General features: G+C 71.3%; 51 protein-coding genes (1 of these 51 running past the window's edge). 26 read left to right on the top strand and 25 right to left on the bottom strand.

Features of this window, described 5'->3' with window-relative positions; all coding sequences use genetic code 11:
* The 3 genes from C7C46_RS05735 to C7C46_RS37215 form a co-directional block, all read left to right on the top strand.
* A protein-coding gene (locus tag C7C46_RS05735) for a relaxase/mobilization nuclease domain-containing protein (RefSeq protein WP_110666368.1) crosses the window boundary here: on the top strand, window positions 1-55 show its 3' end. Its footprint begins 1,721 nt before the window's first position; the window shows 55 of its 1,776 coding nt (coding positions 1,722-1,776); the start codon falls outside the window, past its left edge; it ends in the stop codon at window positions 53-55.
* A gap of 55 nt (window positions 56-110) precedes the next feature.
* Window positions 111-476, top strand: coding sequence for a hypothetical protein (locus C7C46_RS05730; RefSeq protein WP_110666366.1), 366 nt, complete (start codon window positions 111-113; stop codon window positions 474-476).
* 133 nt (window positions 477-609) lie between these two features.
* Complete coding sequence (locus tag C7C46_RS37215; protein WP_110666364.1) at window positions 610-942, top strand: hypothetical protein; 333 nt, start codon at window positions 610-612, stop codon at window positions 940-942.
* A gap of 73 nt (window positions 943-1,015) precedes the next feature.
* On the opposite strand, the gene C7C46_RS37210 is transcribed toward C7C46_RS37215, so the two are convergent.
* Complete coding sequence (locus C7C46_RS37210) at window positions 1,016-1,150, bottom strand: hypothetical protein (protein WP_281278523.1); 135 nt, start codon at window positions 1,148-1,150, stop codon at window positions 1,016-1,018.
* A 129-nt stretch (window positions 1,151-1,279) separates the two neighbouring features.
* On the bottom strand, window positions 1,280-2,755 hold the full coding sequence (gene tnpC / locus C7C46_RS05720) for an IS66 family transposase (protein WP_146259000.1): 1,476 nt from the start codon (window positions 2,753-2,755) through the stop codon (window positions 1,280-1,282).
* Between the two features lie 744 nt (window positions 2,756-3,499).
* Here tnpC and C7C46_RS05715 point away from each other — a divergent pair.
* Complete coding sequence (locus C7C46_RS05715) at window positions 3,500-3,877, top strand: hypothetical protein (RefSeq protein ID WP_110666361.1); 378 nt, start codon at window positions 3,500-3,502, stop codon at window positions 3,875-3,877.
* A gap of 119 nt (window positions 3,878-3,996) precedes the next feature.
* Window positions 3,997-5,016, top strand: a complete 1,020-nt coding sequence (locus C7C46_RS05710) for a tryptophan--tRNA ligase (RefSeq protein ID WP_110666359.1) — start codon at window positions 3,997-3,999, stop codon at window positions 5,014-5,016.
* Window positions 5,017-5,028: 12 nt separating this feature from the next.
* Here the strand turns inward: C7C46_RS05710 and C7C46_RS05705 are convergent, their stop codons facing one another.
* From C7C46_RS05705 to C7C46_RS05690, 4 genes are read right to left on the bottom strand one after another with little or no spacing between them, the layout of a single operon-like run.
* The gene (locus tag C7C46_RS05705; protein ID WP_181442212.1) at window positions 5,029-6,072 is read right to left on the bottom strand and encodes an FAD-dependent oxidoreductase; all 1,044 of its coding nucleotides are present in this window, start codon (window positions 6,070-6,072) and stop codon (window positions 5,029-5,031) included.
* Window positions 6,056-6,979 carry an NAD-dependent epimerase/dehydratase family protein gene (locus C7C46_RS05700; RefSeq protein WP_181442211.1) on the bottom strand — a complete coding sequence of 308 codons (924 nt, stop codon included), beginning with the start codon at window positions 6,977-6,979 and terminating at the stop codon, window positions 6,056-6,058. The genes C7C46_RS05705 and C7C46_RS05700 overlap by 17 nt, the downstream gene beginning before the upstream one ends.
* The gene (locus tag C7C46_RS05695) at window positions 6,976-7,977 is read right to left on the bottom strand and encodes a nucleotidyl transferase family protein (protein WP_110666354.1); all 1,002 of its coding nucleotides are present in this window, start codon (window positions 7,975-7,977) and stop codon (window positions 6,976-6,978) included. The genes C7C46_RS05700 and C7C46_RS05695 overlap by 4 nt, the downstream gene beginning before the upstream one ends.
* Window positions 7,974-8,975, bottom strand: a complete 1,002-nt coding sequence (locus C7C46_RS05690) for a hypothetical protein (protein ID WP_181442210.1) — start codon at window positions 8,973-8,975, stop codon at window positions 7,974-7,976. Before C7C46_RS05690 ends, C7C46_RS05695 begins: the two co-directional genes overlap by 4 nt.
* Before the next feature lie 285 nt (window positions 8,976-9,260).
* Here C7C46_RS05690 and C7C46_RS05685 point away from each other — a divergent pair, with 285 nt between their 5' ends.
* On the top strand, window positions 9,261-10,301 hold the full coding sequence (locus tag C7C46_RS05685; RefSeq protein ID WP_425470023.1) for an AAA family ATPase: 1,041 nt from the start codon (window positions 9,261-9,263) through the stop codon (window positions 10,299-10,301).
* Entirely contained in the window at window positions 10,298-10,849 is a 552-nt protein-coding gene (locus C7C46_RS05680) for a guanylate kinase (protein ID WP_110666348.1), read from the top strand. The genes C7C46_RS05685 and C7C46_RS05680 overlap by 4 nt, the downstream gene beginning before the upstream one ends.
* On the opposite strand, the gene C7C46_RS05675 is transcribed toward C7C46_RS05680, so the two are convergent.
* Together C7C46_RS05675 and C7C46_RS05670 are read right to left on the bottom strand one after the other, a co-directional pair.
* Window positions 10,846-11,646: a DUF1932 domain-containing protein gene (locus C7C46_RS05675; RefSeq protein WP_245984208.1), complete on the bottom strand. Its 801-nt coding sequence runs from the start codon at window positions 11,644-11,646 to the stop codon at window positions 10,846-10,848. The two genes, C7C46_RS05680 and C7C46_RS05675, sit on opposite strands and share 4 nt — an antisense overlap.
* Before the next feature lie 41 nt (window positions 11,647-11,687).
* Window positions 11,688-12,335, bottom strand: a complete 648-nt coding sequence (locus C7C46_RS05670; protein WP_110666345.1) for an HAD family hydrolase — start codon at window positions 12,333-12,335, stop codon at window positions 11,688-11,690.
* A gap of 294 nt (window positions 12,336-12,629) precedes the next feature.
* Between C7C46_RS05670 and C7C46_RS05665 the strand changes: the two genes are divergently transcribed.
* Window positions 12,630-13,541 (top strand): hypothetical protein, encoded by a 912-nt coding sequence (locus tag C7C46_RS05665; RefSeq protein WP_245984206.1) that lies wholly within the window; start codon window positions 12,630-12,632, stop codon window positions 13,539-13,541.
* A gap of 96 nt (window positions 13,542-13,637) precedes the next feature.
* Here C7C46_RS05665 and C7C46_RS05660 read toward each other — a convergent pair whose 3' ends face one another.
* Window positions 13,638-14,549, bottom strand: a complete 912-nt coding sequence (locus tag C7C46_RS05660; RefSeq protein WP_110666341.1) for a Fic family protein — start codon at window positions 14,547-14,549, stop codon at window positions 13,638-13,640.
* Between the two features lie 197 nt (window positions 14,550-14,746).
* Here C7C46_RS05660 and C7C46_RS05655 point away from each other — a divergent pair, with 197 nt between their 5' ends.
* Window positions 14,747-15,754, top strand: a complete 1,008-nt coding sequence (locus C7C46_RS05655; RefSeq protein WP_110666339.1) for an ATP-binding protein — start codon at window positions 14,747-14,749, stop codon at window positions 15,752-15,754.
* 426 nt (window positions 15,755-16,180) lie between these two features.
* Window positions 16,181-18,502 carry a solute carrier family 23 protein gene (locus tag C7C46_RS05650; protein ID WP_110666337.1) on the top strand — a complete coding sequence of 774 codons (2,322 nt, stop codon included), beginning with the start codon at window positions 16,181-16,183 and terminating at the stop codon, window positions 18,500-18,502.
* 168 nt (window positions 18,503-18,670) lie between these two features.
* Here the strand turns inward: C7C46_RS05650 and C7C46_RS05645 are convergent, their stop codons facing one another.
* Entirely contained in the window at window positions 18,671-19,213 is a 543-nt protein-coding gene (locus tag C7C46_RS05645) for a C40 family peptidase (RefSeq protein WP_245984204.1), read from the bottom strand.
* Window positions 19,214-19,823: 610 nt separating this feature from the next.
* On the opposite strand from C7C46_RS05645, the gene acs reads away from it, so the two are divergent.
* A complete protein-coding gene (gene acs, locus C7C46_RS05640) occupies window positions 19,824-21,788 on the top strand; it encodes an acetate--CoA ligase (protein WP_110666335.1) in 1,965 nt (654 codons plus the stop codon).
* 94 nt (window positions 21,789-21,882) lie between these two features.
* Here acs and C7C46_RS05635 read toward each other — a convergent pair whose 3' ends face one another.
* Entirely contained in the window at window positions 21,883-23,244 is a 1,362-nt protein-coding gene (locus C7C46_RS05635; protein ID WP_181442209.1) for a serine hydrolase domain-containing protein, read from the bottom strand.
* 1,234 nt (window positions 23,245-24,478) lie between these two features.
* Here C7C46_RS05635 and nhaA point away from each other — a divergent pair.
* The 4 genes from nhaA to C7C46_RS05615 all read left to right on the top strand — a co-directional run bounded on the left by nhaA (window position 24,479) and on the right by C7C46_RS05615 (window position 28,071).
* Window positions 24,479-25,750, top strand: a complete 1,272-nt coding sequence (gene nhaA / locus C7C46_RS05630; protein ID WP_245984215.1) for a Na+/H+ antiporter NhaA — start codon at window positions 24,479-24,481, stop codon at window positions 25,748-25,750.
* Window positions 25,751-25,917: 167 nt separating this feature from the next.
* The gene (locus tag C7C46_RS05625; protein WP_110666329.1) at window positions 25,918-26,388 is read left to right on the top strand and encodes a phage holin family protein; all 471 of its coding nucleotides are present in this window, start codon (window positions 25,918-25,920) and stop codon (window positions 26,386-26,388) included.
* Between the two features lie 179 nt (window positions 26,389-26,567).
* Complete coding sequence (locus tag C7C46_RS05620; protein WP_245984203.1) at window positions 26,568-27,689, top strand: alpha/beta fold hydrolase; 1,122 nt, start codon at window positions 26,568-26,570, stop codon at window positions 27,687-27,689.
* A 130-nt stretch (window positions 27,690-27,819) separates the two neighbouring features.
* Window positions 27,820-28,071, top strand: a complete 252-nt coding sequence (locus C7C46_RS05615; RefSeq protein ID WP_146258998.1) for a hypothetical protein — start codon at window positions 27,820-27,822, stop codon at window positions 28,069-28,071.
* Between the two features lie 121 nt (window positions 28,072-28,192).
* Here C7C46_RS05615 and C7C46_RS05610 read toward each other — a convergent pair whose 3' ends face one another.
* The 7 genes from C7C46_RS05610 to C7C46_RS05580 form a co-directional block, all read right to left on the bottom strand.
* Window positions 28,193-28,894, bottom strand: a complete 702-nt coding sequence (locus C7C46_RS05610) for a metal-dependent hydrolase (RefSeq protein ID WP_181442208.1) — start codon at window positions 28,892-28,894, stop codon at window positions 28,193-28,195.
* A 156-nt stretch (window positions 28,895-29,050) separates the two neighbouring features.
* A complete protein-coding gene (locus C7C46_RS05605; RefSeq protein WP_110666325.1) occupies window positions 29,051-30,235 on the bottom strand; it encodes a MarP family serine protease in 1,185 nt (394 codons plus the stop codon).
* 105 nt (window positions 30,236-30,340) lie between these two features.
* Window positions 30,341-31,021 (bottom strand): NUDIX hydrolase, encoded by a 681-nt coding sequence (locus tag C7C46_RS05600; RefSeq protein ID WP_110666323.1) that lies wholly within the window; start codon window positions 31,019-31,021, stop codon window positions 30,341-30,343.
* Window positions 31,018-31,950, bottom strand: a complete 933-nt coding sequence (nth, locus tag C7C46_RS05595; protein ID WP_110666322.1) for an endonuclease III — start codon at window positions 31,948-31,950, stop codon at window positions 31,018-31,020. Before nth ends, C7C46_RS05600 begins: the two co-directional genes overlap by 4 nt.
* A 283-nt stretch (window positions 31,951-32,233) precedes the next feature.
* Window positions 32,234-32,527: a hypothetical protein gene (locus tag C7C46_RS05590; RefSeq protein ID WP_146258997.1), complete on the bottom strand. Its 294-nt coding sequence runs from the start codon at window positions 32,525-32,527 to the stop codon at window positions 32,234-32,236.
* A 70-nt stretch (window positions 32,528-32,597) separates the two neighbouring features.
* Entirely contained in the window at window positions 32,598-33,323 is a 726-nt protein-coding gene (locus C7C46_RS05585; protein ID WP_110666318.1) for a hypothetical protein, read from the bottom strand.
* A 324-nt stretch (window positions 33,324-33,647) separates the two neighbouring features.
* The gene (locus C7C46_RS05580; RefSeq protein WP_110666316.1) at window positions 33,648-34,304 is read right to left on the bottom strand and encodes a DUF1963 domain-containing protein; all 657 of its coding nucleotides are present in this window, start codon (window positions 34,302-34,304) and stop codon (window positions 33,648-33,650) included.
* 192 nt (window positions 34,305-34,496) lie between these two features.
* Here C7C46_RS05580 and C7C46_RS05575 point away from each other — a divergent pair, with 192 nt between their 5' ends.
* The 5 genes from C7C46_RS05575 (at window position 34,497) to C7C46_RS05555 (ending at window position 41,252) form a co-directional block, all read left to right on the top strand.
* On the top strand, window positions 34,497-34,958 hold the full coding sequence (locus C7C46_RS05575; RefSeq protein ID WP_110666314.1) for a DIP1984 family protein: 462 nt from the start codon (window positions 34,497-34,499) through the stop codon (window positions 34,956-34,958).
* A 226-nt stretch (window positions 34,959-35,184) separates the two neighbouring features.
* Window positions 35,185-35,682 carry a hypothetical protein gene (locus tag C7C46_RS05570; protein ID WP_110666312.1) on the top strand — a complete coding sequence of 166 codons (498 nt, stop codon included), beginning with the start codon at window positions 35,185-35,187 and terminating at the stop codon, window positions 35,680-35,682.
* A gap of 390 nt (window positions 35,683-36,072) precedes the next feature.
* Complete coding sequence (locus C7C46_RS37205) at window positions 36,073-38,817, top strand: PKD domain-containing protein (RefSeq protein ID WP_110666310.1); 2,745 nt, start codon at window positions 36,073-36,075, stop codon at window positions 38,815-38,817.
* A gap of 108 nt (window positions 38,818-38,925) precedes the next feature.
* Complete coding sequence (locus C7C46_RS05560) at window positions 38,926-39,888, top strand: ABC transporter ATP-binding protein (RefSeq protein ID WP_110666308.1); 963 nt, start codon at window positions 38,926-38,928, stop codon at window positions 39,886-39,888.
* On the top strand, window positions 39,885-41,252 hold the full coding sequence (locus tag C7C46_RS05555) for an ABC transporter permease (RefSeq protein WP_110666307.1): 1,368 nt from the start codon (window positions 39,885-39,887) through the stop codon (window positions 41,250-41,252). Before C7C46_RS05560 ends, C7C46_RS05555 begins: the two co-directional genes overlap by 4 nt.
* Window positions 41,253-41,358: 106 nt before the next feature.
* On the opposite strand, the gene C7C46_RS05550 is transcribed toward C7C46_RS05555, so the two are convergent.
* Entirely contained in the window at window positions 41,359-42,042 is a 684-nt protein-coding gene (locus tag C7C46_RS05550) for an IMP cyclohydrolase (RefSeq protein ID WP_110666305.1), read from the bottom strand.
* A gap of 555 nt (window positions 42,043-42,597) precedes the next feature.
* On the opposite strand from C7C46_RS05550, the gene C7C46_RS05545 reads away from it, so the two are divergent.
* The 3 genes from C7C46_RS05545 to C7C46_RS05535 all read left to right on the top strand — a co-directional run bounded on the left by C7C46_RS05545 (window position 42,598) and on the right by C7C46_RS05535 (window position 49,474).
* A complete protein-coding gene (locus C7C46_RS05545) occupies window positions 42,598-47,190 on the top strand; it encodes a choice-of-anchor D domain-containing protein (RefSeq protein WP_146258995.1) in 4,593 nt (1,530 codons plus the stop codon).
* Window positions 47,191-47,353: 163 nt separating this feature from the next.
* Window positions 47,354-48,601, top strand: a complete 1,248-nt coding sequence (locus tag C7C46_RS05540) for an alpha/beta hydrolase family protein (RefSeq protein ID WP_110666301.1) — start codon at window positions 47,354-47,356, stop codon at window positions 48,599-48,601.
* Between the two features lie 198 nt (window positions 48,602-48,799).
* The gene (locus tag C7C46_RS05535) at window positions 48,800-49,474 is read left to right on the top strand and encodes a Crp/Fnr family transcriptional regulator (RefSeq protein WP_110666299.1); all 675 of its coding nucleotides are present in this window, start codon (window positions 48,800-48,802) and stop codon (window positions 49,472-49,474) included.
* A gap of 80 nt (window positions 49,475-49,554) precedes the next feature.
* Here the strand turns inward: C7C46_RS05535 and C7C46_RS05530 are convergent, their stop codons facing one another.
* The 5 genes from C7C46_RS05530 to sp36 form a co-directional block, all read right to left on the bottom strand.
* Window positions 49,555-50,376, bottom strand: a complete 822-nt coding sequence (locus tag C7C46_RS05530) for an MBL fold metallo-hydrolase (RefSeq protein WP_110666297.1) — start codon at window positions 50,374-50,376, stop codon at window positions 49,555-49,557.
* Window positions 50,373-50,552: a hypothetical protein gene (locus C7C46_RS05525; protein ID WP_110666296.1), complete on the bottom strand. Its 180-nt coding sequence runs from the start codon at window positions 50,550-50,552 to the stop codon at window positions 50,373-50,375. The genes C7C46_RS05530 and C7C46_RS05525 overlap by 4 nt, the downstream gene beginning before the upstream one ends.
* Window positions 50,553-50,567: 15 nt before the next feature.
* On the bottom strand, window positions 50,568-51,416 hold the full coding sequence (locus C7C46_RS05520) for an NUDIX hydrolase (protein ID WP_110666377.1): 849 nt from the start codon (window positions 51,414-51,416) through the stop codon (window positions 50,568-50,570).
* 105 nt (window positions 51,417-51,521) lie between these two features.
* Complete coding sequence (locus tag C7C46_RS05515; protein WP_110666294.1) at window positions 51,522-51,989, bottom strand: RidA family protein; 468 nt, start codon at window positions 51,987-51,989, stop codon at window positions 51,522-51,524.
* Entirely contained in the window at window positions 51,989-52,147 is a 159-nt protein-coding gene (gene sp36 / locus C7C46_RS05510; RefSeq protein WP_095874066.1) for a Sp36 family protein, read from the bottom strand. The genes C7C46_RS05515 and sp36 overlap by 1 nt, the downstream gene beginning before the upstream one ends.
* A gap of 157 nt (window positions 52,148-52,304) precedes the next feature.
* Between sp36 and bagA the strand changes: the two genes are divergently transcribed.
* Both bagA and bagB read left to right on the top strand, forming a co-directional pair.
* On the top strand, window positions 52,305-53,336 hold the full coding sequence (gene bagA, locus C7C46_RS05505; RefSeq protein WP_245984201.1) for an ATPase BagA: 1,032 nt from the start codon (window positions 52,305-52,307) through the stop codon (window positions 53,334-53,336).
* Window positions 53,333-54,508 carry an ATPase BagB gene (gene bagB / locus C7C46_RS05500; protein WP_110666290.1) on the top strand — a complete coding sequence of 392 codons (1,176 nt, stop codon included), beginning with the start codon at window positions 53,333-53,335 and terminating at the stop codon, window positions 54,506-54,508. The genes bagA and bagB overlap by 4 nt, the downstream gene beginning before the upstream one ends.
* Before the next feature lie 102 nt (window positions 54,509-54,610).
* On the opposite strand, the gene C7C46_RS05495 is transcribed toward bagB, so the two are convergent.
* Complete coding sequence (locus C7C46_RS05495; RefSeq protein ID WP_110666288.1) at window positions 54,611-54,985, bottom strand: WhiB family transcriptional regulator; 375 nt, start codon at window positions 54,983-54,985, stop codon at window positions 54,611-54,613.
* Between the two features lie 371 nt (window positions 54,986-55,356).
* On the opposite strand from C7C46_RS05495, the gene C7C46_RS05490 reads away from it, so the two are divergent.
* Window positions 55,357-57,636 (top strand): transglycosylase domain-containing protein, encoded by a 2,280-nt coding sequence (locus C7C46_RS05490; RefSeq protein WP_110666287.1) that lies wholly within the window; start codon window positions 55,357-55,359, stop codon window positions 57,634-57,636.
* Window positions 57,637-57,671 lie beyond the last annotated feature (35 nt).

Genomic DNA, 57,671 nt, shown 5'->3' with positions numbered 1-57,671 from the left:
GCCCACACCTTCATCAGCGCAGCCGCACACTCCGGCCACCCGGGCCAGGCGCTGACCCCACCGCCGAAGCCTCGGCGGCCCCCCACCAACCCCTTCCCAGGAGCCTTTACATGCCCCAGTCCGCCATCCGCCACAACGTCATCGCGCTGCTGCTCGACGCGGATTACACGGTCCGCCCCGACACCAACACCTGGTCCCTCCTCAACGGTGGACGCCCCTTCACCAAGGCCGAGCAGGCCGCAGCCGAGAGCGTCACCCCGCAGGAGATCGAGGTCCTCGTCGCCCTGTCCAACCGCAAGGTCGCTGCTGAGCTTGAGCGGGGCGACTTCGTCGAGGCCCTCGGCGCCTTCCTCATGCGCTACTGGGCCCAGCTCCCCGCAGGCGCCATCCTCGGTGACGCCGTCGCCATCATGACCAAGGACGGCTACGACGAGTTCGAGCACCTGCTCGGACTCGTCTGCATTGACGAGGGCTGACGATCAGCACACCGTGCCGGGGTAACCTCTCGGCCCAGGTGTAGATGTGATGTCTTCTGCGGCGGTCGGGAACTTCCCGACCGCCGCACGTCTTGGGGTCCCTTGCATCGCGTCACTGACCCGAAAGGACCACATGACCGACTACGACCCCGACTTCCATAACCCCCGCCCCGAGCCCTACCAGCCCGTCATCCGTGCCCTCCCCCACCCGGGCGAACTCGACGCCCGCGGCGTTCCCATCACCTGCCCCAAGTGCCGCGCCCGCCGGGACTGGCTCCTCCTCAACGTCGGCCCCCAGGTCTTCGTCCGCTGCCGCTGCGCGAACGAATGGCCCGAGCCCGACCTCACCCGCACCTACTTCGACCAGCACTACACCGAGCCCGACCGCGAGTGGGACAACTTCGCTGACGCCATGAGGGCTTTGGCCTTCGATGGGCTACTCGCCGGCGCGGTATGGGATGAATAGGTCGAATTGACCAGCGCTCGGCCCCAGCCGCCGGTTGGGCGGCTGGGGCCGAGTTGGGGGCTGGCGCTGCCGATCAGGCCTCCTGGACTGCCTTCGCGGCAGCGCGGATGGCGGTCAGCACCACGTCGGGGCGGGGGAGCATGACGACGTGGCTGCCGTCGGCCACCTCGGTGGTGGTGCCCATGCGCTTGGCCACGAAGCGCTTCAACTCGGGATTAACGGCCGACGACGGCTGACACAAGCTCTGTGCGTACGTACTGTCGGATGAGGTCGCTCTTTCCGGGTATGCATTCACGAGGAATGCGCCTGATATATGACGCTGTGTGATGTTCGCTGGTCAGGCGGGCAGGGCGATGGGTGGCATCCAGAGGTTGCCGGTGAAGGCGCGGTGGATGGCGTCGAAGGCGCTCAGGCCGTGCTTGCGGGCGGAGTCGAGGTAGGAGCGCACGGCGAGCCAGGCCGCGGCACCTGTTTCGGACTGGTGGCAGCCGGAGATCTTGACCTGGGTCTTCACCGGGCGGAGTGCTCTCTCGCCGGTGTTGTTGGTGAAGGGGACCTGTTTCGGGTGGTCGGCGAAGCGGAGCACGTCGTGCGCGCGGTCGCGGAGGCGTTCGAGGAGGTTGCGGGCCCGGGTCTGTTTGCGGCCCTCGGCTCTGGGGTGGAGGGAGAGGCCGACGTTGACGCCCTGGTGGTAGTGCCGCTGGTAGAACTCCAGGCTCCGGGGCGGGATTTCGGGGATCTCGCCGCCTCGCACGCGCCTGGCCTGCCGGTTCAGCCCCGCCAAGGCCCAGCGGATCTGCTGGTGCCACTTCTGCTTCGGCCAGTCCTCCTCGGCGGCGGTCAGCTCACGCACGAGGTGCGCGCCGCACAGCTGGTGGGCGGTGTCCGCGTAACCGCCGTAGAAGGACAGGGAGTCGTGGACCAGGGTGCCGCGGAAGCCGGGCAGTACCCCGAGGGTGTCGGCGCCGGCCTTCGAGCGCGGGGCGAGGCCGAGCAGCGTGAGCCTGTCGTTGCAGGCGACGTGCAGCCAGCGGCGCGCGCTGCCGATCCGGGTGGTGGTCTCGTCGGCGTGCAGGACATGGCCGAGCGTGAGGAGGGCGCGGATCAGGTCGACGGAGCCGACGGTCAGGTCGGCGGCCTCGGCCAGGACCGAGGAGACCCAGCCGGTGGACACCGCGGCGCCGGTCAGGTCCGCGATCAGCTCCGCGGTCCGCTCGACCGGCACGTGCTGGTGGACCAGCAGGTAGGCGGCCAGCGCGCGTAGGTTCGGCCCGTAGGAGGACGGCGAGCCGGCGACCAGGTCCGGCGCGGTCGCGACGGTGACGTGCCCGCAGTCGCAAGCGATCTTGTGCAGCCGGTGCTCGGTTACCGCCACGCTCACCAGCGGGACGTCGAAGACCTGGCGGCGCGCGAAGCCCGCCGACGCCCGCCCGCCGAGCCCCTCCCCGCAATCGGCGCAGTTGGCGGGGCGGTGGTCCTCGACCCGGTCCGGGGCCTCGACCATCACCAGCCCCGAGCCCGGGGCGCCCTTCTGCTTGCCGCGTGCCCGCGGGCTCCTCGGCTCAGGGTCGGGCTTCGGGCGGCCGAACAGGTCCGTCGAGGGCGGCAGGTTCGAGTTCCCGGAGTTGCGGTCCAGCCGCCGTTCCAGCTCCGCGACCCGCCCCCGCAACCGCTCGATCTCCGCGTCCTGCTGCACGACCCGCGCCGACAGCACCGCGTTCTGCTCGGCCAACGCCGCGTTCTGCTCACGCAGCACCGCGACCAGCGCGAGGAGATCCTCGCGCGACACAGCGGACTCGGCAGCAGCAGGCACGACCCCGAAGCCTGGCAGAGACCCAACCGACCTGTCACATCGTCAACCCGCCACAGACCGCCCAAGCTCCTGAATGCTTACCTTTCCGGTGAACCAGCTCGTGGCGCATCGGAGCGCCGGGCCCGTGCGGGCAGTCTGCTCTGATGCAGATCACGACTGTTCGGTGGTTCCTCGCGCCGATCCTGCAGTACCGCGCTTCCCGGTTCTGGGCGGTTCACGGAGAACAACTCGTGGACTACAGCACGGCCTGGATCTTGGTGAACTTGAGTTCGGGGGCGTGGGTTCCCCCGCCGCCGTGGCCAGGACTGCCGTTGGAGGGGCTTGCAAGCGGAGGGGTCACCGTCGACTCGTGGGATTCGTTGAGTTACCACGAGCAGTACTGGCGTCACCGGTGGGCAATCAAGCGAAAGAGCACGCCGCTGAGGGCGCTTGGACTGTCCGCACAGACGATCGCACGATACGGGTTACAAGTCGTCGAATGGGACCTTCCCGAGGAACTTCGCCACCTTGCGCTGGCGCCGAGTTCAGCCGCCAGTGCCTAGCTTCGCCTGCATCCGCCGACCCGCGCAGGCGCGGGGGCTCGCGCGGTGATCTCCCATAACTCACTTAAGATGCCGATGAATTGAGCGTATCTTCATCCGATCGTGTGAAGTGTGGCGTTCTGGATGAGGCGTGGCTCCCCAGCCCCGGCAAACTCCTTCCCGACATCGCGTAGGCGACAACAACTGATTCACTGGAGGAGCTGTGGCGTTCGAGCGCAAGGTGCCCGAGGGTCTCTGGGACAACCTGTCCGATTCCGTCATCAGCGGAGAGCGCTCCGTCAAGGACATCGCCGACGAGTACGGAATTACCGTCTCTGCCGTCCAGAAGCGGATCCGCCAGCGGCGAGAGGCACTCGGAATGCCGCTCGCGGGCCCGGGGCACAACCTCAACAGCCCGGCGGCTACGAGCAAGGCTCTGGCCAAACTCAAGAGCGAGAACACCGAGCAGAAGTCCACGATCGAGGATCTCCAGCGGCAACTGACCACGGAGCGTCGACGCAGCGAATCCGCGGAAGCCTCGATCGCTGACCTGCAGACGACGCTCGAGCACTTCCGCGGCACGCTACGAGCCGTGATGTGACCGTCGCAAGCGTCAGACATCGCCGGCGCCGACGGGCGAGCTGTACTGGGGCCAGTGTCCTGGATCGCAACCCTGCCAAATCACCGGCCTCTTCAGGTCGGCGCCGGTAGGCTTTGTGCATGGTGAATGCTGATCTCAAGGTGTCGCTCACCGGCATCAAGCCCACTGGAGAGCCGCATCTCGGCAACTTCATCGGAGCCATCAAGCCGGCGCTGGAGCTGGCTGACGGAGCCGAGTCCATCTACTTCATCGCGGACTACCACGCTCTGACGTCGGTGCGCGATCCGGAGTTGCTCGCGCGATGGACCCGGTCGGTCGCGGCCACCTGGCTGGCCGCCGGGCTCGACCCGGAGCGGACGATCTTCTACCGTCAGTCGGACGTGCCGGAGATCTTCGAACTACACTGGGTTCTCTCGTGCTTCAGCGCCAAGGGGCTGATGAACCGGGCCCACGCCTACAAGGCCGCGCGGGACCGGAACCGTGAGGCGGGCGTGGAGGACCTCGACGCCGGGGTCAACATGGGGCTGTTCAACTACCCGGTGCTGATGGCAGTTGACATCCTGATCATGGAGGCCGACCTCGTTCCAGTCGGCAAGGACCAACTGCAGCACGTCGAGTACGCGGCCGATATCGCTGGAGCCTTCAATGCCGTCTATGGCGACAGCTTCCGGCTCAAGATCCCCAAGGCTGTCGTTCCCACCGAGGACAGCGGCCGAACCCTGCCCGGGACCGACGGGCGGAAGATGAGCAAGTCGTACGGCAACACGATCCCGCTCTTCGCTCCCGAGGCGGAGATCCGGAAGATCGTGCGCCGGATTCCCACCGACAGCACGCCAGTGGAGGCGCCGAAGAATCCCGACGCCTCCTCGGTGTTCCAGTTGCTCACCCACTTCGCCAGCCCGGACAGGACGGCCGACGTCCGCGCCCGGCTGGAGGCCGGCGGGATGGGTTGGGGTGATCTCAAGAACGAGCTCTACGCGGTCCTCAGCGAGGAGTTGGGGCCGATGCGCGCGCGTTACGACGAGCTGATGCAGCCCGGCAGCGAGCTTGAGGAGCTGCTGGCCATCGGGGCGGCAAAGGCCCGGAAGCGCGCCCACCCGGTGTTGGAGCAGGTCCGCAAGGCCGTCGGAATCGGCTGACCTGACTGCTGGTCAGATTCTCGTGGCTACCGCCTGAGCCACCTGGTCGGCTGCATGCCAGGCAGTGGTCCACTTGCCGGGCAGGCAGACGATCAGGTTGGCTACCTGGCCCCACCCCGGGGGAGGGGAGCTGAGGTCGACCACGAGGGCCGACGGGTCAGGCTGGACGCCCGCCGGCTCGGCAACCTGTCCCCACCTGAGGCGGAGCTTCTCGGCCGGGAGTGCGGGCCAGCGTTCGGCGAGCGAGGCTGCGAGACGGTAGTGCTCCTTGCTCTCGTCTATGGGATCCGTGGGTCGGCCGGGCAGAGCTACGTGGAGCCCGTTCGGCTGGGGGCTGAGTGCGAGCATGTCGCCGTCGAGCCAGTAGGTGAGCGGGTGCTGCTGGTTCGAGCCTTCCAGCACCCCGTACGGCAGGCGGCTGATGGCGAGCGGGTGTTGGATGCCGAGCAGGTCAAGCAGATGGACCGTGCGGTGCCCTGCGGCGAGGACCAGAGTGCCGGGTCGGTAGTACCCGAGGGACGGTCCCCACAGGATGACCTCGTTGCCGGACAACACGGGAGCGCACGACTCGGGCGGAGCAAAGGGGACGCCCAGGTTCGCCGCGTGCGCCTGGGTCCTGGCGCGCAGGGCCGTCACGTCCACCGAGATGTCGGGAAGGGCGAAGGCGGCGTCCGGGGCGGGCCACGGGAGAACTCCTGCGCTGTCCAGCTCCCGAGTGGACAACGGACGTACGGGGATATCGAGGTTCGACCACGCCCGTGTGTACCGCTCGACCTCGGCGTGGCTGGAGAACAGCGCCAGACCGTGCGAGCGCGAGACCTCCGAGCCGAGCAGGCTGAACCACCGGGTCCGGTGCTGCCAGCAGGCGGCGGCCACCTCGGGGAGCACGGGGGCGTAGACGGCGCCGGAGTGGAGCTGCCCGAAGTTCTGCTGCGAGGCTCCGATAGCGCTGTCGCCGTGGCAGCGCAGGCGGTGGCCGTCCTCGGCCAGCCGCACCGCCGCAGTGAGGCCGGCGAAGCCTGTGCCGAGGACCACGGTCTCAGGGGCGGTGTGCACGGTCTTCCTCCGGTTGGTCGGGTGCGGGCTGACTGCCCGCGATGACGGTTCGGGCGCGTGGCATGTGCAGGCGTCTCTCGAACGGGCGGAGTAGCTGCTCAGGGGCGCCGTGGTGGTCGACGCGGGCCCGGATGTGAGTCGGCAGGAGGGCCAGGCGTTCGCGGCTGGCCTGGCGATGCGCGGTGGGGCTGTCCCGGCCAGTGGTTCGCGAGGCGATCAGGGCGCCGACCGCGCTGGGAAGGCCGGCGAGACCGCGCGGAGTCGGTTGGTACGGGACGTCGCTGCGGACGACCCAGAGAGATCGCCCGGCCGGTTGGAAACTGACAGCGTGCAGTGCTCCGGCTGCCGCCTCATAGGAACAGCTCCCGCCGCTGGTCACGCTGTCGCCGTCCGTCGGACCTGCCGCCTGGTCGACAGCAACCAGCTGCGGCAGGAGAACCAGGTCGATGCAGTCCAACCGCGAGTAGATGAGGGCTTGTTCGCGTTTGGCCACTCCGTAGGGGGTTTGCAGGCCGCGCGGTGCCAGCGCGGCCGTGGTGCTGGCGGCGCGGACTCTCACCGCGAGTCCCTCGGCAACGAGCATCTGGCGCGTCCGGACGACGAAGCGGGTGGCTGCAGCGATCGACTGGCGCATGGAGGTGACGCTGCCCCGGTCAAGCAGGAGGTCCGCGATCACTACCTCGTTCTGGCCATCGAGCAGGGTGCGAAGCGCTTCCTGCACCTGCGGCCAGCGGGCGGTCTCGGTGAGGTCGGCGCGTACCCAGTCCGCATACCGCTCCGCGGGCTCGCTGGGCCGGGCGCGGGAGATGCCGATGACGCGGCCGCCCTGCGCACGGACCTTCGGGAGGAGGTGCCGGCCGAGTCGGCCGGCACCTCCGAGCACGATGTACGCCGGTTCGGCTGTCACCGGCCGCACTCACGCCAGATCTTGGCGTAGGTGGCGAACGTCTCGGCGAACCGCTGCTTGCTCAGCGTCCAGCCGGCGGGTTCCTGGCGCCTGCGCTGGTACGTCGCGCGGGCGTGGTCGATCTCCACCATGGTCCACCCGCTGCTCAGCTCGATCGCCGAGAGCAGCGGCCGTTGGCTGGCCTCGTCGTCGGCGAGGATGCGTCCGGCGATCTCGTCGTCGGGCATCCCGAGGTGGATGCCCGAAGCGGGGATGCTCTTCGACATCTTGGGGTAGCCGCCGAGCCCCTCCAGGACCCGGAAGTACAGCGCGCCGAGGTCTAACTGCCAGCCAAGGCTGAGGTCGCCGGCCTCACGCTGCCGCTGGAGGACGAGGCGGGAGAGCTCGGTGAAGTAGCTCTCTTCCAGGCCGGAGAGCATCAGCACCCGCGCGGCGCCTTCCTCTGCCGGGCCGAGGATGTCGGCCACGGTGTAGAGCGCGTCGATGGTAAGGCCGACCTCGCTGCCGAGCAGGCCGTGGTCCTGGTAGAGGTCCACCAAGTCCTCGTGGTGGTCGAGGAAGTCCTGGCGGCTGAGGAAGCGGGCGATTCGCCCGCAGCGCACGAGGTTGGCCTGGTCGATGTGCGAACGCAGTTGCACCGGGGCGATCCCGGCCTGGGAGTCGAGGCCGATCACCCGCATGAAGGCGAACATCTGGTCGCGGACGTCGGTGAGCTGGCTCCACGACACGTTCCGGGAGTTCCAGGCGCCCAGCTCGGAGACGATGACGGTCATCGGCACTCGGAGGTAGCGCTGCAGCTCGATGACCCCGAGCATCACGGACAGCGTGCCGGCCGTGGGAGCGTTGGTGGGGCCGAAGCCGGTGACGACCGCCAGCGGCCGGTCGGCCTCGAGCGGGAGGACGGCCTGGAGCTGGTCGTGGTGAGTGAACCGGCGAGTCAGCGGGCCGAGCGACTTGGCGACCCAGTCCTCGGTGACCGGCAGGGGCTGAGGAGTCATCGGATTCCCTTCGAGGTGGCGGTGCGAAGGCGGGAGAGGAGGCGCTGGGCCCGGCCGTCGAGACGGGCCTCGCGAACCAACTGCAGGGCGTCCTCCTCCCCGACCCCCAGGTGTGCGGTGGCGAGGATGGCTGCGGCGTTGCGCTCGACGAGGTCGGTGGCGGCCGGGTCACCGTCGGGGCGGAGCGACTCGACCAGGGCCGCAGCGTTCGAGGCGTGATCGGAGCGGTGGCGCACCGCTCGCTGCCACGGACCGGCCGCGCCGTCCTGGTGGTGCTTGAGGAGTTGCACGCCACCGTGCCGCAGCACAGCGCTGGTGCTGGTCCCGAAGGACGCGAGCTCGTCGATCCGCTGGCCCGGTCCGACCCAGGTCGTGACGACTCGGCCACGGGCGATATCGGGGCGTGCGGCGTGGATCCCGAGCGCGGCAGTTTCCACGTCGTCGTGGGCCAGCCCGTGCAGGAAGGCATCGGCCGAGACGACCAGGGTCGCCGCCGGCATGAAGAAGCTCATCGGGCTGAGGAAATCGAACCGGCCGTCGTAGCGGGCCGCGTAACGCGGACAGAAGGAGGCGTAGTTGACGAAGGCGATGCCGTACGTGGCGACGAACTCCGGGATTCGGCTGGGCTCGGTCAGTGTGGGAATGCCGAGCGCCGCCAGGACGTCGGACGAGCCGGAGACGGCCGAGACCGACGACGAGGTGCCCTTCACGACATTCACGCCGCTGGCGGTGGCCAGCAGTGCAGCGGCCGTCGACACGTTGAACGTCTTGAAGGTCTCCTTGCCACTGCCCGAGACGACCACCGTTCGGCCTGGGACCGGCACCGGGCTGGCCAGGAACGCCGCGAGCGTCTCGTCGAACGCGACGACCTCCGCCCAGACGCTCGCGAGAAGCCCCGGGCTGAGGCTGTTGCTGTCGAGCAGCCGACGCGCCCAGGCGCGCCAACAGTCGTCGGCGTCGTCTCCGCCGCCGTGAAGAGCCTCGGAGAACTGCTGCATGTCGACGGAGTACGAGCCATCAGCAGCACCCGGAGACGGAGAGACCCTACGGATCTGCCTGGGCACCAGAGCACCTGACTGAATCTCAGAGCGTGATGTGGGACGGAACATGGTGCTCCTCCAGTTCGTTCGTACCGGTGGGCGCTGTTGCCAGGAACATCACAGCGGGCATAGCGTGATCGCCGTATCACTCCGAGTTGCCGAGGTTGCTCGCCGTCCCGTTCAGCGGGTTTTCAACATCCGCTTACACACGCGATCGACGGCCTCGCCCCTACGCTCGGGATCGTGCTGACGAACAGTGAGCTGGTGGCGGACTTGAGCAAGGACCGATCGGGCTGGCGCCCCGAGAAGTTGCGAGAGATGCGAGAAGCCCACGGCCTCACGCTGGAGGCAGCCGGCGAGCGGCTCCGCGACACAGCCCGCCGCGCGGGGCTCTCGGCCCCGGCCGCCAACTTCCAGACCCTGTGGCAACACGAGCAGGGCGAGGTCTATCCGGGCCCTCACTACCGCCGCGCCTACTGCCTGCTGTACCAGGCGACCGAGCCCGAGCTGGGCTTCCGAAAGGCTCTGCCCGGCGAGGAAGTTGAACACCAGCTCACCGAGTTTCGCGATCACGTGGACACCACCCGCGTGCGAGCCGTGGTGAAGGCGCTGCAGCAGCTTCTGCCTGAGCCGACCGCCGAGCGCCCCCAGGGCGTCCACCAGCGGATACTGGACGCCTGGCGCCGACGGCACACCGGCGGTGACCCGAACAGACCCTCCCTCGTCCTGGTCGGCGGCTACGCCGGAAGCGGGAAGTCGGAGTTCGCCAAGTTCATCTCCCAGCTGACCGGCTGGCCACTGCTGGACAAGGACCCGCTCACCCGACCGTTGGTGGAGCGACTGCTCACCGAACTCGGCTGCGACCCCAACGACCGCCACTCCGAGACCTACCGCACCCAGGTACGGCCGCTGGAGTACCAGTGCCTCATGGAGTCGATCCTCGTCAACGTCGAGTGCGGCATCTCCACGGTGGCCACCGCGCCGTTCATCAGCGAGATGACCGACCCCGCATGGATGCGGCGGCTCACCAACCGGTGCGCCGCCTACCAAGTCGACGTCACCCCGATCTGGCTCACCTGCGACGAGGACTCGATGCGCGAGTACATCGGCTTCCGGTCCGCCGCCCGCGACGCCTGGAAACTCAGCAACTGGGGCCAGTACCTCGACGGGCTCGACCTCGGCCTGCGCCCGTCCGTCCCGCACCTCGTCGTGGACAACCGCTACGGCTCCGCCATCGCACTCACCGACCAAGCCCGATTCGCCCTGGGGGTGGCACACGCATGAAGAACGGGATCATCTTGTACGGACCTCCCGCCAGCGGTAAGGACACCATCACGGCCGCCCTCGTCGAGCAGGATCCGCAGCTCGTCCAGTTCGCCAGGCTCAAGATCGGCGAAGGCCGTAGCCAGGGCTACCGGATGGGCACCATCGAGCAGCTCCACCAGCTCGAAGCCGCCGGCAACGTCATCTACCGCAACGACCGCTACAACAGCATCTACCTGGTGGACCGCCCCGGGCTCGACGCAGTCTTCGCCGCCGGCCAGATTCCGATCGTGCACCTGGGCCAGATCGCCGGCATCAACGCTCTTGCGACGGGCTACCCGACAGCCTGGCTCACCGTCCAACTGAACTGCCCGCGCGCGGTGACCGAGCAGCGCTCCGCCCTGCGCGGCGACACGGACACCCAAGCTCGGCTGGCGGCCTGGGACGCCACCGCAGCCGATCTCCAGGCGAACCCGGAGGTCGAGTGGGCCCTGCACCTGCGAACCGACCAGCAGCCAGCGCTGGAGTCGGCCCAGGCCATCATCAAGGCGCTGGGCCGAGTCGGCTAACGCGAGCTGTGGAGCCGAGCCAGGGCCTCCGCCAGGCCCAGCTCGGCATCTCGCTCGCCCTCCCAACGGACGAGCGCGTCGGCGGCTCCGCGCATCGGATCACCCGGCAGCCCGCACTCCTCCAGCAACTCGGCTGCCTCGATCAGCTCGGGTCCCCAACGCCAGGCGCGGGCAGCGGTCTTGGCGATGTAGCCGGTCTCCAGCAGATAGCTTCCCGAGCGGCCGGCAGCCACCTCCAGCAGCTCATCCTCGACGCCGTGATCGGCAGCCAGCGCGTACGACAGCGCGGCGAGCACCCGCGACGCCTTCTGGTAGCTCGTGTAGGCGAGTTTGAGGGCGCTGGCTTGGCCAAGCTCGGTGCCGAGCACGCGGGCCTGAACGTCCGTGGCGGCGAAGAGTTTCACCACCTGGTCGGCCGCGTCTCCCGGCCCCGACAGGAACAGCCGTGGCCGCTTGCCGTCACGCGGTGGCGAGCCGATCACCGAGCCATCCACCACCGTGGCATCGGGAAGCACCGCCGCGATCCGGCCGACCCGCCCGGGAGTAATGGCGTTGGCCTCGACGTACACACCGTCCTTGAAACCGTGTGCCGCAACCTCGTTGGCCACGGCCTCGGCAGCAGCCGGCGGGCAGATCGACAGCAGGATCTGGCTTCGCCCCACCAACTCCCCGAGGCCGGAGACCTCCGTCAGTCCGACCTCGGCCGCCCGTTGCCGAGTAGATGCACCACGGCCCGCCGAGCACCACAAAACCGTCGCCCCGGTGGCACGGACCTGGGCTGCAACCGCCGCGCCCATGCTGCCAGGGTGAAGAACCCCCACCACGGCCTGACCGCCAGTCATGCGTGCGCCCCATCCAGGCCAAGCAGCAGATCAATCGCCTCCGCAGCGTTGGAAACGACGTGATCGGCTTCGACGCCGTCACTGCCGTCCGAGAGCCAGATCGTCCGCAGGCCGGCGGCCCGGCCGCCAGCGACATCGTTCTGCGCGCTGTCGCCGACCATCCAGCCACCCGGCAGGCCTTCCGCCCCCACCATGCGAGCTGCCTCGCGGAAGATTCCCACGTCGGGCTTTCGGATCCCGATCTCCTCCGAGATGCAGACGGCATCGACGCGCTTGTCGATGCCTGTCCGCGCGAGCTTCGCGCGTTGGATGTCGCCGGCACCGTTGGTCACCACGACGACCAACCACCCCGTCGAACGAAGTCGTTCAAGCCCCGACAGCACAGCTGGGGTAGAGATCACGGCGTCGGCCATCCCACGGGAGTACCGCTGCCACAGCTCGCCGACTGGGACCGTCAGGGAGAACCGCTCGCGTAGCTTCTCGAAGTCACTGCGGTAGGCGCGTTCGTACATCGCTCCCAGGAGCCACTGCTCGACGTCCTCGTCAAAGCCGAGATCGGAGCAGAACGTCCGGACGCACTCGCCGAACGCCTGCCCACGGTCAACGAGGGTGTCATCCAGGTCGAAGAACGCGAGTCGCTTCACACCCGGACTCTACTGTTCGGCCCGGCAACACAGGGGGCGTGCACAGCGACTTGTCCGATCAGCGAGGCTTCTGACAGCTCACCCGCTGCCGCCACCAGGCGTTCGACAGCCAAGGCGAATGTGATCGAGGTCGCTCGGGAAAACCCTCGGTCGTGAGACAGTGTGTGTACTACGTTGCGTAGTCCCAACCGAACATAGGTGACCCCGGCGGTGCTCTAACACCCCGGGGTCCGGCAACAGGAGTGCGACCTCCCGATGCGTGTACATCGTAGCGCCCACGCGCGCAATTTCACTGTGCTGCCCAACACCCTGCTGCAGCAGCGGCGGCTGACCTACACCGCCCGCGGCCTGCTGATCGACCTCCTCTCGCGCCCCGACTACTGGCGCGAGGACGGCCGGGCGATGGCCGACTCCAGCCCGCAGGGACGCGGGGCGATCCGCAAGGCCCTCAAGGAGCTGACCGAGGCCGGCTACTACCGGGTCGTGAAGATCCGGATGCCCGACGGGACGATCCGCAGCGAGGCCCACGTCTTCGACACCCCGCAACTGGAGCTGCCGGGTGTCCCCCGTCCGGACTCCGGTGGTGCGAAGACCGGCGCAGCTGACGCCCCTCTTGTAAAGGACCTGGTCAAAGAACCCTCCCTCCCCGCCGAGTCTGCCGACGAGCCGTCGGCCGACGCCAGGTCCGGCGACGAGCAGGGAGGGCGGGAGGGGGGCCACGACATCGACCAGGAACCTCCGGCGGTGCCGGACGAGCAGGCCCGCGCGGCAGCGCTGGCGCTGTTCCGGGTGATCAAGCCCGAGCCACGCCTGCGCCTAGGCGAGGCCGAGGCGATGGAACTGGCGCCCCTGGTGGCGCAGTGGCTGGAGCGGGGCAGTACCCAGGGCGAGCTGGCCCAGGCGCTGCTGCCGGGCTTGCCCGCGACCGTGCACTCGCCGGTCGGCGTGCTCCGCAACCGCCTGACGCGCAAGATGCCGCCCGTACACGCCCCTGAGCAGCCCGCTGTCGCGCTGTCGTACGCCGAGTGCACCAAGTGCCACGACCCGGTGCCGCAGCCGGGCATTTGCCGGGCCTGCGCGGGTCTCGGGGCGCGGGTGATCGCGGTGGGCGGCGGTTCTGCCGCGACGCCGGGTGGTGCGGCCCGAGCCCGAGCCGCTCTGCTCGCGGCGCTGAGCGCCGGGCAGCCGAGTAGCGCGACAGCCTGAGGACGGTCTCTGCCTCCACGAGGTCGCTTTCGCTGAGCCGCCTCACCCGAGTACGACGGCGTTGACGGGCCAAGCCGCCCGCAAGGTAGTGTGCGTTTAACGGATCATCCCGCGCTGCATCGCCTCGCAGACCGCGGTGCTTTCCCGGACGCCCAGCCGCAGCGCCAGCCCGCAGTGCCGGATCCACCGCGCCAGCCCGTCCGGCGTACCGGACAGGTAACCGGCCAGCGCGTCGCGGTAGGCCGCCGTGCCGAGTTCGGCCAGGCCCACCTCGGCCGGGCAGATCGCCTTCGGGTCCAGGCCCTCGGCGATCAGCACGATCCGCTGCGCTGCTCGCGCCACCAACCCGTTGTGACTCTCGAACGGCCGCAGCGCGAGCAGTTCGCCGTGCACCACGGCCGCGACCACCAGCGCCGGCACGCCGCTGCCCACCGTGCCGGCCCGGGCCACCAAGAGCTGGGCGAGCTGGTCCAGCCGCGCCGTCACCTCGGCGCCCGACGGGGCCGCCGGCAGTTCGACCGGCCCGGCCGTCGGCGCAGGCCCGGCCATGTCGATCGGCGCTGCGACGCCCTCGACCGGCGCCAGTTCGAGCGGGAAGAGCTCCTCGGCAGTCTCCTCGCCCCGGCGCGGCCGGCCGGCGGCCGACGCGGCGTCACCGGCCGCCAGCAGGTGCAGCCGGGCGAGCACCTGCAGCGGCGAGGTCCGCCAGACGCTCAGCAGCTGTCCGGACTCGGCCGAGACGCGCAGCGCGCCGCCGACGGCACGCTCCTCGGGGCCGGCGCTGAAGTCGCTGCGCCGGCGCACCTCCTCCAGCGGCCAGTCGGCTCCGGCCAGCGCGGCGGAGGCCCGGGCGCCCCGGATGGCCGACTCGGCGGTGACCTCGGCGGCGCGGCGGCGCATCACCCGGTGCCCGTAGAGCCGGTCCACCGCCTTGCGGACCTCGGCGACGGACTCGGACACCCCGGGCAGGTCGGCCAGCGGGGCCAGCGGATCGGTTCCAGTGCTCACCTACCCGAGAGTAACGACCCTCGAGCCCCGCACCTCACAGCAGCCCCGGCATCACCCGTTCGAGGCAATCCTTGCTTCCCTCGGGCGAAGGGCGGTAAACCCCGACTACGATGGCCTTTATCGGAGACGATAACGATTATCAACTAGCCCGTCGAAGCCCGCGCGGTTGGTCGACGGAGCAGAGCCGGGAGTCCAAGATGAAGATCGCCTTCGTCGGCAAGGGCGGCAGCGGCAAGACCACGCTGTCGGCGCTGTTCATCCGCCATCTGGCCGCCACCGGCCGGCCGGTCATCGCGGTGGACGCCGACATCAACCAGCACCTGGGCCCCGCCCTCGGGCTGACCGACCATCAGGCGGCCGGGCTGCCCTCGCTGGGCGCGCACCTGCCGGAGATCAAGGAGTACCTGCGCGGCGGCAACCCGTTGATCTCGTCCGCCGACGCCATGATCAAGACCACGCCGCCCGGGCCCGGTTCGCGCCTGCTGCGGATCGTGGAGGAGAACCCGGTGTACGCCGCCTGCGCCCGGCCGGTGGCGTTGGACGAGGGCTCGGTGCGCCTGATGGTGACCGGCGCCTTCACCGAGGAGGACCTCGGGGTGGCCTGCTACCACTCCAAGGTGGGCGCGGTGGAGCTGCTGCTCAACCACCTGCAGGACGGTCAGGACGAGTACGTGGTGACCGACATGACGGCTGGTTCGGACTCCTTCGCCTCGGGCCTGTTCACCCGCTTCGACCTCACCTTCCTGGTCGCCGAGCCGACCCGGAAGGGCGTCTCGGTCTACCGCCAGTACAAGGAGTACGCGCGGGACTTCGGCGTCACGCTGCGGGTGGTCGGCAACAAGGTGCAGAACGCGGACGACCTCGCCTACCTGCGCCGCGAGGTGGGCGAGGACCTGCTGACCTCCTTCGGGCACTCGGACTGGGTGCGCCGCCTCGAGCAGGGCAGCGAGCCGCCGCTGAGCAGCCTGGAGCCGGAGAACCGGGCGGTGCTGGAGCTGCTGCACCAGGAGGCGGACGCCGCCCACCAGCTGCGCGACCCGCGCCGGTACACCGAGCAGGCGATCCAGTTCCACCTGCGAAACGCGGAGAGCTGGGGCAACGCCAAGACCGGGCTGGACCTGGCGACCCAGGTCGACCCGTCGTTCGTCCTGCACCAGCAGCGGGCCGAGCAGGAGACGCGCGACCAGGCGGGTGCGCACGCCTGAGCACTCCCGCATGAGTACCGGGCCGAGCCAGTAGGGCCGAGTCCGCGCGGCGCCCGTCGAGGGGCCGGACGCGCATCCCCGCCGGGGGGTGTACGTCCGGCCCCTCGGGCGTTCCGCCAGGTCGCAGCGGCGTGCACCGTGCGCGCACGCCACCCGCAGGGGTGAATCTCGGCTCCAGCACTCCCGCACACGCATACGCTATGCAAAGCTTCCATTACTCACCGTTTACCAAGTCTTGATGTATCGACTCCCGACCGAGTTAGAAGCACCGAGATCCGGCGGCAGCGACGGCTGCTGCGGTCCAGGCGCCACCGGGCGCCGCGGCCCGGCCACCCCGCCCGCCGTCGAGACGAACGCCCTGCCGATCCCCCGCGCAGCGCTACTACCCGAAGCCCGCTGCGCTCGGCCGCCCGAGAACGGAAGCCCATGTCCCTGCACCCCTCCCCCGCCGCCCAGCTCACCGACGTCACCGCGGACAGCCATGCCCCGCCGGCTTCCGGGCCCGCCCCCACCCGCGGAGGGCCGCGCCGTCCGGCCACGGCGGATCTGACGGCCTCGCTGGTGGTGTTCCTGATCGCGGTGCCGTTCTCGCTCGGGATCGCGCTGGCCACCGGGGCACCGCTGTCGGCGGGACTGGTCGCCGCTGCCGCGGGCGGGATCGTCGCGGGCCTGTTCGGCGGTACCCCGCTCCAGGTCAGCGGCCCCTCGGCGGCCCTCACGGTGATCACGGCCGGGCTCATCGCGCACTACGGGTGGCAGGCCACCTGCGCCATCACCATCGGCGCCGGACTGCTCCAACTCCTGCTTGGTGCGCTGCGGGTGGCCCGCTCCGCGCTGGCGGTCTCCCCCGCCGTGGTGCACGGCATGCTGGCCGGGGTCGGCCTGACCATCGCCATCGCCCAGCTGCACGTGGTCCTCGGCGGCGCCCCGCAGAGTTCCGCACCGGCCAACCTCGCCGCGCTGCCGGCCCAGCTGGCCGGTCCGCATCCACCTGCGCTCGCCGTCGGGCTGCTCGCCATCGCGGTGCTCTTCGGCTGGCCGAGGGTCAGCCGACTGCCCGGCCGCGCGGGGCGGATCGGCGCCGTCCTGGCCCGGGTGCCGGCCGCCCTGGTCGCGGTCGCCGCGGGGACGCTGCTGGCGGTCGTCGGCCACTTCCAGCTGGCCCGGGTGGAGCTGCCCAGCTGGCGCGAGCACGGCCTGGCCGCGCTGCCGCAGGGCTCGGTGCTCGGCCTGCTGGGAGCGGTCGCCACGGTGACGGTGGTCGCCAGCGTGGAGTCACTGCTGTGCGCCGTGGCCGTCGACCGGCTCAGCGGCCGCAGCGGCGATCTCAATCGCGAGCTGCGCGGCCAGGGTCTGGCGAACCTGGTCTCCGGGCTGTTCGGCGGGCTCCCGGTGGCCGGTGGCGCGGTCCGCAGCACGGCGAACGTGCAGGCCGGTGCGCGCAGCCGCTGGGCGGCCGTGCTGCACGGCGCCTGGGTGCTGCTGGCCGCGCTCGCCTTCGCGGGGGGCCTGCGCCACATCCCGCTTTCCGCCCTCGCCGCACTGGTGCTGGTGGTGGGGATCCAGATGGTGAGCTTCGCGCACATCCGCCGGGTCCACCGGCACCGCGAGTTCACCGTCTACCTGGCCACCGTGGTGGGCGTGGTGGCGCTCGGGGTCCCGCTCGGCGTGGTCGCCGGCGCATTCACCGCTGCCCTGCTCGCCCTCTACCGGCTCACCCGGGCCCATGTGGACGTGGCGCGTCGCAGCGACGGCACCGTGGAGGTGCGCACCCACGGTCCGCTGACCTTCGTCGCGGTCCCCCGGCTGGCCAGGGCGCTCACCTCGATCCCGGTCGGCGCCGCCGTCACCGTCTGCCACGACGGCGCCTTTCTCGACCATGCCGCCTACGAGGCACTGCACTCCTGGCGGGCCGACCACATCGCGCGGGGCGGCCGGGTCGCTCTGCTGACCAACCATCAGGACGGCGCGGTGCTGGATCCCGACGGGACGATCCGCAGCGGTACCGCCGCCCCGCACCGCCACCGGGCCTGGACTCCCTGGGTCGGCCACCACAGCCTCGAGCAGCCGGACGATCCGCACGGACGCCTGTTGGACGGGGTGCGCGGGTTCCAGCAGCACACCGCTCCGCTGATCCGCCCCGAGTTGGCGCGGCTGGCCCGGGAGGGGCAGACCCCGTCCCAGCTCTTCCTCACGTGTGCCGATTCGCGGCTGGTCACCAGCATGATCACCAGCAGCGGGCCGGGCGACCTCTTCACCGTCCGCAACGTCGGCAACCTCGTCCCGGCCCCCCACGAGCCCGGGGCGGCGGACGACTCGGTGGCGGCCGCGGTGCAGTACGCCGTCGAGGTGCTCGAAGTGCGCAGCATCACCGTCTGCGGCCATTCCGGCTGCGGCGCGATGAAAGCCCTGCTGGACGGGGTGCACGAACAGCCCGGCCGGCCCACGCCGTTGGCCCGGTGGCTGCGCAACGGCCGCGGCTCGCTGGCCCGGTTGGCCCGGGTGCCCGCCGAGTTCGCGGATCGCCCGGTGGCCGACCGGATCGAGGAGCTCTGCATCACCAACGTGGTCCAGCAGCTCGATCAGCTGATGGCCAATCCGGCCGTCGGGCGGCGGGTTCAGGCGGGCGAACTGCGCCTGGTCGGGATGTACTTCGACTTCGCCACGGCCCAGGCCTACGTGCTGGACCAGGCCAGCGGGCGGTTCGCCGCCGTACCGGCCTGGCAGGAGTTGGCCAGCGCCGCCTGAGCGCAGGCGGCGACACGCCCTGGTGCAGGGAGATGAGTCGAGGGGTGAGCGGTCGCCCGAACAGCAGCGGCCGCCCACCCGATGAAGACCGCCGGCGGTCGACGACGGTCAGTGAAGAACACCGAAGGCCGGCGCCGCCGACGACCGCAGCGGCCGAGCGACGACCAGTCAGCACAGCAGCCGGCCGAGGTCGGCGGGGGTCACGTAGCCGGTCCAGCGCCCGTCGTCGAAGAGCTTGATCCCCGCGTCCTGGTAGCACTGGTCCACCAGTTGCGAACAGATCTGATGCCGGGTGTCGGCAACGTACCCGCGGAGGAGGGTGCTGCCCGGCAGCCGGAATCGGTGGGCGGCCAGGGCCGCGTAGTCGAGGAAGCTGTAAGGGACCTTCAGGTAGCCGCGAGCGGCGGCGATGACGGCAGCGCGTTGATCGTTCGTCAGCTCGAAGCGCCCGGTCGACCAGCGGATCAGCCGGCCCGTGTACTCGGTGAGCGAGGCCTGCCGGGCGCCTCCCGGTTCGGCCTCTATCACCTCCCCGTCGCCGACGAGGAGGAAGGCGTGTTCGTAGTCGGCGAAGCCGTCCCCGTTGAGCCACTGGCCGATCCGGATCAGACGGCCGGTGTCACCGTCCATGTGGACGACCGCGAAGTCGCCGGGTCTCGGCAGCGGAGCGGCGGCGGAGGGGGTTTCCGAAGTGATGGAGGTTTCCGACATGGTTCAACTCCACGACAGTGCCGTGCCAGCACGGGACAGCCCGTACAGCGCGCAGGTCGCGGTTCGCCCCGGGGTCGGCGGGCCCGCCGACCCCGCTCCCCGCTCGTCGCGAGGCCCACCCGGTCGTAGACGAAGTGCGACCGGACAAGAGGGCGCATGCACACCTTGCGCGCGACGATCTGACGACCGGAGCACCGCGGCGACCCCGCGATGCCCCCTGTCGAACTGGTACTTCCAGTGGAGTACCGAGGGTGCTCCCCGTCAACGTTCCGAGCACGGCACGCGGGTGATCTGCCCAGGTCCGCGCCGTCCGCCGGGCTGCCCGGCCGTCCCGGAAGCCGGCAAAACGCCGGCAAACCCTCGCGCCCGCCGGGCCGTTCGCCGACCGGCTGCCCGAGGCAGGCGGCTTCCAGTGGTCGTCAATCGATCAAAGGTCTACACCAATTTCCCTGGGCCCCTTGTCAACCGACCTGTTCGCCTGGTGAGCTGTGCGCTGGGATACACGGGACAATCCCTGGGCGGGAGAGGTCCCGCAACAACGGAGTTTCTCTCCGCAGACCGTGTGTGACTGCGGGGGAGCGCCTTGAACAGACTCGATGAGGAGTGCGCGTTGAGCAACGAGAGCCTGGCCAACCTGCTCAAGGAGGAGCGGCGTTTCGCTCCGCCCGCAGAGCTCGCCGCGGCCGCCAACGTCACCGCGGACGCCTACGCCCAGGCGTCCCAGGACCGGCTGGGCTTCTGGGCCGAGCAGGCCCGCCGGCTCTCCTGGGCCGTCGAGCCGACCGAGACCCTGGACTGGTCGAACCCGCCGTTCGCCAAGTGGTTCGCCGACGGCACCCTGAACGTGGCCTACAACTGCGTGGACCGCCACGTCGAGGCCGGCCAGGGCGACCGCGTCGCCATCCACTTCGAGGGCGAGCCCGGCGACAGCCGCGCCCTCACCTACGCCCAGCTCAAGGACGAGGTCAGCCAGGCCGCCAACGCCCTGCTCGAACTCGGCGTCGCCAAGGGCGACCGCGTCGCGATCTACCTGCCGATGATCCCCGAGGCCGTCGTCGCGATGCTCGCCTGCGCCCGCATCGGCGCGGCGCACTCCGTGGTCTTCGGCGGCTTCTCCGCCGATGCCGTCGCCTCCCGGATCCAGGACGCCGACGCGAAGCTGGTCATCACCGCAGACGGCGGCTACCGGCGCGGCAAGCCCTCCGCCCTCAAGCCCGCCATCGACGAGGCCCTGACCAAGGTCGACGGTGTCGAGCACGTCCTGGTGGTGCGTCGCACCGGCCAGGACACCGCGTTCACCGAGGGCCGGGACCTGTGGTGGCACGAGACGGTGGGCCGCCAGTCGGTGGAGCACACGCCCGAGGCGCACGAGGCCGAGCAGCCGCTGTTCATCCTCTACACCTCCGGCACCACCGGGAAGCCCAAAGGCATCCTGCACACCTCCGGCGGCTACCTGACCCAGGCCGCCTACACCCACCACGCCGTCTTCGACCTCAAGCCCGAGTCGGACGTGTACTGGTGCACCGCCGACATCGGCTGGGTCACCGGCCACTCCTACATCGTCTACGGCCCGCTGGCCAACGGCGCGACCCAGGTGATCTACGAGGGCACCCCCGACACCCCCCACCAGGGCCGCTTCTGGGAGATCGTCCAGAAGTACGGGGTCACGATCCTCTACACCGCCCCCACCGCGATCCGCACCTTCATGAAGTGGGGCGACGACATCCCCGCGAAGTTCGACCTGTCCTCGCTGCGGGTGCTGGGCAGCGTCGGCGAGCCGATCAACCCCGAGGCGTGGGTCTGGTACCGCGAGCACATCGGCGGCGGCCGCACCCCCATCGTCGACACCTGGTGGCAGACCGAGACCGGCGCCATGATGATCAGCCCCCTGCCCGGGGTGACCGAGACCAAGCCCGGCTCCGCCCAGACCCCTCTGCCCGGCATCGGCGCCACCGTCGTCGACGACAACGGCACCGAGGTCCCCAACGGCTCCGGCGGCTACCTCGTCCTCACCGAGCCCTGGCCCTCGATGCTGCGCACCATCTGGGGGGACGACCAGCGCTACCTCGACACCTACTGGTCCCGCTTCGAGGGCCGGTACTTCGCCGGCGACGGCGCCAAGAAGGACGAGGACGGCGACATCTGGCTGCTCGGCCGCGTCGACGACGTCATGCTCGTCTCCGGCCACAACATCTCCACCACCGAGGTCGAGTCCGCCCTCGTCGGCCACCCCGCCGTCGCCGAGTCCGCTGTCGTCGGCGCCACCGACGCCACCACCGGCCAGGCCATCGTCGCGTTCGTCATCCTGCGCGGCACCGCCACCGACAGCGCCGAGCTCATCGCCGACCTGCGCAACCACGTCGGCAAGACCCTCGGCCCGATCGCCAAGCCGAAGCAGATCAAGGTCGTCACCGAACTGCCCAAGACCCGCTCCGGCAAGATCATGCGCCGCTTGCTGCGCGACATCGCCGAGGGTCGCGAGGTCGGCGACACCACCACCCTCGCCGACGCCACCGTCATGAACCTCATCCAGTCCCAGCTGCCCGGCAACAGCGCCGCGGCAGAAGAGAGCTGATCGAGGCTCACCTCGCCTGCCCCCAGTGGGGCCTTCCGCGCGCGGTGCGCGGAAGGCCCCACTGGTCCGTCCTCGGGCTTGCCGGATTGCCGGATCAGCAGCTCGACTGCGGCTCGGTGCAGAGCCCGCGCACCGTGTCGTAGGCGGACTGCAGGAACTGTCGCCGGTGCTGCGGCGGACCGCTGACCAGCGCGACCATCCCAGTGCCGCGCCCGGGGTCGAAGCCGGCGAAGGCGAGGAAGTCGCGGGTACCACCCTCGTGGAAGAGCAGTCCCGGGGTCGGCGCGGACTGCGCGGCTGCCGCGGGCACCGCGAGGTCCGGCGCAGGCGTGGCTTCGCCGGCCTCCCCTGACACCGCCTCCGCCTCCGCCTCCGCCTCCGCCTCCGCCTCAGCCTCCCGTGACGCTGCCTCCGCTTCCGCTTCCGCATGCGCCTGCGCGATCGATGCGGCCCGCGCGCGCTGCTTCCAGCCGAGGCAGACCCTGGTCCCGCCGAGTCGGCGGGCCGCCCGTGGCCGGCTGACCTCACTCAGCGCGATCCGCAGCGCAGAGCCCGGGTCCAGCGGGTGGCCCTGGGCAGTGCCGAGCACGTCCAGTCGGCTGACCCAGGACCGGTCGGCGGCGATCAGCGCCTGCAGGTAGCGCAGCATGTCGTCCGCGCTGGAGCGCAGCCCGGCCGCGCCGGGCAAGGTCGGGAAGCGGAACGACGGCACCCGGCGCCCCCGCCGGTAGCTGCCACCGCCCTCGTCGCCGGCCCCGCAGGAGGTGTCGATCAGCCCGAGCGGTTCGCAGATCCGCTCGGCCAGCAGGTCCTGGTACCGGGTACCGGACGCGTTCTCCAGCGCCAGGCCCAGCAGACCGCTACCCAGACTCGAGTAGCGCACCTGGGTGCCAGGGGTTCCCCGCACGGGCGTGCGGGAAAGGCTGCGGAGCAGGTGGGTGGTGCCGAAGGTCGCACAGGGCCGGGTGAACCACTGGGACGCCGCACTCGCTTCCAGCCCGAACGGCAACCGGGGCAGCCCGGAGGTGTGGGTGGCCAGGTGGAGCAGGGTGATCGGGCGTTCCTTCGGGTAACCGGGGACTGCGCCGACCGGCAGGTAGGCGTCGATCGGGTCGTCGTACCGCACCTCGCCGCGGGCCACCAGCTCGGCGAGCAGCAGTGCGGTGAAGGTCTTGGTGATCGAGCCGAGCTCGAAGCGACTGTCCGCGCGAACCGGACGCCGGGCGGCGGGGTCGGTGAAACCCCGGCAGGCGACGGTGCGTTCCTCGCCGCGGACCACGGCGACCGCGATCCCGCTGGTCGGGGGCAGGCTATGGAACAGCGGCCGCAGCAGCCGGTCCAGTCGGCGACTGTCGGGGGTGGCGAGCGTCCCGCGCCCGGGCCGGCAGATCGGCGCTCGCCCGGCCGACTGGGCGGGCTGCACCAAGCGGCTCGGCTGGGCCGGCGGCACGGACACCGGTGCTGCCTTTGGCGCTGATATCGGTGCCGGTGCAAATGCTGACGCAGGTGCGGACATCGGCGCGGACACGAAGCGGCCCGGAACACCTGGACGGCCCAGCACACTGGTCCGCCAGGGTCCACCGGGGCGCTCAGGAAGCGCGGAGCGATCGGGAAGCACGGGACGACCAGGCGCCCATGGACCCGCCGTAGCTGCCGCAGCTGCCGGACTCGTCGAACCCGCCGGACCCACCTGACTCGTCGAGACCGCCGAGCCCGCCGAACCTCCGGGGACCGCCGGGAACGCCGGGACCGCAGACTGACCAACACCTCCCGACCGGCCCGGACTCACCGCACGCCCGGACACCAGCGGCTGGGCCGGTCCACCGAAGCGGTGCGACCCGCCGACCGCCCGGCTGGCCACGGCCCCCGGGCAGACCCGCTGGCGCCGGCCCCAGCCTCGCCTCTTGCCCCGGCACTTCCCCTGGCCTCCGTCGGAGCCCCGCTCGCGGCCTGGGCAGCAGCCCGAGCGGACCTGGCCGCTGTCCCCGGCACGGACGGGACCGCCGGTCGGCCTGAGCCACTCACCGGGATCGGCCGGCCGCCCCCGCTCACCGGGACGGGACGCCCGCCCCCGCTCACCGGGACGGGACGCCCGATTCCGCTCACCGGGACCGGTCGCCCGGCCCCACTCACTGGGACCGGTCGCCCGATGCCGCTCGGCGGTAACAGGGGTGGCGCGCCCGGCGCGCCGTCACTCCCCGGCGCCTGCTGCGGTTCAGCGGACCGGCCGGAAGGTACCGGCGCGGACGGCCCGGCCTGATCGGCCGGTTCCTGAAGGGACATGGGATCTGCCTCCGAGTGGAGTTGGTGCGGCGACCCTCAACGGGGTGCGTTGATATGACGATAAGTTCGGTTTGTCGGTCGCGCACGCGCTCATCCATCCCCCCGCAGCGGAAGTCGACCACCCGTCAGTCGACGCCGCTCAGCCACCGCCGACGACGACCTGCTCGCCACCCCGGCACCTGATCCCCCCTCACACGCCCCCCACGGCAATTCACCATAAAATTGGATGAACCATGCCGTCTGCCGTGCCAGGAGGTCCCGAGGTGGCCAACCCGCCGCCCAACACTCCGCCGCCCAACACCCCGCCACCCAACACTCCGCCACCCAACAACGACCCACCCAACACTCCTCCGGCCGACAACCCGCCACCCTCCACTCCGCCGACCCAGCGCCGCCAGTTCCTCGGCCTGCTGCCGCTGCCGGAGCGCCGCTTCCTCGCCGACGCGCTGCGCACCGAGACCGTCGGCGGCATCCTGCTGCTGATCGCGGCCGTGGTCGCCCTCGTCTGGGCCAACGTCTGGCCGGCCGCCTACCAGAGCGTGCTGCACTACACGATCGGCCCCTCGGTCCCGCTGCACCTGGACCTCCCACTGGAGGCGTGGGCCAAGGACGGACTGCTGACGGTCTTCTTCTTCGTCGCCGGCATCGAGCTCAAGCGCGAGTTCGTGGCCGGCGAGCTCCGCTCGCCGAGCGCGGCGCTGCTCCCGGTGGCCGCGGCGCTGTGCGGGGTGGCGCTGCCCGCCGTCGTCTTCGCCGTGGCCAACAGCGGCTCCGGCGGCCACCCGAGCGGCTGGGCCATCCCCACCGCCACCGACATCGCCTTCGCACTCGGCGTGCTGGCCGTGGTCAGCAGTCACCTCCCCTCCGCGCTGCGGGCCTTCCTGCTCACCCTGGCCGTGGTCGACGACCTGATCGCCATCCTGATCATCGCGGTCTTCTACAGCTCCGGGATCAAGTTCTGGGCGCTCGGAGCGGCGTTGGGCGGCCTGATCGTCTTCTGGTTCCTGCACCGGCACGGGGTGCACGGCTGGTACCTGTTCGTGCCGCTCGCGCTGGTGAACTGGGCGCTGATGCACGAGAGCGGTGTGCATGCGACCGTGGCGGGCGTGGCGATGGGCCTGATGCTGCGCTGCCACCGCGAGGGCGACGAGAAGCAGTCACCCGGCGAGCACATCGAGCACCTGGTCCGCCCACTATCCGCGGGCATCGCGGTCCCGGTGTTCGCGCTCTTCGCGGCGGGGGTGACCGTCTCGACCACCGCGCTGCGCGAGGTCTTCACCCAGGCGATGCCGCTGGGCGTGGTGCTGGGCCTGCTGGTCGGCAAGACGCTGGGCATCTTCGGCGGCACCTGGCTGGCCGCCCGCTACACCCGCGCCGAGCTCAACCCGCAACTCAGCTGGGCCGACCTGTTCGCCCTCTCCACCCTGGCCGGAATCGGCTTCACCGTCTCACTGCTGATCAGCGAGCTGGCCTTCCCGGGCGACCCGGCGCTGGCCGACCGGGCGAAGGCCGCGGTGCTGGTCGGCTCGCTGCTCTGCGCCGTGGTCGCCACCGTGCTGCTCAAGCTGCGCAACCGGCACTACCGCCGGCTCTGCGAGGCAGAGGACCTGGACAGCGACGGGGACGGCATCCCCGACGTCTACCAGCGCGACCCGAACGGGGCAACGGCTCACCCCTGAACTCATCCAGAGGGGTGACCTGGCGTCGGGGTGACGGACAGACAGGTCAGTTCGATGGCACGAGCGGGTGACACCAGGTCCGCCAGGGGTGACCCGAAGTGGTGTTTGACTGGCCGCTAGGGGCATGATTCTGAGCTGTCCGGAATCTCAGCAGAGGAGAAGACCAGATGTCCGCAGGATCCGCAGGTCCGTCCGGCAGCTCCCGCGCGCCCTACGAGGGCGAGCGCTCGGTCGGACAGCTGTTCGCCGCGGCCACCGCCGACCTGTCGGCCCTGGTCCACGACGAGATCGCCCTCGCCAAGGCTGAGATCCGACAGGACGTCAAGCGCGGGGTGGCGGGCAGCACCTCCGCGATCATCGCCGGTGTCTTCCTGGTCGCCTCGCTCCCGATGGCCAGCTTCGCCATCGCCTACCTGCTGAACCTGCGTGCGGGGATCCCGCTGGACGGCTCGTTCGCCATCGTCATGGGGCTGTTCTGGCTGCTGGCGGCCGTGCTGGGCCTGCTGGCCTGGCGCTCGTTCAAGAAGATCGAGCCGCCGCGCCGCACCATCGAGGGCGCCCAGGCCACCGCCGAGGTGCTGAAGAACGCCCGTCCGCGTCCGGCCACCCCCGAGGAACTCGCCCAGCTGGAGCGCTGACCCCGCGCGCCGGGTGCCCCGCGCGCCGTGCCACTCGTGCCGGGCCACCCGCGTCGCACCACCGGCGGCACGTCCCGCACGGCCCCGTACCCACGGCTCCAGCCCGGCTCCACCGCCGCTCCTGCCTCTGTAGAACTGCCGGGACAGTGTTCCCGGCCGGGATGTGAAACGCTCTCGGTATGCCGCTCGACCAGACGCCCACCCCACCCGTGACCGCCGGGCCGCCCGCCACGCCCACCGATCCGCTGCCGGTCGACGGCCCGCTCCAGGTCAACGGCTCGGTCGACGGCTCGGTCGACCCCTCGGCCGCCGGCCCGGTCGCCGTCCCGAGGGCGGCGGCCGAGGGGCCCGGCCAGGGTCGCCCGCCCGCAGGGGCCTCCGCCGTCACAGGTCGGGCGAACAGCTGGAACGTGCGCACCGCCGGCCCGTGGACCCACCGCGATCTGGCGGCCAACGGGGCCCGGTTCCACATCGCCGAACAGGGCACGGGGCCACTGGTCCTGCTGGTGCACGGGTGGCCGCAGTACTGGTGGGCCTGGCGCCACCAGATGTCCGCGCTCGCCGACGCGGGCTACCGGGCCGTGGCGCTGGACCTGCGCGGCACCGGTGGCAGCGACCGCACCCCGCGCGGCTACGACCCGGCCAACCTCGCCCTCGACATCACCGGTGTGATCCGCTCGCTCGGCGAGCACAGCGCCCACCTGGTCGGCCACGACCTGGGCGGCTCCCTCGCCTGGGTGGCCGCCGTGATGCGGCCCTCGGTGATCCAGAGCCTCACCGTGGTCTCCGCCGCGCACCCGCGCCACCTGCGCCGGGCACTGCTCAAGGACCGCCACCAGATGGCCGCCTTCGACCACGTGCTGGGCTTCCAGCGCCCGTGGATACCGGAACGCCGCCTGGTGGCCGACGACGCGGCGCAGGTCGCCGAGTACCTCACCGCCTGGTCCGGCCCGCAGCAGCCGGACGAGGAGGCCCTGCGCAACTACCGCAACGCGATCCGGATCCCGAGCACCGCGCACTGCTCGATCGAGCCGTACCGCTGGCTGGTCCGCTCGATCGCGCGGCCGGACGGCATCCAGTTCGCCCGCCGGATGAAGAAGCCGGTCACCGCGCCGACCCTGCACATCCAGGGGGCGGCGGACCCGGTGCTGCTGGCCCGCACCGCGCTCGGCGCGGGTGAGTACGTGGCAGCGCCGTACCGCTGGCGGCTGCTGCCGGGGGTGGGCCACTTCCCGCAGGAGGAGGCCCCGGCGGAGCTCAACGCCGAGTTGCTCGCCTGGGTCGACCAGCACAAGCGCTGAGCCGCGCGGGCTCGCCCCTGCCCTGCCGTACATATGACGAGATGTTCACATGACTGCGGCATAGGCCATTTCGCCCGAACGAAGGTGGTTACCCCCAGGAGCACAGGGGCATCCATCCAGCATGACCTGGATGCCCGATCGCGCCGCCGCCTCCCGCGGCCGTCGCCCCAGCCACAGCGCGCAGACCGCCCAAGGCCAGGACGGTACCCGTCAGAGCGTCACCCCGTACGCCGGCAGCCCCTATCCGAGCCCCCACCAGAGCAGCGTGCGCACGGGCGAGTGGCCCGCGGAGCGCAGCAGTTCGCCGCACCCGCTGGGCATCCCGCGCATCCTGGGCCGCCGCGCCCGCTGGGTCAGCGCCCGCCTGCGCCGCGACGCCTGACCTACCGTCCGCCGACAGGTTGACCCGCTGCCGGCTTCGAGGCTGACCCGTCGTCCGTTCCGGGACTGACATACCGTCCAGTCCGGTGCCCGTCACACCCTCCGCTCCGGCCGCCGGGCAGCTACCCCATCGCCGTCGGCTCGAAGGTGGTCAGCGCCAGCAGCGCGATGGTGGCCACCGTCATGATCGGGACCAGCACCTTGGTCTCCACGTCGTTGCCGCTGCGCTTGATCAGCACGATCTCGTAGCGCTCCCGGTGCGGCCACAGCAGCGGGGCCCCCTGCTTGGTCAGGCAGTCGCCGAGCAGGTGGGCCAGCGAGCCCAGCGCCACCGCGTACGGCAGCCAGCCCGGGGCGGAGGGCATCCACCGGTCCATCACTGCCACGCCCACCACCGACAGGCCCATGACGGTCAGCCAGGTGTGCACACCGTCGCCCGGCGGGTGCAGCCGCAGCGCCTTGATCGCCAGCGCGAGCAGGAAGAAGGACATTCCCATCGTGAAGTAGCGGCCCAGGTAGCTCACACCGGCCCAGGTACCGGCGCCCATCAGTGCCACGAAGAGCAGCGAGTGGGTCGCGTGCCGGTGGCCGCCGGAGATCCAGGCCACCAAGCGGCACAGAATCTTCGAGATCGGGCCGAGGAAGTTGGCGATCGTCCCGTCGTGGTGGTCCAGGTCGGGCAGCAGAGCGGCGCCGGCGCAGAGCACGGTGCCGAGCAGCACGTCGGCCGGCCTGAGGTGGGTGTGCAGCAGCAGCGGCGGCAGGAAGGGCGCTGAGCCCGCGAACAACATCGCACCGCTGACCGCGTGCGAATGACCCATCATGCCCGGTTACTCCTTCGTGTCGCCGTTCCTCGCACCCCCGGGCGGCCGGATTGAGCCGAACGAGTGAGCGCGGCCGACGCTACCAGGAGGAACTGACGGACCGCCGGATCGCCTGCCGGCCAACCGGCCGGACGGTGCGTCAGCAACGGGGCGGCGCTAGAGCGCGCAGCCCTGGGTGTCCACCTGGGTGGTGGCGCCGCTGCCCTCGGTGGCGTCCGGCTTCACCTCGGCGGCGGTCAGCACGTAGCCGGTGTCGGGGCTGTCCAAGGACTTGGCGAAGACCACCCCGTACACCTCGCCGTTCGGGGTGAGCAGCGGACCGCCGCTGTTGCCCTGGCGGACCAGCGAGCGGACCGAGTAGACGTCCCGGACCACCTGGCCGCGGTGGTAGATGTCCGGACCGTTGGCCTGGATCCGCCCGCGGATGCGCGCGGGCTGCACGTTGAACGCGCCGTTCTCCGGGAAACCGGCCACGATCGCGCTGTCGTTGGTGTGCGCCTCGCCCGCGAAGGCCAGCGGCGGCGCGGTCAGCTTGGGGACCTCCAGCACCGCGATGTCGCGCTGCCAGTCGTAGCGGACCACGGTCGCGTCGTAGAGCTGTCCGGTGCCGCCGATCTGCACGGTGGGCTCCGACACCCCGCCGACCACGTGCGCGTTGGTCATCACCCGGTGCGGCGCGAAGACGAACCCGCTGCCCTCCAGGGTCTTGCCGCAGGAGGTCGCGGTGCCCACCACCTTGACCAGGCTCTGCCGGGCCTTGGCCAGCGCGGGGGTGTCGGCCAGCGCCGGGTCGGGCGGCTGCACCTCGGTGATCGGCTCGTGCTCGAAGGGGTTGAAGACCTGCGGGAACCCGTTCTGCGAGAGCACCTTGCTGAAGTCGGAGAACCAGTTCGGCGCGTCGGCCGGCAGCGCCTGCTGCACCCCGCCGAGCACCTTGGACGTGCGGACCTCCTTGGACACCGTGGGCATCGAGGTGCCCGCCAGCGCGGACCCGATCAGCCAGGCCACCAGCAGCATCGAGAGCACGTTGACCACCGAGCCGCCGAAGGAGTCGAGCAGCTTGGCCGGGCTGCCGCCGATCCGCCCGCGCAGCTTCCAGCCGAGCTGGGTGGTGGCCGCCTGGCCGATCGCGGCGAAGACGATCACCACCACCACGGCCACCACCGAGGCGGTGGTGCCGGGGCTGAGGTGGCTGAGCAGCAGCGGCAGCAGCTCCACCGCGATCAACCCGCCACCGAGGAAGCCGAGCACGGACAGGATGCCGACGACGAAGCCCTGCCGGTACCCGGACACGGCGAAACCGATCGCGGCGGCGAGCAGCAGCAGATCCAGCACGTTCACCCCGACACCCTCCCATGGACCGGATGCCCCCCGGCAACGGACCAGGTAACCGTTTCGTCCCGGTTGTCGCCGGTACTCCCGCCTTACCCCGGTCTAGGAGGCGTCCTACCCCGCGCTGCCCAGGGCGATCACCCGGCTGCCGTCCCAGGGCCGTTCCAGTCCGCTGAAGTGCAGCACCCGGTCGATCACGCCGGCGGTGAACCCCCAGACCACGTGCCCCTCCACCTCGAAGGCCGGGCCGCTGAAGCCCGAGGGGTGGCGGAACCGGCCGCGCCGGGCCGGGTCGGTGAGCACCGCGAGCGGCGCCCGGAAGACCGCACCGGTCTCCCCCAGGTCCACCGGCGCCACCGGGCTCTCCCGCCGCCACCAACCCAGCACCGGAGTCACCACGAAGTCGCTGACGGGAATGTAGAGCGCGGGCAGCGTGGCGAACACCTGGACCCCGGTCGGGTCCAGCCCGGTCTCCTCCTCCGCTTCGCGCAGCGCCGCCGCCACCGGACCGGCGCCCGCCGGGTCGCCGTCCACGGGGTCCAGCGTGCCGCCGGGGAAGGAGACCTGGCCGGCGTGCGAGCGCAGCGAGGCCGAGCGCTGGGTCAGCAGCAGATCCGGTCCCTCCGGGCCGGTACCGAAGAGCAGCAGCACCGCGGAGTGCCGCCCGCCCTGGGGCGGCGGGAGGAACCGGCTCAGCTGCTCCGGCCGGACCGTCTCGGCGGCCTGACGCACGGGCAGCAGCCAGTCCGGCAGCCCGTCCCGCTCGATGCCCACCTGGACCTCCTCGCTCCTCACTCGCGCTCCCCCTCCTGCCCCTGCCCCTGCTCCGGTGCCTGCGGCTGCTCCTGTCCCTGCCCCTGCTCCGGTGCCTGCGGCTGCTCCTGTCCCTGCGGCTGCGCCGGGGGCGCCGCCCGCCCGGGGAACCCGGCGGGCGGGCGCAGCCGCTGGCCGGGCTGGCCGCCCAGTTCGTACTTGAGCAGTGCGCGGGCCTTCTCGGGGTCGGTCTCGCCCGCGCCGTACGACGGGCAGAGCGAGGCGATGCCGCAGGCGCCGCAGGCCGGCTTGCGCGCGTGGCAGACCCGGCGGCCGTGGAAGATCACCCGGTGCGAGAGCATCGTCCACTCGGACTTCGGGAAGATCTCTGCCACTGCGGTCTCCACCGCCACCGGATCCTCCTCCTGGGTCCACCCGAACCGCCGCACCAGCCGCCCGAAGTGGGTGTCCACCGTGATCCCGGGCACCCCGAAGGCGTTGCCGAGGACCACGTTGGCCGTCTTGCGGCCCACGCCGGGCAGCCGGACCAGTTGCTCCAGGGTGCCGGGCACCTCTCCGCCGAACTCGTCGCGGATCATCGTCGACAGGCCCAGCAGCGACTTCGCCTTGTTCCGGAAGAACCCGGTCGGGCGGATCAGCTCCTCCAGCTCCTCCGGGTTCGCCCCCGCCATCGCCACCGGCGTCGGGTACTTGGCGAACAGCGCCGGCGTCGTCTGGTTCACCCGCAGGTCCGTCGTCTGCGCCGACAGGACGGTGGCCACCAGCAACTCGAACGGCGACTCGAAGTCCAACTCCGGATGCGCGTACGGATACAGCAGCGCCAACTCGCGGTTGATCTTCCGCGCCCGCCGTACCATCGCCAACTGCGACTCCGGCTTCTTGGCCTTCACCGCCACCGTCTTCGCGGCCGGCGTGGGCTCTGTCGCCTTCCGGACCTTGCTCTCTGCCATGCCCCGAAGGCTACGCCGTACGGCCATGGGCATGGGTGCGTTCAGACGTCCAGGTGCCGCGCCGATGTTGAACCCGCTGCCAGTCGGATCGACAGATCCACGGGTCACTGCGAGACGTACAGCGTCAGGCTCGGAAAGCAGACGAGCCGAAGCCGAATTCTCGGGCAGCCCGCTGCGCCCGCACCCGCTGGCCCTTCATCTGCCACCCGCATCTGGGCGAACCAAATGCCGTCACATCCGGCTTCAGGCCACGGTTCACTCGGCAGTACCGCCGACTGCGTTCTCAACCGGCGGTAGCCAGCAGCTCCCCGACGGCGGCGCGGATCGCCTCATCCTGGGTGAAGGCTCGCCAGTTGCCAGAGCTGTGCACGCGCCGGTCCAGGCTCGGAAGGTCGCGTAGGGCACGGGCTGCTGGGCGCGCGGCCGAGCCCATCCGGGTCAGGTAGCGGACTGCGGTCAGCATGACCGGGTAGAACACCCCGTCAGCCAGCCGCTGAACGGCCGTCAGCAGGGTGGGGACTGCCGCCTCCGTATCGCCCGTCGCAGCCCACAGTGCGTGCGCCGCCTCCACGCTCACCCAGGAGTCCTCCGTCGCAGCAGCCATCGTCCGCAGCCGGTCGGCGTATCCGGCAGCGTGCGGGCCGAGGTCAGCGAGCCTGCGCAAGTCTGGATGCGGGAAGCGACCCTCGGTGGTAGCGGACTTCGGTATCAGGGTCCGCCAAGCGCTCCACCAGGGCGGGCAGCAGCGCAGTGGTGGGTGAGTGCCAGTCCGAGAGCACACGGGCTGCCTGCGCGAGGGCGCCGACCCGTTGCTCGGGGTCCGGGTGATCGGCCAGCAGCCCGAGCGCATAGTCCGGAGCGGCGCCTGGGAACAGCATCCCTGTCCACAGGTGCACTCCCCGTACTCCGGTGCCGATCCATGCGGAACCCCGCCAGAGCTCGACGCTCGGGTCCCGTACGGCTGCCAGGACGAGTTCCAGCCACGGCGCGCGGGGCCCGGCGTCACTCACGGTCAGCGCGTGGACCGCCGCGAGCCGCAGCTGGGGCTGCACGGCATCCAGCAGCGCCTCCAATCGGTCTGCGACGTCAGCATTCGGTGCGGCGCCGGACACCCTGCCGATCGAGAGCACCAGGTCCAACCGCGTCACCTCGTCCTGCTCCCCATCGAGGGCCCCGAGCAGAGCGGCCAACCGCTGCTCCGTTACGCCGCCAGCGACACCGACCAGGTAGGCCACCTGTCGCCTGATCACGGGATCAGGATCAGCCAGCAGAGCCAGCACCTCGGGCAGCACCGCGTTCCAGGCCGGGCGCCACCCCGGATCCACATGCTCCGGCGCAGCCTTGGCGGACGCCGACGCCAGGTGAGCCAACACTTCCAGCAGCTCAGGCCGGCACAGGACCCCTGTCCTACCCGCCAACCGCACCAGGAACGGCAGCGCCGCGGTAGCGGCGTTGCAGACCCAGCCCCCCCTGATGGAACAACTGACCGTCGAGTTCGCCGGCCGCTTCCTGAACGTCCTCGACGTCCGACCCCTCGAACCGGCGCAACAAGACCGGCGTGTCCTCAGCCGACCCTAGTTGTGCTTCAGCCCAGGCCAGTCGACGATATCGAGTCCTTCCCACATGCGCCGGACGTTAGCCCCTGTCACCCCGCCGAGGCGACTGCCTTTCAGCAGCTCGAACGCGGTCAACGACGGTCAGCACTGCCACAGGAAGGCGGCCTGTCCGCAGGGCTCGCAGGCGAAGGCGTAGGCGCTGCCGCCGCCGAAGTTCATCGCGGTGGTGTGGTCGGGACCCTCCTCCAGCTGGGCGACCAGCGGCATCGGGTGGGCACAGGACGGGCAGGCGGGGGTCTCCTCGTCCTGGAGCCAGCAGGGCGCGCCGCCCAGTTGGCCGAGGACGTCCAGGCGCGGCCGACCGCTCCTTTCGGTCCACTCCTCGTCGGCGTCGGCGCAGTCTGCGGCGACGGTATCGAAGGCGGCGGCGTGGACCGCGCCGAGCAGGATCGCCTCCTCGTCGTCGTCCTCGCCGAGTTCGGGCAGCGGCATCGGCTGCGACCCGTCGGCCGGCACCAGCATCGCGCGGTTCCCGCCCTCGCTCGGGTTCCACTCGTCGCACATGCCGGGGTCGTTCTGGCACATGAACACCTGGAGCATGCCCCGGCCCCGCTCCTCTCCCTGGCCTTGGTGGCGGCCCAGGTCGTCCAGGACGATCTGCGCCAGGAACTGCATGGGACCGGCGCAAGTCGCGCAACGCGGCCAGACAGTCCCGGCCGGAGCCAGCGGCACGCCTCCGGTGCGGGTCACCAGGGCGTCTGCCACCACGGGTCCTGCGTCGATCATCAGCACGGTCATGGCGAGGACTCTAGGACGCGGCTGCGACACCACGCCGTGCAGGACCCGTATGCCGCGCTGCGTAGGTCCGGGTCACCGTGACCGCCGAGGCCCGGGCCGGACCCTCGGTTGCGGGTGCTGCGTAATCGGGATGCGTGCACGCGGAGGTGTTCCTCATACTTTCGCGAGAGCGAAGACGGTGGAGGTGGACCGATGAAGCTGGCCGAGGGGCTGGCCCAGCGGGCGGACGCGACGCGGCGGGTTGAGCAGCTGCGGGCACGGATCGTGGGCAGTGCGCGGTACCAGGAGGGCGAACTCCCGGCCGAGGACGCGGGGCAGCTGCTGGTCGAGGCCGGCGCCGTGCTCGAGGATCTGGAGGCGCTGATCCGGCGGATCAACCGCACCAACGCCACCGTCGTGATGGACGACGGCAGCACCCTCACCGACGCACTGGCCCGCCGGGACGTGCTACGGCTGCGGCACTCGGTGGTGACCGCTGCGGCCGACGCCGCCGCCGGTCGCGGCGGCGCGCGCCAGCTGCGGTCCGAACTCAAGATGCTGGCAGCCCTGCCGGTCGCCGAATTGCGGGCACAGGCGGACCAGTTGGCGCGCGAGATCCGCGAGGTCGACGTGGCGATCCAGCGCACCAACTGGACGGTGGACCTGGTGGACTGACGGCACCGCACGATGTGGAGCAGGTAACCGTCAGGGAAGCGTGCGCACACCGCGGGTCGGCGGTCAATCCGGCCCCTTTCTTGGCGCGCAGAGAGCAGCGCAGGGGTTCGACTCCCCACCGGAACAACGCAGCTCAGCACAGCGCACAAGTAACGGTGCACACCGAACAACACACCACCACGCGCAGATCCCTGACGGCGAGGGCGGGAACGGGGTATCCACATCAATGACCAGCACGAGCAACGGAGTCCGGGAAGCCACCGGGATGCGCCAGTGGTACGTCGTCGCCAACGTCGCCCGGGAGACCAGGCACGGCCACGGCGGTGAGCAGATCGAGTCGGGCCTCAAGCACTTCGCCCCGGGCGCGAAACTCTGGGTGCCACCACCCCGCTACTACAACGATGACGATCGCCTGGAGGTCATCGGGATACACCGCGGGGGCCGCCGGCGCCACATCCAACTGATCCTCTTCCGGCGGCATCTGGAGAACTTCCGGATCAAGGCCGGCTTCAGCCCTGCGCTGGAACGCGCGAGGGACCGGACGAACCGGAACTGGGCCCAGGCGTGGTGCTGCCCCGAGCTGGCTGGGCCGTGGGTCGACCGCTGGAACGCCCTCGCGGCCGGGCAGCCGTCGGCCGACTTCCCGCCGGGGCCGGTCCGGTCAACCCTCGGCAGCGACGCCGGCCCCTGCCCTCACTCCGGCAACGGCGCAGCCACAAGCTGACCTCACGCAGCGCGGCTCATCGTCGGAGCATGCTACGCCGCCCGGCCGACCCCGTGGGCGGCGTTCCGCTCCGCGGGCAGCGACCCGCCCCGCTCAGCCGGGCGCGCCCGTCAGCAGCGTGAATCGCCCGTGCAGTCGAGGCTCAGCCGGCCCGTCAGAGCTCACCTGTCACATCGTCACCTCACGTGCTCGCACGAGCTGGTGGGCCGTCAGCAAGCGTTGAGGACCGAAAGGCTGTCGAACCTTCGGGCAACCGGGGACGAATGTGGGACGACAACATCCCTTGTTCCTGGAAATCTACGCGCATCTACTTGCCCAACGTCCCTTTCGCGGTGACCATACGGACGGCAGTCATCTGAGCATGCACCGTCATCGAACGGAGGCACGGCGATGAGAAAGTGGAGAAGGAGATCGGCGAGTGCGGCGCTGGTAGCCGCCCTCGCCCTGAGTGGGCTCTCGCTGGTCGGGGCCGCGGGGGCCGGTGGGCGCCCGACGAGCGGCGTCGGCTCGTGCACGCTGAAGGGGTGGGACCCGGCGAGCAGTCCGGCGAACGCCAAGAACCTGCCGGCCGGCAAGCGGCCGATGAACTACAAGCCGGACGACTTCGACTGCACCGGCGCGAAGTTCGCCGCGCCCGGTGTCGAGTTCACGAAGTTCCCGCAGCCCAAGGACTTCAACATCACCAACAAGACCGTCATGCAGACGGTCAACGGGCAGCAGGCCGTCACGGCACAGCCTGCCGCGGCGGTGAACCCGACGGCGCCGTACTTCCCGCCGTTCCAGCACTTCGTGGTCATCTACCGGGAGAACCACACCTTCGACGACTACCTCGGCGACTGCGCGACCACGATCGCCGCCGGGTGCAACGGCCAGGTGCAGAGCACCAACCACATCAGCTCGGTGCCGAACCTGCACTCGCTGGCCAAGACCTACTCGCTGTCCGACTCGTACAGCACCGGGGTCCAGCCGCCGTCCGGTCCCAACCACTGGTTCCTGTTCTCGGGGCAGTCCTCGTCCAGCAGCCAGCAGCAGTCGTACCCCGCGAACGGCACGCAGTTCGACCGCTTCCTGCGGAGCGACTCCGGCCCCACCGACGAGGGCACCAACGCCTGCACGCCTCCGTCCGGCAGCAGCAGCGGCTCCAGCCCGTACACGTTCATCATGAACGGGGACATCTACTGGATGCTCAACAGCGGTAGCGGCTACTGGAAGAACCCGGGCACCGGCAAGGCCGAGGTGCTTCCGCCCAACCGCCCGGGGACGAACATCCCCGAAGAGCTGCACACCAACGAGTACACCTGCCTGAACCAGAGCATCCCCGACAGCACGGTGTCGAACGACTACCTGAACTTCATCAACACCAACGGGATGCCGGCGTACAACTACGTCGAGCTGTTCAACGACCACCCCGGCACCTACCAGGACGTCCCGGGCAACGACACGGCGACGAACAACATCGTCAACTCGATCATGACCAACCCGACGTACAAGGACAACACCCTGATCGTCGTCACCGAGGACGACACCCAGAACGGCAGCAACGGTTCGGACCACGTGAGCAACACCTACCGCGTGCCGCTGCTGGTCATCGGGAACCCGGCCTACGTGAAGCAGCACTACGTCTCGCACGTGGCGTACAACACGGGCAACGTGCTCGCGGCGATGGAACGCACGATGGAGAACGTGCACTCCGGCGTCATCGACCCGAACGACAACCTGGGCACCTCCACGTTCCCGATGACGACCGCGGACCAGGCCGCGCTCGGCGACCCGCTCGAGGACTTCTGGGTGCAGGGCTCGACCCCGCTGTCCGCGACCGCCAAGGGCTCGCCGACCAACGGCAACGCGCCGCTGACGGAGAACTTCACCGGCTCGGCCAGCGGCGGCACGGCGCCGTACAGCTACAGCTGGAACTTCGGCGACGGGGCCACCAGCACGACCCAGAACCCGAGCCACACCTACACCGCCGCGGGCACCTACACCGCGACGCTGACCGTCACCGACGCCGCCTCGCCCGCCCACACCGCGACCTCGCAGGTGACGACGACGGTCAGCGCCGTCGGCAATCCGCTGGCGGCCAGCGCCTCGGCCACCCCGACCTCCGGTCAGGTACCCCTGAACGTCGCCTTCACCGGCACCGGAACCGGTGGCACCCCGGCGTACAGCTACAGCTGGAACTTCGGCGACGGGACCACCAGCACCACCCAGAACCCGAGCCACACCTACAGCAACGCGGGCACCTACACCGCGACGCTGACCGTCACCGACAGCGCCTCGCCCGCCAACTCCGCGACCTCGACGGTGACCATCACCGCCGCTCCGATCGCCGCGACGGTACCGGGCGCACCCACCGGCCTGACCGGCACGGCCGGAACCGGGCAGGTCGCGCTGAACTGGACACCGCCGTCCAACACCGGCGGCGAGAACATCACCTCGTACAAGGTGTACCGCGGCACCGCCAGCGGCGGCGAGACGCTGCTGACCAGCGGCGGCTGCAGCGGCCTGGGCGCGGTGACCTCGTGCACCGACACGGGCCTGACCGCCGGTCAGACCTACTACTACACCGTCAGCGCGGTGAACGGCGTGGGCGAGGGGGCGAAGAGCAACGAGGCGTCCGCCACCCCCAGCGGCACCGGCTGCCAGGCGCGGCAGCTGCTCGGCAACGCGGGCTTCGAGAACGGCCCGTCCAACCCGGGCCCGTGGACGGTGACGTCGACGCACAGCCCGGTGGACGTGATCAGCAGCAGCACCTCCGAGCCCGCCCGCAGCGGCACCTACGACGCCTGGCTCGACGGCTGGGGCGCGACCACCACCGACACGCTGGCCCAGACCGTGACGCTGCCCAGCGGCTGTACCAACTACACCTTCAACTTCTGGATGCACATCGACACGGCCGAGACCTCGACCACCACGGCCTACGACACCCTCAAGCTGCAGGTGCTGAACAGCTCCGGCACCGTTCTCCGCACCCTGTACACCTACTCCAACCTCAACCACAACACCGGGTTCTCGCAGCACACCTTCAACCTGAGCGCGTTCGCCGGGCAGCAGGTGACGCTGAAGTTCACCGGCGCCGAGGACTACCAGAAGCAGACCTCGTTCGTGCTCGACGACACCGCGCTGAACGTCGGCTGAGCCTGACAGGCAGCTGATCGCGGCGGTATTCGAGCTCGCAAGGACGCCGGGGTGGTGCACTGCGGTGTACCACCCCGGCGCACCCGGTTCTGAGGATGGGACGGACACATGGAAACACCCATCGCGGTGCGGGGCCGCGGCATCACCAAGGTCTTCGGTGATGTCGTCGCGCTCGACCACGTCGATGTGAGCATCACGCAGGGTCAGATCCACGGCCTGGTCGGCCCCAACGGTGCCGGCAAGACCACCCTCCTCGGCCTGCTCCTGGGCCTGGCCGTCGCCGACGAAGGCAGTCTGGAGATACTCGGCGCCCCGCTGGGACGTGGGTCGGACGCGCCCGACGGTGTCTCAGGGTTCGTCGACGGGCCGGGGCTGTACCCCACGCTCACCGCGCGGCAGAACCTTGCGACGGTCGCCGTACTGAGCCCTGACGACGTGCCGACCCTGAGCGTGGACGAGGCGCTGGCCCAGGTCGGACTCACCGCGGCCGCCGATCAGAAGGTCCGCGGCTTCTCCCTGGGCATGCGGCAGCGGCTGGGACTGGCCGCGGCACTGCTGACCAGGCCCCGGCTGCTGGTGCTCGACGAGCCGTCCAACGGCCTGGACCCGGCCGGCAAGAGGCACGTGCACGGTGTCCTGCGCCGACTCGCGGCCGAAGGTGCCACCGTCGTCCTGTCGAGCCATCGGATGGACGACCTGGAGGCGCTCTGCTCCGAGGTCACCATCCTGGCCTCCGGGCGGGTGGTCTTCTCCGGCCCGGTGAAGAAGCTCTCCGACGAGGACCGCGAACTCGACTACCGGGTACGGGCCTCGGACCCGGCGGCCACCCGCGCGGTCGCGGCCGGAACGCCCGGCATCGAGATCCTCGAAGGCGGTGATGCCGCCGCGCGACCGGACACCGACGTGATCGTGGTACGCGCACGGGTGGCAGCCATGGACGAACTCGTGGTCCGGATGGTCCGCGAGGACATCGCGGTACGCGAGTTGGCACCCGTCGTCTCGCCGCTGGAAGCCGCCTTCCTCGCCCTGACCGACCAACTCGCCCGGACCGAGCCGGAGGCCGACCGATGACCGCGACCGCCACCGAGGCCCCCACCGCCGGGGCCGGGCCCGGGACTGCGCGCAGGCGCCCGGTCCCGGTCATCCGCATCCTCCGGATGGAGCTGGTCAAGCAGTTCTCCGCCTGGCGGGTCCGCCTGCTGCTCCTGCTCTGCTGGCTCGGCCCGGGCATCCTGGTCTTCGCGGTCGACCAGCAGGGCACCCTGCCGTCGGACACGCTCTTCGGCCGGTGGATGCACGCCACCGGCTGGGCCGGGTCGCTGGTGGTTCTCGGTGTCGCCGGCACCTGGGCGCTGCCGCTGGTCACGTCCATGGTCGCCGGGGACGTCTTCGCCTCCGAGGACCGGCTCGGCACCTGGCGCCACCTGATCGTCACGGTCCGCTCGCACCGGCGGATCTTCGCGGCCAAAGCGATCGCCAGCCTCGCCGTGATCGTGCTGCTCGTCGCGGGCCTGGCCCTGTCCAGCATCGGCGGCGGTCTGCTCGCGGAGGGGAACCAGCCGCTGGTCGGGCTGGACGGCCACCTGCTCACCGGTGGCGCCGCGGCCGGGGACGTCCTGCTGGCCTGGCTCTGCGCGCTGGCGCCGACGCTCGCCCTGGCCGCCATCGGGCTGCTCGGATCCATCGCCCTGGGCCGGTCCCCGATGGGCCTGCTCCTGCCCATGCTCGTCGCCATCGGCATGCAGGTCGCGCAGTTGCTGCCGCTGCCGGTCGCCGTGCGCCTGGCACTTCCCGGCTACGCCTTCATCTCCTGGAACGGCCTCTTCGCCGATCCCCGGCAGCTCGGGCCGCTGCTGATCGGCGTCGCGGTCAGCCTGGCCTGGGCGGTGGTCGCCACGGCACTGGCCTACCTGCTGTTCCTCCGCCGGGACTTCACCAACCTCAACAACGACGGCGCCGGGCGCAGAGCGCTGACCTCGGGCGTCCTCCCGCTGGCCGGCCTGCTGGCCGCGACGATGGCCGTCGTCGCCGCGGCGACCGGTGCGGGCGGTTCCGGCATCACCCAGGACAAGGTGCAGCGGTCGATGGCCACGGCCTTCGCCCACCTCTACCGGTACCAACAAGCCCAGATGCGCCAGCCGGCCGTCACCGAGGCCCAACTGCAGGCCACCGCGGTCTGCGACAAGAGCGAGGGCCTCGGCCCGCAGCAGGGCCCGGGCAACGACTGGCGCTGCACCGTCTCCTGGAACGTCCCCGGCTACAACGCCACCGCCCAGGCCGTCTACCAGCTCGACATCGCCGCGAACGGGCGGTACATCGCCGACGGAGACGGACCGGTGCAGCTGAACGGCTACTTCCTGATCGTCGTGGGAGGACAGGCGGTACCGAACCCGCTCTGGCAACTCGACGGCAACGTCGACCTGCTGCCGGGCTGAGGACGGAACTTCCGCACTGGGCGCCCGCGCGCGGTTCGGCCGGCCCCCGCGGGCGCCCTTGCCGGGGCTGGTCCAGCTCCTTGGCCGCTTACTGCTGCTGGAAGCGTCAGGCCACGCGCTGGATCGCCGAAGCCGGGCCCTTCTCCGGGTCGAGGACGACGGCGGCGACCCGGAACCCGGGGTTCAGGGCCGACCAGATCTCGTCCAGCAACTCGGCGCCGGTCGTGGCGTCCACCGTGGTCTCGTCGAAGGGCGCGGCGACGTGGACGGTCCGGCCGTCCGAACGGTACGTGGTCAGCAGCACCGCCTCGCCGGGCTCCAGGTCCTGCACGGCGAGCGTCATGACGTTGGTGGACAGCCGGCCGCCGGTGCTCGGGCGGGCAGCGCCGAGTACCGCGGTGCGCCCGCCGTCACGACTCAGCAGCGCGGTGATCCGCGACGTGCGGATCGGAGCGTCCGGTTCGTACTCGAGCCCGCCCAGCGACTCGGCGGCCGAGGCGCCGGACCGCAGCCGCTCGGTCACCTGGGCGACCTGTTCGCCGTTGCCGAATACCAGCCAGTCCGCGGTGCACTGGGCGGCGGCGTAGTGCCGGAGCGGGTCGTGACCGGTGGGCGTGACCGGCCCGACCAGCAGCTCGTCGCCGTCCACCCGGAGTGCACGGTCCTTGGACGCGGCACTGCGGCCGGTGAGGAAGTAGCCGCCCAGCACCGCTCCGGAGCGGGTGCGGGCGCAGAGCACACCGCGGCCCGGGTACGGGTTCGACGACAGCAGGGTGGTCAGGTCGCTCATGGGTGGCGCTTTCCTTCGTCAGTTCGAGTCAGCTCGAGTCAGGCCGGTCCGGCGTTCAGCGGCTCCCATTCTGTCGGTCCGCCAGCTAGCCACCTGTCACCTGGTCGCCGGGCCCCGGCCGGCTGTGGCATGCACCGTTCGAACCTGAATCCGGGTGCGAACAGGTGCCCGGACTGCCGATACTTGCCCGGGACCGAGAGAGGGCGAGGCGGACTTAGAGGGGGTCAACTCCCCGACGGACAGTGCGGCTCAGCACGGCGCACAGTATCGGCGCACACCGAACTGCCCACCACCACGCGCAGATCCGCGACGATCAGGACGGGTACGAGGCAACCAGATCGGGTCAACGGGGCAGCCGCCCCGAGCGGCGGGGGGCGCCGACCGGCCCCCGCCACTCGGGGGGCCTCACGGTGTCGCTAATCTGACGGTCCAGTAAACGGGTTGTGTGCGCGAGGCGATTCGCGCGCACCCGCCATCTACCGAAAGTCGAGCATGGGCATACAGGGGCGCACCCGCCGCGGCGGGGGGATCAGCAGATCGGCGTTGGTCCCGGTCATGGCGCTGATGGTCGCGTTGGTGGGGTTGAGCGCCGGGCAGGCCCGGGCCGACGTCACCACGATGTCGACGGATTTGCTGCGGACGGGGTGGGACAGCCACGAGCCGGGGCTCGGTCCGACCTCGGTGCAGGCGTCGGACTTCGGGCAGTTGTTCAGCACCCAGCTGGACGGGCAGGTCTACGCCCAGCCGCTGTCCGTCAACGGGACGCTGATCGCCAGCACCGAGAACGACAAGACCTACGGGCTCGACCCGGCCACCGGTGCCGTCCGGTGGACCCGCGACTTCGGCCCGACCTGGCCGTCCTCCGCCATCAACTGCGGTGACCTGGCGCCCAACGTGGGCACCACCGGCACCCCGGTGTACGACCCGGCGAGCAACGCGGTCTACCTCACCACCAAGGTGAACGACGGCGCGGACGTGCAGCACCCGCACTGGTACATGCACGCGCTCGACCCGGCCACCGGTGCGGAGAAGACCGGTTGGCCGGTCACCATCCAGGGTGCGCCGAGCAACGACCCGACCATGCCCTTCGACGCCTTTCACGAGATGCAGCGCCCCGGCCTGCTCCTGATGGGCGGGGTGGTCTACGCCGCCTTCGGCGGCCACTGCGACATGGCGCCCTACCGCGGCTACGTGGTCGGCGTCAGCACCACCACTCCGGGGATCACCGCGATGTGGGCCTCGGAGACCGGCGCGAGCAACAGCGGCGCCGGCATCTGGCAGGCCGGTGGCGCCCTGATGTCGGACGGCCCCGGCCGGATCTTCCTCGGCACCGGCAACGGCATCAGCCCGCCGGCCGGCCCCGGCAAGACGCCGCCGGGCGTGCTGGCCGAGTCCGTGGTCCGCCTGCAGGTCAACGCGGACCGGAGCCTGAGCGCGGCCGACTTCTTCAGCCCGGCCAACGCGCCGACCCTGGACCAGAACGACACCGACCTCGCCTCCGGCGGCCCGGTCGGCCTGCCCGACAGCTTCGGCACCCCCTCCCACCCGCACCTGATGGTGCAGCAGGGCAAGGACGGCCGGGTGTTCCTGCTCGACCGGGACAACCTGGGCGGCCGCTCGCAGGGGGCCAACGGCACCGACGCGGTGGTCGGCACCACCGGCCCGTTCCAGGGCCAGTGGGGCCACCCGGCGGTCTGGGGCGGCGACGGCGGTTACGTCTACCTGGTCGGCAGCAACGGTCCGCTGCGCGCCCTGAAGGCCGGCGTGACCGGCGACGGCACGCCCGCGCTGACCGCCGCCGGCACCAGCGGCGACTCCTTCCCCTACACCAGCGGCTCGCCGGTGGTGACCTCGGACGGCACCACCTCGGGCAGCGCCCTGGTCTGGGCGGTCTGGGCCGGCGGCCCGACCGGCGCGAACGCCACGCTGCGCGCCTACAACCCGGTCCCGGACGCCAACGGCAACCTGTCGCTGGTCTGGTCGGCCCCGATCGGCACCGCAGCCAAGTTCGCGGTCCCGGCCACCGACGGCAACCGGGTCTACATCGGCACCCGCGACGGCAAGGTCTACGGCTTCGGCCGCCCCGCCCGGGCCACCCTCACCGCCCAGTCCGTCGAACTCGGCCAGATCGGCGTCGGCAGCACCGGCACCGGCACCGCGACCCTGACGGCCACCACCGCGACCAGCATCACCGCGATCACCGCCGCCGCCCCGTTCGGCGTCACCGCGCCGACCCTGCCGATCAACCTGACTGCTGGTCAGCAGGTCTCGGTCCCGGTCTCGTTCACCCCGACGGCCGCCGGCGGCGCCGGCGGAGCGCTGACCGTGACCACCACGGCCGGCAGCTTCCTGATCAGCCTGCACGGCACCGGCACCAAGCCGGGGCTGGGCGCCTCCCCCGCCACGGTGGCCTTCGCGACCCAGCCGACCGGGACCACGGCGAGCCTCAACGTGCAGATCACCAACACCGGCACCGCCGCCGAGACGATCGGCACCGCCGCCCTGCCGGGTGCGCCGTTCACCGTCAGCGGCCTGCCGGCCGCGGGCACCTCGGTGGCCCCGGGCGCCTCCTTCGTCGCCACCGTGCTCTACGCCCCGACCGCGGCGGGCAAGAACACCGACACCCTCACGCTGAACAGCTCCTCGGGCTCCCTGGCCGTCCCGCTCACCGCCACCGCCGAGGCCGGCGTCGGGCACCTGACGCTCAGTCCGGCGACGCTGGACTTCGGCCAGGTGGCCGTGGGCAGTGCCAAGACCGTCTCGTTCGACATCACCAACGACGGCAACATCCCGGTGACCGTCACCAAGGCCAAGGCGCCCAACGACGCGTTCACCAGCTCCGCCCCGCTGGCCGAGGGCCTGGTGATCGGGCCGGACCAGGTGGTGCACCAGTCGGTCACCTTCACCCCGACCGCCCCCGGCGCGGTGACCTCCAACTACCAGCTGACCGGTGACGCCGGCCAGGGCTCCATGCTGCAGCCGCTGACCGGCACCGGCTTCGGCGCCCTGCCCGCCCCGGCCGCCAGCCAGTGGACCAACAACGGGGTCGCCACCCTGCCCGGCGGCGGCGCGCTCCAGCTGACCGGCCAGACCGGCCCGGCCGCCGGCTCCGCGTTCTACCGCAGTGCCGTGGCCACGGACGGCCTGACGGCGAACTTCACCACCCAGCTCGGCCCGGGCACGGGCGGCGACGGCCTGGCCTTCGTCCTCGCGGACGCGGGCAAGTCATCCGCCAACGCGCTCGGCGCCACCGGTGGCGGCGTCGGCTTCTCCGGGATCCCGGGCGTCGCGGTCGTCCTGGACACCTGGTGGAACCCCGCCCTGAACTCTGGCAACTACGTGGCGGTGGCCGTCGGTCCGAACTCCGGCACCGACAGCCTGACCTACCTCGCCGGCGCGAACGTGCCCGGCTCGCTGCGCACCGGGACCCACCAGGTCGCGGTCCAGATCGTCAGCGGCCACCTGAAGGTGAGCATCGACGGCACCCAGTACCTGGACACCACGCCGACCCTGCCCGCCACCGCCTTCGCCGGCTTCACCGCCGGCACCGGCGGCGCCGCGGACGTGCACGCCGTCTCCAACGTCAGCATCAGCACGGCGTCCCCGGGCGGCCCGGCGCTGACCCCGGGCACGCCCTCGCTCGACTTCGGCACCGTCCCGACCGGGGACACCAAGGGTCTGACCCTGACGCTCACCAACAAGGGCACCACCACCACGACGGTCACCGGCGTCACCGCGCCGGCCACCCCGTTCACCGCGACCCTGCCCGCCACCGGGGCCACGGTCGCCCCGGGCGCGGCCGTCCAGGTCCCGGTCGCCTTCGCACCGGGCGCGGCCGGCACCCAGAGCGGCAGCCTGACCGTCACCACCACCGGTGGCGCGACGACCGTGCCGATCACCGGCACCGGTACGCCGATCGTCCCGTTCGGGCAGCAACTGCCCGCGCCCAGCGACCCGTCCTGGGTGCGCAACGGCTCGGCCGCGCTGAACGGCACCGACCTGGTGCTCACCAAGGCCGGGGCCGGCGGCAGCACGGGCACCTCGTTCTACCCGACCGCGGTCCCGACCTCGGGGCTGCACGCCACCTTCACCAGCGAGATCGGCGGCGGCTCCGGCGCCGACGGCCTGACCTTCGCCCTGCTGGACCCGGCCGCGGCCACCAGCAGCGCGGTGGGCAACGGCGGTGGCGCGCTCGGCTTCGCGGGCCTGCCGGGCGTCGCGGTCGCGCTCAACACCTACTGGACCCCCGCGGCCAACTCCGGCAACTTCGTCGCGGTGGCCACCTCCACCGCCGGCGCCGCCAACCCGACCTACGCCTCGGTGAACGGCTCCGTCGCCGCGCTGCGGACCGGGACCCACACGGTGACGGTCGACTACACGCCGGTCAGCCACCTGGTGGTCCAGCTCGACGGCACCCAGGTGCTGGACACCGCCGTCCAGTTGCAGCCGAACGTGCTGGTCGGCTTCACCGCCTCCACCGGCGGCCTCGACGACAACCACATCGTGCGCAACGTGGCGATCACCGCGGGCAAGGCCCCGATGAAGGCGCTGCCGGCCTTCGGCGACGCGAGCTGGTCGGTCAACGGGACCGCGACCCTGAACGGCACCAGCGCCACGCTGACCGCTGCCGGCCAGGCTTCGGCGGCCGGTACCGTGATCAACAGCACGGCCGTGCCGTCCGCCGGACTCCACGTGACGTTCAACGAGCAGATCGGGGGCGGCAACGGAGCTGACGGGCTCGCGCTGGCGCTGTTCGACTCGGCCCGGGTCACCGCCAAGTCGCTCGGCGCCAACGGCGGGTCGATCGGTATCGGCGGTCTGCCCGCGACCTACGTCGGGTTCCAGACCTGGCCCGGCGCCGACGTCAACTCGTACAACTACGCCACGATCGGGACGAGCGGCCCGGCCAACATCCTGTTGGCCACCAAGCAGTCGGCGACCAACATCGCGGCGCTGCGCGGCTCGACCCACGCAGTCGACGTCCAGGTCACGGCCGCCGGGCACCTGGTGGTGACGCTGGACGGGACGCAGATCCTGGACAGCGCGGTCCAGCTGCCGCCGACCGTCCTGGTCGGGTTCGGCGGCGGGTCCGGCGGGATGACGGACAACCACGTCGTCAGCGGGGTGACCGTCCGCTACAACGGCTGACGGAACACCGGGTCCCGAAAGACGGCGGCCGGTGCGGTGGGAGCTCCCACCGCACCGGCCGCCGCCGCATGTCCCTCCGGGACGCCCCTGAGCGGCTGCTCGGGGTCAGCACCGGGCGATCCCCGATGGCGGCCGACCCGCGGCCGACGGGAGGATCGATCACATGACGAAGCCTCAGTTCTCCCTGGTCCGCCGCACTGCAGCCGTCGCCGCCCTGACCGGGCTGTGCACCCTGGGGGCGGTGCTGCCCGCAGGGGCCGCGACGCCGGCGCCCTCGCGGACCGCGCCGCTGAGCCTGCCGTTCCCCGTCGGCGAGTACCCGGTGGGCGCCGCGCCGCTGCACCTAGTGGACCGCGGCCGCGCCGATTCGTGGCGGCCCGAGCTGCCCGTGCGCGAGCTGGCGGCCACCGTCTACTACCCGGCCGCGCCCACCGGCGGCTGCCGGGACCGGGCGCCCTACATGCTGCCCGGCGCCGCCGCGCACTTCGATGCGGTGACCGCCAACAGCTACCTGGGGCTCGGCACCCCGGCCGGCACCGACTGGGCCGGCACCGCCACCCACGCCTGCCAGGACGCCCCGGCGGCCGCGACCGGCGGCCCGCACCCGGTGCTGGTCTACTCGCCCGGCCTGGGCGAACCGCGCAGCTGGGCCACCACCCTGGTCGAGCAGCTGGCCGCGCACGGCTACGTGGTGGTCACGCTGGACAGCACCTACGAGGCGCCCGAGGTGGAGTTCCCGGACGGCCGGGTGGCCACCAACGTCCCGTACGCCGACCCGGCCGCCTTCATCACCAAGTCGCTGGCCGTACGGACCGCCGACACCCGGTTCCTGCTGGACGAACTCACCCGGCTGGCCGCGGGCCGCAACCCGGACGCCGACGGCCGACCGCTGCCCGCCCGCCTGTCCGGCGCCCTGGACCTGGACCGGATCGGCATGTTCGGCCACTCGCTGGGCGGCACCGCCGCGGCCGACACCATGGCCGCCGACCCGCGGGTCAGGGCCGGGGTCGACCTGGACGGCAACCTGACCAACTTCGACGGCAGTCTGATGCCGGTCGCCGAGCACGGGCTGGACCGGCCGTTCCTGCTGGTCGGCACCGACAACCCGGACGGTGCCGACACCGCCCCCGGCTTCGCGGCGTTCCGCGCGAACACGCCCGGCTGGACCCGCCAGCTGCAGCTGCGCGGCGCCGCGCACGCCTCGTTCACCGACGCCGAGGTGCTGCTGCCCCAGCTGGGCCTGGACCGCGCGGAACTGACCAGTCGGCTCGGCACCCTGCCGCCGGCCGCCGCCCTGCGCACCGAGCGCGCGTACCTGGCCGCCTACTTCGACCACTGGCTGCGCGGCGGGGACTCCTGCCTGCTGGACGGCCCCTCGCCGGCCTATCCCGCGATGGGCTTCGTCGGCTGAGGTCCCCCGACCGGCTCAACGCCAGGGTTACCAATGCGTACGGATGGCCCCGTACCGACCCCCATGGCGCACCCCCTCCTCATATGATCGGAGCGACATGCGCCATGCTTGGTGAGGTAAAGCACGGTTTCAGTCAGCATGGTTTCAAGACGTGAGCTGCCCACCCCACCCGGTGGGCGGCCGAGAAGGAGGAAGCACGTGGACGATGTTCTGCGGCGCGCCGCGCTCTTCGCGGCGCTCGACGACGAACAGGCCAGCGAGCTGCGCGCTTCCATGACCGAGGTGACCCTCGCCCGTGGTGAGTCGCTCTTCCACGAGGGCGACCCGGGCGACCGGCTCTACGTGGTCGCCGAGGGCAAGGTGAAGCTGCACCGGGCCTCGCCGGACGGCCGCGAGAACATGCTCGCGGTGCTCGGCCCCAGCGAGATGATCGGCGAGCTCTCGCTCTTCGACCCGGGCCCGCGCACCGCCACGGCCACCGCACTGACCGAGGTCAAGCTGCTGGGCCTGGGCCACGGCGACCTGCAGCCCTGGCTGCACGCCCGCCCCGAGGTCTCGATCGCGCTGCTGCGGGCGATCGCCCGCCGGCTGCGCCGGACCAACGACGTGATGAGCGACCTGGTCTTCTCCGACGTGCCGGGCCGGGTGGCCAAGGCGCTGCTGGACCTGTCCCGCCGGTTCGGCGTGCAGTCCGAGGAGGGCATCCACGTCGCGCACGACCTGACCCAGGAGGAGCTGGCCCAGCTGGTCGGCGCCTCCCGCGAGACGGTCAACAAGGCGCTGGCCGACTTCGCCGGCCGCGGCTGGCTCAAGCTGGAGGCCCGCGCCGTGGTGCTGATGGACGTCGAGCGGCTCTCCCGCCGCTCGCGCTGATCCGCGGCGCCACCCGCAGGGACACTGTGCAGCACCGGCTCCGCCCCTGCCGCTGATCCGTCCTCAGGGACCACGGGCCGTCAGATCAGCCCGTGGTCCTCCAGGTAGCGCAGCTGGGCCCGCACCGACAGCTCGGCGGCGGGCCACAGTGCCCGGTCCACGTCGGCGTAGACCCGCGCCACCACCTGCTCGGCGGTCCGGCAGCCGGCCTCCACCGCGGTCTCCACCTGGGCCAGGCGCGCGGCCCGGTGCGCCAGGTAGTACTCGACGGTGCCCAGCGCGTCCGCCAGCACCGGCCCGTGACCGGGCAGCACGGTGCGCACCCCGTGCTCGGCCGCCAGCGTGCGCAATCGGCGCAGGGAGTCCAGGTAGTCGCCGAGCACCCCGTCGGGGTGGGCGACCATGGTGGTCCCGCGGCCCAGCACGGTGTCCCCGGTGAGGATCGCGCCGTCGGCCGGCAGGTGGAAGGTGAGCGAGTCCGCGGTGTGCCCGGGGGTGGCCACCACCCGCAGCTCCAGGCCGCCGACCTCGATCACCTGGCCGCCGTGCAGCCCCTCCGTGCCGAGCCGGTGCGCCGGGTCCAGCGCCCGCACCGCGGTGCCGGTCAGCTCGGCGAACCGGGCCGCGCCCGCCGCGTGGTCGTGGTGCCCGTGGGTGAGCAGGGTGAGCGCGATCCGCCGGCCCTGCCGCTCGGCCGCGTCCACCACCGCGCGCAGGTGGCCCTCGTCGAGCGGACCGGGGTCGACCACCACCGCCTGGTCCGAGCCGGGCTCGCAGAGCAGCCAGGTGTTGGTCCCGTCCAGCGTCATCGGGGACGGGTTGGGCGCGAGCACGCACAGTGCGCGGGCGGTGGCGGCCCCGCCGACGGTGTCGGCGGGGTCACCGGGCAGTGGAGTGGTCACCGGCCGCCCTCGGTGCGGCGGACCAGGGTGCGGGATTCGAGGTCGCGGACCAGGGTGCGCGCGGTCAGCTCGGCGAACGGGCCGCCGTCCTCGCAGCCCAGCCGCCGGTTCAGCGAGCGGGGCTCGACGCTGCGGGCGGGGAGGGTGCGCACCTGAGCCACGTCGTTGTGGGTCATGGGTCCTGTCCTTCCTTAGGTGGAGGGGTCGTCCTCGGGGTAGACGCCGTCGATGGTCAGCTCTTCATACCCCGACCAACGAACGGTCATTCGATCACCCGTCACCTCGGCCTGACCGAGGACGGGGGTCACCGTGCGCCGCTCGGCGGTGGCGAGCGCCTCGCCCGCCGAGCGCAGCGGCAGCAGCTCGCGCAGCACCGAGACGGTCGGCGGCAGCATGCCGTACCGGCCCTCGGCGTAGCCGCGCACCGCGGCGGCGGGCGTCAGCCAGGCCACCCGGTCCGCCTCGCCGACCTCGTGCGCGGCCTGCTGGCCGGGCGGCAGCGCGGCGACGAAGAACCAGGTGTCGTACCGGCGCTCCTCGAAGGCCGGCGTCACCCATCGGGCCCAACCGCCCAGCAGGTCGCTGCGCAGCACCAGCCGGTGCTCCCGGCAGAACTCGGCGAAGGAGAGCTGGTGCGCCTCCAGCGCGGCCCGCTCGGCGCGCCAGTCCCGGGCGGCGGCCACCTGCTCGGCGTCCGGGCCGGCCAGCAGCACGCCGGCCTCCTCGAAGGTCTCGCGCACCGCCGCGCAGACCACCGCCTGCGCCGTCGCCGGGTCCACGCCCAGCCGGTGGGCCCACTGCTCGGGGCTCGGGCCGGCCCAGGGAGGCGGCGCCTCGGCGTCGCGCGGGTCCACCCCGCCACCCGGATAGGCGTACATGCCGCCTGCGAACGCCATCGAGCCGCGCCGGCGCAGCAGGTACGCCTCGGGCTCCCCGGCACCGTCGCGCAGCAGCACCACGGTGGCCGCGCGCTTGGGCGCCGGCGGGGTCAGCCGGCCGGCGGCCAGCGCCCGGATCCGGGCGGGCCAGCCGGGCGGCATCGGGAGCCCGGTGGGGCTCGGTGGCACGACGTGGGTCGGGCCGGGCGGGTTCGCAGCCATGCCCGGATGCTATGCATCCGGGCATGGTGCTGAGAAGAGTCGATCTCAGGCGGTGCGGACCCGGACCTGGATCTCCACCTCGACCGGGGCGTCCAGCGGCAGCACCGCGACGCCCACCGCGCTGCGCGCGTGCACGCCGGCCTCGCCCAGCACCTGGCCGAGCAGCTCGCTGGCGCCGTTCACCACGCCGGGCTGGCCGGTGAAATCGGGGGCCGAGGCGACGAAGCCGACCAGCTTGACCACCTGCTCGACCAGGTCCAGGTCGCCGATCACCGACTTCACCGCGGCCAGCGCGTTCAGCGCGCAGATCTGCGCCAGCGCCTTGGCCTGCTCGGCGGTCACCTCGGCGCCGACCTTGCCGGTGTGCTCCAGCTTGCCCTTGACCATCGGCAGCTGGCCCGAGGTCAGCACCTGGTCGCCGTTGCGCACCGCGGGGACGTACGCGGCCACCGGCGCGGCCACCTCGGGCAGGGTCAGGCCCAGCTCGGCCAGCCTGGTCTCGACGGCACCCATCAGCTCTTCTCCCGCTTCAGGTAGGCCACCAGCTGCTCCGGGTTGTTCGGCCCGGGCACCACCTGGACCAGCTCCCAGCCGTCCTCGCCCCAGGTGTCAAGGATCTGCTTGGTCGCGTGCACGAGCAGCGGCACCGTTACGTATTCCCACTTGGTCATGGGGGTGACTCTAGACGGTTCGCAAGGCCGTCCGGCGGATGTGAGGTGGGCCACAAAGCGGGCCGCCGATCGGGTCGGTCGCCGGATGCTCCCGGCATCCGGCGCGGGTGCTGGTTACGCTCGCAAAAGGGCACCGGCGAACGGACGGAGGCGGAGCGTGGACTGGGAGGGCGTGCGGCTGCACGTGGTGAGCGGCAAGGGCGGCACCGGCAAGACCACGCTGGCGGCCGCGCTGGCCCTGGCCCTGGCCGCTGAGGGCCGCCGGACCCTGTTGATCGAGGTGGAGGGCCGACAGGGCATCGCCGAGCTGTTCGGGATCGCCGCGCTGCCGTACCAGGAGCGCAAGGTGGCCACCGTGTCGCCGGCCCAGGTGGGCGCGGCGGGCAAGGGCACCGGCGAGGTCTTCGCGCTGGCCATCGACACCGAGCAGGCGCTGCTCGAGTACCTGGACATGTTCTACAAGCTCGGCCGGGCCGGGAAGGCGCTGCAGAAGGTCGGCTTCGTCGACTTCGCCACCACCGTCGCCCCGGGGGTGCGGGACGTGCTGCTCACCGGCAAGGCCTGCGAGGCGGCCCGCCGCAAGGGCCCGGACGGGCGCCGGGTGTACGACGCGGTGGTGATGGACGCGCCGCCCACCGGGCGCCTCACCAGGTTCCTGAACGTCAACTCCGAGGTGGCCGGGCTGGCCAGGTTCGGTCCGATACACAGTCAGGCCCAGGCGGTGATGGGCGTGCTCAGGTCGCCGGAGACCGCGGTCCACCTGGTCACCCTGCTGGAGGAGATGCCGGTGCAGGAGACCGTGGACGGCTTCGCCGAGCTGCGCGCGGCCGCGCTGCCGGTCGGCGGGGTGCTGGTGAACATGGTGCGCCCGCCGGTGCTGGACGCCGCCGCGGTGGCCGCGGTGCACGGCGACCACCGCGAGGAGGTGGCGCAGGCGCTGCTGGAGGCCGGCCTGGGCGGGCGCTCCCGCACCGCGGCAACCCGGCGGGCGGCGGTGGAGCCGCTGCTGGACCCGCTGCTGGCGCAAGCCAGGGAGCATGCCGAGCGGGTCGCGCTGGAGCAGGAGCAGCGCGCCGACCTGGCGGCGCTCGACCTGCCGAGTTACGAACTCCCGCTGCTCGGCGGGGGTGTGGACCTGGGCGGCCTGTACCGGCTGGCCGGCGAGCTGAAGCGGCAGGGGGCGGCATGACCGGCGCGAGCGGACCTGCGGGACTGGACGTGGACCGGCTGATCGACGACCCGGCCACCCGGATCATCGTCTGCTGCGGCTCCGGCGGGGTCGGCAAGACCACCACCGCGGCCGCGATCGGGCTGCGGGCCGCCGAGCGGGGCCGGCGCACCGTGGTGCTCACCATCGACCCGGCCCGCCGACTGGCCCAGTCGATGGGCCTGACCGAGCTGGACAACACCCCGCGCCCGGTCAAGGGCGCGGCCGGGGCGGACGGTCCGGGCGAGCTGCACGCCATGATGCTGGACATGAAGCGGACCTTCGACGAGGTGGTGCTGGCGCACGCCGAGCCGGAGCGGGCCCGGGCGATCCTGGAGAACCCCTTCTACCAGTCGCTCTCGGCCGGGTTCGCCGGCACCCAGGAGTACATGGCGATGGAGAAGCTGGGCCAGCTGCAGGCCACCGGCAGCTGGGACCTGATCGTGGTGGACACCCCGCCGTCCCGGTCCGCGCTGGACTTCCTGGACGCACCCGGCCGGCTCGGCTCGTTCCTGGACGGGAAGATCATCCGGGTGCTGATGGCCCCGGCCAAGGTCGGCGGCCGTAGCGCGATGAAGTTCCTCAACGTCGGGATGGGGCTGCTCACCGGCACCCTGGGGAAGATCTTCGGCGCCCAGCTGCTGACCGACCTGCAGACCTTCGTGGCCGCGATGGACTCGATGTTCGGCGGCTTCCGGGAGCGGGCCGAGAGCACCTACCAGCTGCTCAAGGCGGACGGCACCGCCTTCCTGGTGGTCGCGGCGCCGGAGCGGGACGCGCTGCGCGAGGCCGCGTACTTCGTGGACCGGCTGGCCGCGGACGAGATGCCGCTGGCCGGGCTGGTGCTCAACCGGGTGCACTCCACCGACGCGCCGCAGCTCACCGCGGAGCGGGCACAGGCGGCGGCGCAGCTGCTGGAGGAGAACGGCGCGGACCACGAGCCGCGGCAGGCCGAGGCGGAGGCCCTGGCCGCAGGGCTGCTGCGGCTGCACGCCGAGCGGGTCGAGGTGATGGGGCGGGAGCGGCGCACCCGTGACCGGTTCGTCTCGGTCTATCCCGATGTGCCCATCATCGAAGTGCCGGCATTGGCCGGGGACGTGCACGACCTGGACGGCCTGCGGGTGATCGGCCGTCAGCTGGCGGGAACCGACTGAGCGGGCGCCAGAGGACTGACGGTCCGCCAGGACTGGCGGACCGGTACGCACTGGCGGGCTGGTGCGGCGGCGTGGGGGGAGGCGGCCGGCAGCAGCCCGCCCTCAGCCCGCCTGCGCGTAGTCCACCAGGATGACCCCGGTGGCCAGCGACTCCTCGTACTCCATCCGGGCGGTCTCCAGCAGCCGCCGCCAGGAGATCACCGTCGGCCGGCGGCGCAGCAGGGCGCGGCGCTCCCGCTCGGTCATCCCACCCCAGACACCGAACTCCACCCGGTTGTCCAGCGCGTCCGCCAGGCACTCGGTGCGCACCGGACACCCGCTGCACACCGCCTTTGCCCGGTTCTGCGCTGCCCCCTGGACGAAGAGCTCGTCCGGATCAGTGGTGCGGCAGGCAGCCTGCGCGCTCCAGTCGTCTACCCAGCCCGTCACGGCGCCGTCCTCTCCCTCATCGAGGTTCCCCCACGGCGGCAACGGCATATTCACCGTTGCCAGTTGAGGACGTTACGGAAGATTGGCGAGACGCAACAGCCCCTTGGGGTCCAATCTCGAATGACCCGATCGGACTATGGGTGCCGGGCAGATCACTCGTTGGAGTGATCGCAGGTCGTGGGCCTTGCACGGTCCCGAAAGGCCCTTTTGTCACTCAGCGCCACCACGGACGCCGCCCCACTGCCCCGCCAGCCGAGATGAATGACGGTTCGAAGTACCTCATAGCCCGTCAAACCGGACAACTCTTAACACCCACAGGAGTGTTCACTGCACACGGAGCGAAGCTGTCGCAAGGCTGTGACAAGCGTAGGCGAACACGTGCCCCGATGGGCCGGAATCCACAACGTAGAGTCCTCACCATGGCTTCGAAGCGCGACTTTGCAGCCCAGCGCTCCCCCCGGCGGACTTCCCCTCTGGAGTTGGCCGGCCACGGGATGACGTTCCTGGGCGTCAGCATCCTCTCCGGCGTGCTGCTCGCCGGCCTAGCCCTGCCCGCCGTCGGCGCGGTCGGGCTCGGGGCCAAGAACGGCGTCGAGAGTTTCGACAACATCCCCGACGACTTCAAGACGCCGACCCTCTCCCAGGCCTCGTACATCTACGACAACCAGGGCAACCAGATCGCCAAGGTCTACGCCCGGGACCGCACGATACTGACCCAGGACCAGATGTCCCCGCTGACCCGGCAGGCCCAGGTCGACATCGAGGACAACCGCTTCTTCCAGCACGGCGCCGTCGACCCGAAGGGCGTGCTGCGCGCCATCGGCAAGAACGCCTCCACCGACGCCGCCTCGCAGGGCGCCTCCACGCTGACCCAGCAGTACGTGAAGAACGTCTTCGTCGAGGAGGCCGGTGACGACCAGGCGGCCTTCGCCGAGGCGACCAAGAAGAGCATCGGCCGCAAGATCAGGGAGCTGAAGTACGCGATCAAGCTGGAGGAGGAGCTGTCCAAGGACCAGATCCTCACCAACTACCTGAACATCACCTTCTTCGGCCACCAGGCCTACGGCGTCGAGGCGGCCGCCCAGCGCTACTTCGGCAAGAGCGACAAGGACCTGAGCGTCGCCGAGGCCGCGACCCTGGCCGGCCTGGTGCAGAACCCCACCGCGTACGACCCGCTGCTGCACCCCAAGGCCGCGCAGACCCGCCGCGACACCGTGATCGACAAGATGCTGGAGTACCACCACATCACGGCCCAGCAGGCGAAGGAGGCCAAGGACACCCCACTCGACCTGAGCCACTACCACGAGCCGCAGAACGGCTGCATCACCGCCAACAACGGCGAGGGCTTCTTCTGCGACTACGTGCGCAAGGTGGTGCTCTCCGACCCGGCCTTCGGCGCCTCGGCCGCTGAGCGGTCCAAGCTCTGGACCCAGGGCGGGCTGAAGATCTACACCACCCTGGACCCGGCCAAGCAGGCCGACGCCTACAAGGCGGTCACCACCAAGGTCTACGTCACCGACACCGTCTCGGCCGCGATGACCATGCTCAAACCCGGCACCGGCGAGATCCTGGCGATGGCCCAGACCCGGCCCTACGGCCTGGACAACGGCAAGCACCAGACCGTGGTCAACCTGAACGTGGACGCGGCGATGGGCGGCGGCAACGGCTTCCAGCCCGGCTCCACCTTCAAGGCGATCGTCGCCGCCGCCGCGATCGAGGGCGGCAAGGGGCTGGACCAGAGCTACCCGGCGCCGGCCTCGATGCCCTACCCCTCGATGACCACCTGCAACGGCATGTACAAGGCCGACGGCTCGGTGATCCCGAACGACAGCCCCGACGAGAAGGGGCCGTTCCAGATGCCGGAGGCGATGGCCCGCTCGATCAACACCTACTTCATCCAGATGGAGCAGGACATCGGCATGTGCGCCGTCACCCAGATGGCCAGCAAGCTGGGCATCAGGGGCAAGGCCAGCGGCAAGCCGCTGGACCCGTTCCCGGCGCTCGGCCTGGGCACCGAGGAGATGAGCCCGCTGGACATGGCGGGCGTCTACGCCACCTTCGCCTCCCGCGGCGTGCACTGCGACCCGGTCGCGATCAAGTCGGTGACCAGCATCGACGGCAAGAACCTGGCCGTCCCGAAGGGCAACTGCAACCAGGTGATCCAGCAGACCACCGCCGACTCGATCAACACCCTGCTCAAGGGCGTGACCGAGAAGGGCGGTACCGGTGCCGCCCTGGGCCTGGACGACGGCCGCATGATCGCCGGCAAGACCGGTACCGCGGACAAGCGCCAGGCCGCCTGGTTCGACGGCTACACCCCCGACCTGGTCGGCGTGGTCTGGCTCGGCGGGCCCGAGGGCAACGTCCCGATGGTCGGGAACATCAAGATCGGCGGACGCTCCTTCGCCGGCGACGGGGGCGTCTACGGCGCCACCGGCCCCGGCCCGATCTGGGTCCAGGCGATGAACGCGGCGCTGGCCGGCACCCCGGCCAGCAACTTCGTCACGGTCGACCTGCCGACCGCGCCGAGCTCCTCGCCGTCACCGATCCCGGGCGACCAGAACAGCCCCGGCGGCCCCGCGACCCAGCCGCCGCCGGGCACCCCGAACCCGCCGCCGGGCGGGGGCTTCACCTTCCCGCCGGGCCTGATCGGCGGCATCGGCCCCACCGGCAAGCCGACCCGCCCCGGCCACCACTGACCGGACGGCCGGGCGCGGGAGCGGCCGGTGCCCGC

This window comes from Streptomyces tateyamensis, assembly GCF_003205575.1.
In the GTDB taxonomy this organism is placed as follows: domain Bacteria; phylum Actinomycetota; class Actinomycetes; order Streptomycetales; family Streptomycetaceae; genus Kitasatospora; species Kitasatospora tateyamensis.
Note: the sequence above shows the minus strand (reverse complement) of the source record. Positions and strands in the feature narration are given on the sequence as shown.

Coding starts and splice junctions, on each gene's coding strand:
- C7C46_RS05550 (WP_110666305.1), bottom strand. CDS start 42,042: ATGAGCGACCTGACCACCCTGCTGTCGTCGAACCCGTACCCGGGCCGC.
- C7C46_RS05615 (WP_146258998.1), top strand. CDS start 27,820: ATGCCCGATCGCGCCGCCGCCTCCCGCGGCCGTCGCCCCAGCCACAGC.
- C7C46_RS05490 (WP_110666287.1), top strand. CDS start 55,357: ATGGCTTCGAAGCGCGACTTTGCAGCCCAGCGCTCCCCCCGGCGGACT.
- C7C46_RS05680 (WP_110666348.1), top strand. CDS start 10,298: ATGAAGAACGGGATCATCTTGTACGGACCTCCCGCCAGCGGTAAGGAC.
- sp36 (WP_095874066.1), bottom strand. CDS start 52,147: ATGACCAAGTGGGAATACGTAACGGTGCCGCTGCTCGTGCACGCGACC.
- C7C46_RS05625 (WP_110666329.1), top strand. CDS start 25,918: ATGTCCGCAGGATCCGCAGGTCCGTCCGGCAGCTCCCGCGCGCCCTAC.
- C7C46_RS05520 (WP_110666377.1), bottom strand. CDS start 51,416: ATGCCGCCCGGCTGGCCCGCCCGGATCCGGGCGCTGGCCGCCGGCCGG.
- C7C46_RS05650 (WP_110666337.1), top strand. CDS start 16,181: ATGTCCCTGCACCCCTCCCCCGCCGCCCAGCTCACCGACGTCACCGCG.
- C7C46_RS05645 (WP_245984204.1), bottom strand. CDS start 19,213: ATGTCGGAAACCTCCATCACTTCGGAAACCCCCTCCGCCGCCGCTCCG.
- C7C46_RS05580 (WP_110666316.1), bottom strand. CDS start 34,304: ATGACCGTGCTGATGATCGACGCAGGACCCGTGGTGGCAGACGCCCTG.
- C7C46_RS05575 (WP_110666314.1), top strand. CDS start 34,497: ATGAAGCTGGCCGAGGGGCTGGCCCAGCGGGCGGACGCGACGCGGCGG.
- C7C46_RS05730 (WP_110666366.1), top strand. CDS start 111: ATGCCCCAGTCCGCCATCCGCCACAACGTCATCGCGCTGCTGCTCGAC.
- C7C46_RS05620 (WP_245984203.1), top strand. CDS start 26,568: ATGCCGCTCGACCAGACGCCCACCCCACCCGTGACCGCCGGGCCGCCC.
- C7C46_RS37215 (WP_110666364.1), top strand. CDS start 610: ATGACCGACTACGACCCCGACTTCCATAACCCCCGCCCCGAGCCCTAC.
- C7C46_RS05690 (WP_181442210.1), bottom strand. CDS start 8,975: ATGCAGCAGTTCTCCGAGGCTCTTCACGGCGGCGGAGACGACGCCGAC.
- C7C46_RS05495 (WP_110666288.1), bottom strand. CDS start 54,985: ATGCCGTTGCCGCCGTGGGGGAACCTCGATGAGGGAGAGGACGGCGCC.
- C7C46_RS05570 (WP_110666312.1), top strand. CDS start 35,185: ATGACCAGCACGAGCAACGGAGTCCGGGAAGCCACCGGGATGCGCCAG.
- C7C46_RS05515 (WP_110666294.1), bottom strand. CDS start 51,989: ATGGGTGCCGTCGAGACCAGGCTGGCCGAGCTGGGCCTGACCCTGCCC.
- nth (WP_110666322.1), bottom strand. CDS start 31,950: ATGGCAGAGAGCAAGGTCCGGAAGGCGACAGAGCCCACGCCGGCCGCG.
- C7C46_RS05525 (WP_110666296.1), bottom strand. CDS start 50,552: ATGACCCACAACGACGTGGCTCAGGTGCGCACCCTCCCCGCCCGCAGC.
- C7C46_RS05695 (WP_110666354.1), bottom strand. CDS start 7,977: ATGACTCCTCAGCCCCTGCCGGTCACCGAGGACTGGGTCGCCAAGTCG.
- C7C46_RS05560 (WP_110666308.1), top strand. CDS start 38,926: ATGGAAACACCCATCGCGGTGCGGGGCCGCGGCATCACCAAGGTCTTC.
- C7C46_RS05555 (WP_110666307.1), top strand. CDS start 39,885: ATGACCGCGACCGCCACCGAGGCCCCCACCGCCGGGGCCGGGCCCGGG.
- C7C46_RS05655 (WP_110666339.1), top strand. CDS start 14,747: ATGAAGATCGCCTTCGTCGGCAAGGGCGGCAGCGGCAAGACCACGCTG.
- C7C46_RS05540 (WP_110666301.1), top strand. CDS start 47,354: ATGACGAAGCCTCAGTTCTCCCTGGTCCGCCGCACTGCAGCCGTCGCC.
- C7C46_RS05545 (WP_146258995.1), top strand. CDS start 42,598: ATGGCGCTGATGGTCGCGTTGGTGGGGTTGAGCGCCGGGCAGGCCCGG.
- C7C46_RS05710 (WP_110666359.1), top strand. CDS start 3,997: ATGGTGAATGCTGATCTCAAGGTGTCGCTCACCGGCATCAAGCCCACT.
- C7C46_RS05675 (WP_245984208.1), bottom strand. CDS start 11,646: ATGGGCGCGGCGGTTGCAGCCCAGGTCCGTGCCACCGGGGCGACGGTT.
- bagB (WP_110666290.1), top strand. CDS start 53,333: ATGACCGGCGCGAGCGGACCTGCGGGACTGGACGTGGACCGGCTGATC.
- C7C46_RS37205 (WP_110666310.1), top strand. CDS start 36,073: ATGAGAAAGTGGAGAAGGAGATCGGCGAGTGCGGCGCTGGTAGCCGCC.
- C7C46_RS05610 (WP_181442208.1), bottom strand. CDS start 28,894: ATGATGGGTCATTCGCACGCGGTCAGCGGTGCGATGTTGTTCGCGGGC.